This window comes from Marinobacter sp. CH_CUG1437-1 (genome assembly GCF_037029655.1).
GTDB lineage: Bacteria > Pseudomonadota > Gammaproteobacteria > Pseudomonadales > Oleiphilaceae > Marinobacter > Marinobacter salsuginis.
This window is the reverse complement of the sequence record NZ_JAYMEW010000009.1, coordinates 57,672-115,342: the sequence shown is the minus strand read 5'-3', so window position 1 is coordinate 115,342 and position 57,671 is coordinate 57,672. Positions and strand designations below refer to the sequence as shown.

The 57,671-nt window shown below is 57.9% G+C and carries 53 protein-coding genes and 1 tRNA gene (2 of these 54 cut by a window edge); 36 read left to right on the top strand and 18 right to left on the bottom strand.

The genetic code is table 11. The annotated features are described in order from the left end of the window. The 8 genes from WA411_RS18230 to pgi form a co-directional block, all read left to right on the top strand. Positions 1-1,016: the final stretch of an ATP-binding protein gene (locus WA411_RS18230; RefSeq protein ID WP_153634897.1), read on the top strand. It extends 1,948 nt beyond the left edge of the window; 1,016 of the gene's 2,964 nt are visible here — the last part of the coding sequence; its start codon lies off the left edge, out of view; it ends in the stop codon at positions 1,014-1,016. A gap of 7 nt (positions 1,017-1,023) precedes the next feature. Continuing rightward, on the top strand, positions 1,024-2,427 hold the full coding sequence (locus tag WA411_RS18225) for a sigma-54-dependent transcriptional regulator (RefSeq protein ID WP_069184803.1): 1,404 nt from the start codon (positions 1,024-1,026) through the stop codon (positions 2,425-2,427). Positions 2,428-2,844: 417 nt separating this feature from the next. Beyond that, positions 2,845-3,105, top strand: coding sequence for a hypothetical protein (locus tag WA411_RS18220; RefSeq protein WP_227514598.1), 261 nt, complete (start codon positions 2,845-2,847; stop codon positions 3,103-3,105). A gap of 49 nt (positions 3,106-3,154) precedes the next feature. Further along, the gene (gene pcnB, locus WA411_RS18215; RefSeq protein ID WP_291910173.1) at positions 3,155-4,483 is read left to right on the top strand and encodes a polynucleotide adenylyltransferase PcnB; all 1,329 of its coding nucleotides are present in this window, start codon (positions 3,155-3,157) and stop codon (positions 4,481-4,483) included. After that, positions 4,483-4,980: a 2-amino-4-hydroxy-6-hydroxymethyldihydropteridine diphosphokinase gene (folK, locus tag WA411_RS18210; RefSeq protein ID WP_291910052.1), complete on the top strand. Its 498-nt coding sequence runs from the start codon at positions 4,483-4,485 to the stop codon at positions 4,978-4,980. The genes pcnB and folK (WA411_RS18210) overlap by 1 nt, the downstream gene beginning before the upstream one ends. A 59-nt stretch (positions 4,981-5,039) precedes the next feature. Continuing rightward, complete coding sequence (panB, locus tag WA411_RS18205; protein ID WP_291910054.1) at positions 5,040-5,834, top strand: 3-methyl-2-oxobutanoate hydroxymethyltransferase; 795 nt, start codon at positions 5,040-5,042, stop codon at positions 5,832-5,834. Beyond that, a complete protein-coding gene (gene panC / locus WA411_RS18200; RefSeq protein WP_291910056.1) occupies positions 5,831-6,679 on the top strand; it encodes a pantoate--beta-alanine ligase in 849 nt (282 codons plus the stop codon). Before panB ends, panC begins: the two co-directional genes overlap by 4 nt. 22 nt (positions 6,680-6,701) lie before the next feature. Continuing rightward, on the top strand, positions 6,702-8,363 hold the full coding sequence (gene pgi / locus WA411_RS18195) for a glucose-6-phosphate isomerase (RefSeq protein ID WP_291910058.1): 1,662 nt from the start codon (positions 6,702-6,704) through the stop codon (positions 8,361-8,363). On the opposite strand, the gene folK (WA411_RS18190) is transcribed toward pgi, so the two are convergent. Beyond that, positions 8,346-8,870 (bottom strand): 2-amino-4-hydroxy-6-hydroxymethyldihydropteridine diphosphokinase, encoded by a 525-nt coding sequence (folK, locus tag WA411_RS18190; protein ID WP_291910060.1) that lies wholly within the window; start codon positions 8,868-8,870, stop codon positions 8,346-8,348. The genes pgi and folK (WA411_RS18190) overlap by 18 nt on opposite strands. Next, positions 8,870-9,244: a dihydroneopterin aldolase gene (locus WA411_RS18185; RefSeq protein ID WP_291910062.1), complete on the bottom strand. Its 375-nt coding sequence runs from the start codon at positions 9,242-9,244 to the stop codon at positions 8,870-8,872. Before WA411_RS18185 ends, folK (WA411_RS18190) begins: the two co-directional genes overlap by 1 nt. Before the next feature lie 140 nt (positions 9,245-9,384). On the opposite strand from WA411_RS18185, the gene plsY reads away from it, so the two are divergent. Beyond that, positions 9,385-9,975: a glycerol-3-phosphate 1-O-acyltransferase PlsY gene (gene plsY / locus WA411_RS18180; protein ID WP_291910064.1), complete on the top strand. Its 591-nt coding sequence runs from the start codon at positions 9,385-9,387 to the stop codon at positions 9,973-9,975. A 3-nt stretch (positions 9,976-9,978) separates the two neighbouring features. Here the strand turns inward: plsY and tsaD are convergent, their stop codons facing one another. Then, positions 9,979-11,034 (bottom strand): tRNA (adenosine(37)-N6)-threonylcarbamoyltransferase complex transferase subunit TsaD, encoded by a 1,056-nt coding sequence (gene tsaD, locus WA411_RS18175; protein ID WP_291910066.1) that lies wholly within the window; start codon positions 11,032-11,034, stop codon positions 9,979-9,981. A 238-nt stretch (positions 11,035-11,272) separates the two neighbouring features. Between tsaD and rpsU the strand changes: the two genes are divergently transcribed. The 9 genes from rpsU (at position 11,273) to WA411_RS18130 (ending at position 24,094) form a co-directional block, all read left to right on the top strand. Next, positions 11,273-11,488, top strand: a complete 216-nt coding sequence (rpsU, locus tag WA411_RS18170) for a 30S ribosomal protein S21 (protein WP_007153483.1) — start codon at positions 11,273-11,275, stop codon at positions 11,486-11,488. Positions 11,489-11,637: 149 nt separating this feature from the next. After that, positions 11,638-13,365 carry a DNA primase gene (dnaG, locus tag WA411_RS18165; protein ID WP_291910067.1) on the top strand — a complete coding sequence of 576 codons (1,728 nt, stop codon included), beginning with the start codon at positions 11,638-11,640 and terminating at the stop codon, positions 13,363-13,365. A gap of 120 nt (positions 13,366-13,485) precedes the next feature. Then, the gene (rpoD, locus tag WA411_RS18160; RefSeq protein WP_069184791.1) at positions 13,486-15,330 is read left to right on the top strand and encodes an RNA polymerase sigma factor RpoD; all 1,845 of its coding nucleotides are present in this window, start codon (positions 13,486-13,488) and stop codon (positions 15,328-15,330) included. Positions 15,331-15,425: 95 nt separating this feature from the next. Beyond that, a tRNA-Ile gene (locus tag WA411_RS18155) sits at positions 15,426-15,502 on the top strand. 199 nt (positions 15,503-15,701) lie between these two features. Next, positions 15,702-16,295: a PEP-CTERM sorting domain-containing protein gene (locus WA411_RS18150; RefSeq protein ID WP_291910070.1), complete on the top strand. Its 594-nt coding sequence runs from the start codon at positions 15,702-15,704 to the stop codon at positions 16,293-16,295. A 293-nt stretch (positions 16,296-16,588) separates the two neighbouring features. After that, positions 16,589-17,926 carry an alkane uptake protein AupA gene (gene aupA, locus WA411_RS18145; RefSeq protein WP_291910072.1) on the top strand — a complete coding sequence of 446 codons (1,338 nt, stop codon included), beginning with the start codon at positions 16,589-16,591 and terminating at the stop codon, positions 17,924-17,926. A 12-nt stretch (positions 17,927-17,938) separates the two neighbouring features. Beyond that, entirely contained in the window at positions 17,939-21,166 is a 3,228-nt protein-coding gene (locus WA411_RS18140) for an Ig-like domain-containing protein (RefSeq protein WP_291910074.1), read from the top strand. Positions 21,167-21,324: 158 nt separating this feature from the next. Beyond that, a complete protein-coding gene (locus WA411_RS18135) occupies positions 21,325-23,619 on the top strand; it encodes a molybdopterin oxidoreductase family protein (RefSeq protein ID WP_291910076.1) in 2,295 nt (764 codons plus the stop codon). 19 nt (positions 23,620-23,638) lie between these two features. Next, entirely contained in the window at positions 23,639-24,094 is a 456-nt protein-coding gene (locus tag WA411_RS18130; RefSeq protein WP_136631303.1) for a DUF2489 domain-containing protein, read from the top strand. Between the two features lie 335 nt (positions 24,095-24,429). Here WA411_RS18130 and WA411_RS18125 read toward each other — a convergent pair whose 3' ends face one another. From WA411_RS18125 to WA411_RS18115, 3 genes are all read right to left on the bottom strand, one after another. Further along, positions 24,430-25,794: an aminoacyl-tRNA deacylase and HDOD domain-containing protein gene (locus WA411_RS18125; protein ID WP_291910078.1), complete on the bottom strand. Its 1,365-nt coding sequence runs from the start codon at positions 25,792-25,794 to the stop codon at positions 24,430-24,432. 150 nt (positions 25,795-25,944) lie between these two features. Continuing rightward, entirely contained in the window at positions 25,945-28,020 is a 2,076-nt protein-coding gene (gene recG, locus WA411_RS18120; protein ID WP_291910081.1) for an ATP-dependent DNA helicase RecG, read from the bottom strand. A gap of 8 nt (positions 28,021-28,028) precedes the next feature. Next, complete coding sequence (locus WA411_RS18115) at positions 28,029-28,988, bottom strand: hydrogen peroxide-inducible genes activator (RefSeq protein WP_069184785.1); 960 nt, start codon at positions 28,986-28,988, stop codon at positions 28,029-28,031. A gap of 76 nt (positions 28,989-29,064) precedes the next feature. Here WA411_RS18115 and WA411_RS18110 point away from each other — a divergent pair, with 76 nt between their 5' ends. Then, positions 29,065-29,931 carry an NAD-dependent epimerase/dehydratase family protein gene (locus WA411_RS18110; RefSeq protein ID WP_291910084.1) on the top strand — a complete coding sequence of 289 codons (867 nt, stop codon included), beginning with the start codon at positions 29,065-29,067 and terminating at the stop codon, positions 29,929-29,931. Between the two features lie 72 nt (positions 29,932-30,003). On the opposite strand, the gene WA411_RS18105 is transcribed toward WA411_RS18110, so the two are convergent. The 4 genes from WA411_RS18105 to gmk form a co-directional block, all read right to left on the bottom strand. Further along, a complete protein-coding gene (locus WA411_RS18105; RefSeq protein WP_008169589.1) occupies positions 30,004-30,390 on the bottom strand; it encodes a RidA family protein in 387 nt (128 codons plus the stop codon). Between the two features lie 78 nt (positions 30,391-30,468). Beyond that, the gene (locus tag WA411_RS18100) at positions 30,469-32,610 is read right to left on the bottom strand and encodes a RelA/SpoT family protein (RefSeq protein ID WP_291910088.1); all 2,142 of its coding nucleotides are present in this window, start codon (positions 32,608-32,610) and stop codon (positions 30,469-30,471) included. Positions 32,611-32,781: 171 nt separating this feature from the next. After that, positions 32,782-32,994, bottom strand: coding sequence for a DNA-directed RNA polymerase subunit omega (rpoZ, locus tag WA411_RS18095; protein WP_069184782.1), 213 nt, complete (start codon positions 32,992-32,994; stop codon positions 32,782-32,784). A gap of 87 nt (positions 32,995-33,081) precedes the next feature. Continuing rightward, positions 33,082-33,714 (bottom strand): guanylate kinase, encoded by a 633-nt coding sequence (gene gmk / locus WA411_RS18090; RefSeq protein ID WP_136630810.1) that lies wholly within the window; start codon positions 33,712-33,714, stop codon positions 33,082-33,084. A gap of 149 nt (positions 33,715-33,863) precedes the next feature. Between gmk and WA411_RS18085 the strand changes: the two genes are divergently transcribed. Then, positions 33,864-34,691, top strand: coding sequence for an RluA family pseudouridine synthase (locus WA411_RS18085; RefSeq protein ID WP_291910092.1), 828 nt, complete (start codon positions 33,864-33,866; stop codon positions 34,689-34,691). A gap of 21 nt (positions 34,692-34,712) precedes the next feature. Here the strand turns inward: WA411_RS18085 and WA411_RS18080 are convergent, their stop codons facing one another. After that, positions 34,713-35,579, bottom strand: a complete 867-nt coding sequence (locus tag WA411_RS18080; RefSeq protein WP_291910094.1) for a YicC/YloC family endoribonuclease — start codon at positions 35,577-35,579, stop codon at positions 34,713-34,715. A gap of 168 nt (positions 35,580-35,747) precedes the next feature. Here WA411_RS18080 and rph point away from each other — a divergent pair, with 168 nt between their 5' ends. After that, positions 35,748-36,464, top strand: coding sequence for a ribonuclease PH (gene rph / locus WA411_RS18075; RefSeq protein ID WP_136630813.1), 717 nt, complete (start codon positions 35,748-35,750; stop codon positions 36,462-36,464). Positions 36,465-36,671: 207 nt separating this feature from the next. Here rph and WA411_RS18070 read toward each other — a convergent pair whose 3' ends face one another. Beyond that, positions 36,672-37,478, bottom strand: coding sequence for an exodeoxyribonuclease III (locus WA411_RS18070; protein ID WP_209399032.1), 807 nt, complete (start codon positions 37,476-37,478; stop codon positions 36,672-36,674). A gap of 81 nt (positions 37,479-37,559) precedes the next feature. On the opposite strand from WA411_RS18070, the gene pyrE reads away from it, so the two are divergent. Then, positions 37,560-38,198, top strand: a complete 639-nt coding sequence (gene pyrE, locus WA411_RS18065) for an orotate phosphoribosyltransferase (protein WP_291910097.1) — start codon at positions 37,560-37,562, stop codon at positions 38,196-38,198. Between the two features lie 3 nt (positions 38,199-38,201). Then, entirely contained in the window at positions 38,202-38,855 is a 654-nt protein-coding gene (locus WA411_RS18060) for a DUF4124 domain-containing protein (RefSeq protein ID WP_222466059.1), read from the top strand. Positions 38,856-38,953: 98 nt separating this feature from the next. Here WA411_RS18060 and WA411_RS18055 read toward each other — a convergent pair whose 3' ends face one another. Then, a complete protein-coding gene (locus WA411_RS18055) occupies positions 38,954-39,376 on the bottom strand; it encodes a hypothetical protein (RefSeq protein ID WP_136630816.1) in 423 nt (140 codons plus the stop codon). Positions 39,377-39,831: 455 nt separating this feature from the next. Here WA411_RS18055 and WA411_RS18050 point away from each other — a divergent pair, with 455 nt between their 5' ends. Next, entirely contained in the window at positions 39,832-40,041 is a 210-nt protein-coding gene (locus tag WA411_RS18050; RefSeq protein ID WP_228290016.1) for a fibronectin type III domain-containing protein, read from the top strand. Between the two features lie 7 nt (positions 40,042-40,048). Here WA411_RS18050 and WA411_RS18045 read toward each other — a convergent pair whose 3' ends face one another. Beyond that, positions 40,049-40,387, bottom strand: coding sequence for a DUF2782 domain-containing protein (locus WA411_RS18045; protein ID WP_069184772.1), 339 nt, complete (start codon positions 40,385-40,387; stop codon positions 40,049-40,051). Positions 40,388-40,474: 87 nt separating this feature from the next. Between WA411_RS18045 and polA the strand changes: the two genes are divergently transcribed. Both polA and WA411_RS18035 read left to right on the top strand, forming a co-directional pair. Further along, positions 40,475-43,207: a DNA polymerase I gene (gene polA, locus WA411_RS18040; RefSeq protein WP_291910101.1), complete on the top strand. Its 2,733-nt coding sequence runs from the start codon at positions 40,475-40,477 to the stop codon at positions 43,205-43,207. Between the two features lie 232 nt (positions 43,208-43,439). Continuing rightward, the gene (locus tag WA411_RS18035) at positions 43,440-43,814 is read left to right on the top strand and encodes a hypothetical protein (RefSeq protein WP_069184770.1); all 375 of its coding nucleotides are present in this window, start codon (positions 43,440-43,442) and stop codon (positions 43,812-43,814) included. A 36-nt stretch (positions 43,815-43,850) separates the two neighbouring features. On the opposite strand, the gene WA411_RS18030 is transcribed toward WA411_RS18035, so the two are convergent. The 3 genes from WA411_RS18030 to WA411_RS18020 form a co-directional block, all read right to left on the bottom strand. Beyond that, positions 43,851-45,317, bottom strand: coding sequence for an OmpP1/FadL family transporter (locus WA411_RS18030; protein WP_291910104.1), 1,467 nt, complete (start codon positions 45,315-45,317; stop codon positions 43,851-43,853). Between the two features lie 119 nt (positions 45,318-45,436). Then, a complete protein-coding gene (locus WA411_RS18025; RefSeq protein ID WP_069184769.1) occupies positions 45,437-46,558 on the bottom strand; it encodes a PilT/PilU family type 4a pilus ATPase in 1,122 nt (373 codons plus the stop codon). Between the two features lie 216 nt (positions 46,559-46,774). Continuing rightward, complete coding sequence (locus WA411_RS18020) at positions 46,775-47,809, bottom strand: type IV pilus twitching motility protein PilT (RefSeq protein ID WP_058091364.1); 1,035 nt, start codon at positions 47,807-47,809, stop codon at positions 46,775-46,777. 140 nt (positions 47,810-47,949) lie between these two features. On the opposite strand from WA411_RS18020, the gene WA411_RS18015 reads away from it, so the two are divergent. From WA411_RS18015 to WA411_RS17970, 10 genes are all read left to right on the top strand, one after another. After that, a complete protein-coding gene (locus WA411_RS18015) occupies positions 47,950-48,654 on the top strand; it encodes a YggS family pyridoxal phosphate-dependent enzyme (protein ID WP_153634884.1) in 705 nt (234 codons plus the stop codon). Positions 48,655-48,715: 61 nt separating this feature from the next. Beyond that, positions 48,716-49,549, top strand: coding sequence for a pyrroline-5-carboxylate reductase (proC, locus tag WA411_RS18010; RefSeq protein WP_291910109.1), 834 nt, complete (start codon positions 48,716-48,718; stop codon positions 49,547-49,549). Between the two features lie 22 nt (positions 49,550-49,571). Then, positions 49,572-50,156, top strand: a complete 585-nt coding sequence (locus WA411_RS18005; RefSeq protein WP_064228405.1) for a YggT family protein — start codon at positions 49,572-49,574, stop codon at positions 50,154-50,156. Between the two features lie 243 nt (positions 50,157-50,399). After that, positions 50,400-52,364, top strand: a complete 1,965-nt coding sequence (locus WA411_RS18000) for a dynamin family protein (protein ID WP_136630823.1) — start codon at positions 50,400-50,402, stop codon at positions 52,362-52,364. Positions 52,365-52,491: 127 nt separating this feature from the next. After that, positions 52,492-53,640, top strand: coding sequence for a homoserine O-succinyltransferase MetX (metX, locus tag WA411_RS17995; RefSeq protein WP_069184765.1), 1,149 nt, complete (start codon positions 52,492-52,494; stop codon positions 53,638-53,640). Next, a complete protein-coding gene (gene metW / locus WA411_RS17990; protein WP_069184764.1) occupies positions 53,637-54,236 on the top strand; it encodes a methionine biosynthesis protein MetW in 600 nt (199 codons plus the stop codon). Before metX ends, metW begins: the two co-directional genes overlap by 4 nt. Positions 54,237-54,238: 2 nt before the next feature. After that, positions 54,239-54,694 (top strand): DUF4426 domain-containing protein, encoded by a 456-nt coding sequence (locus WA411_RS17985; protein ID WP_136630826.1) that lies wholly within the window; start codon positions 54,239-54,241, stop codon positions 54,692-54,694. Between the two features lie 6 nt (positions 54,695-54,700). Next, positions 54,701-55,300, top strand: a complete 600-nt coding sequence (gene rdgB / locus WA411_RS17980) for an RdgB/HAM1 family non-canonical purine NTP pyrophosphatase (protein ID WP_291910114.1) — start codon at positions 54,701-54,703, stop codon at positions 55,298-55,300. A gap of 5 nt (positions 55,301-55,305) precedes the next feature. After that, positions 55,306-56,472, top strand: a complete 1,167-nt coding sequence (hemW, locus tag WA411_RS17975) for a radical SAM family heme chaperone HemW (protein ID WP_291910116.1) — start codon at positions 55,306-55,308, stop codon at positions 56,470-56,472. After that, positions 56,472-57,005 carry a hypothetical protein gene (locus WA411_RS17970; RefSeq protein WP_291910117.1) on the top strand — a complete coding sequence of 178 codons (534 nt, stop codon included), beginning with the start codon at positions 56,472-56,474 and terminating at the stop codon, positions 57,003-57,005. The genes hemW and WA411_RS17970 overlap by 1 nt, the downstream gene beginning before the upstream one ends. Positions 57,006-57,023: 18 nt before the next feature. Here WA411_RS17970 and trmB read toward each other — a convergent pair whose 3' ends face one another. Next, positions 57,024-57,671, bottom strand: partial view of a tRNA (guanosine(46)-N7)-methyltransferase TrmB gene (gene trmB, locus WA411_RS17965; protein WP_136630829.1) — the 3' portion only. 84 nt of this gene lie beyond the right edge of the window; 648 of the gene's 732 nt are visible here — the last part of the coding sequence; its start codon lies off the right edge, out of view; its stop codon occupies positions 57,024-57,026.

Genomic DNA, 57,671 nt, shown 5'->3' with positions numbered 1-57,671 from the left:
TCCTGATGTGGAACCACGCCATGGAGGCGCTCACCGGCATTACCGCCGATGATGTGGTCGGCGCCAGGCTGATGGCACTGCCGGAGCACTGGCATCTGCTGCTCGAGGATTTCAACCGCGGGCCCGACCTGCATCGCTACAAACACCGGCTGGATCTGCGTGGCAAGCCCCATTGGCTGAACCTTCACAAAGCCGCCCTGAGCGGGCCGGACCACACCGAAGGCGGCAGCATCATCCTGGTGGAAGACCAGACCGAAACCCGACTGCTAGAAGATGAGCTGATGCACAGCGAGCGGTTGGCGTCGGTGGGTAGACTGGCGGCCGGCGTCGCCCACGAGATCGGGAACCCGGTAACCGGCATCTCATCGCTGGCCCAGAACCTGAAACTGGAAACCGATAACCCCGATATTCTCGATACGGCAGACCAGATCCAGCAACAGACGCGGCGCATCTCCACCATACTGCAGTCGCTGATGAACTTTGCCCGCACCGGCAACCACGCCCAGGCCAACCGGTACGAACCGGTGACGATACATCGTTGCGTGGAAGAGTCTATCAACCTGCTCTCCCTGAGCGACAAGGGCCTGGGCATTCACTACATCAACGACTGCCCGCCCTCCTTGCAGGTGCTGGGCGATGAACAGCGCCTGGTGCAGGTGTTTGTTAACCTTCTTGCCAACGCCCGGGATGCCTCGCCCGAAGGAGGCACCATCCGGGTCAGTGGAAAGGGCGATGGCTACTCCGCTATCATCGAAGTCGTTGATGAGGGCTCCGGAATCCCCGGGGATCAGCTCGATCATATCTTCGAGCCGTTTTACACCACCAAGGCCCCCAACCAGGGAACCGGTCTTGGCCTGTCGCTGGTGTACAGCATTATTGAAGAGCACTATGGCAACGTTCAGGTAGACAGCCCGGCGGACGCCGACACTGGCCGGGGAACCTGTGTGAGGCTGAGATTGCCAGCCTACGAACCGGAAACCGGCAACATTGCCATCAGCCAGAACCAAAGGTCTTGAGACTCCTATGCCTCGCATTCTGATCGTGGAAGACGAAGACATTATTCGCTCGGCAGTTCGCAAGCTGCTGCTGCATGCCGGCTATGAAGTCGCCGATGCGGCTTCCGTGGAGGAAGCCGAACAGCACCACGAGCCGGATCAGTTTGACCTGATCATATCGGATCTGCGCTTGCCAGGAGCAGCAGGCACGGAACTGATCAACCGCGCACCCAATACACCGGTGCTGATCATGACCAGCTATGCCAGCCTCCGGTCAGCCGTGGATTCCATGAAAATGGGGGCCGTTGAGTACATCGCAAAACCGTTCGACCATGATGAAATGCTTGCTGCGGTGGAGAATATCCTGGCCCGCCAGCCCTCTGCCCGCAATGCGGGTGATGACTCGGCGGCACCCTCGGAAACGCCCGAGAGTAGCGACCCGGCCAATATCATGTTCGGCCAGTGCGAGCCTATGCAGAGGGTATTTACCCTGATCCGGAAGGTGGCTCCGACAGAAACCACCGTACTGATCCAGGGCGAATCCGGTACCGGCAAAGAGTTGGCCGCGCGCGCCCTGCACCTGCTGAGCCCCCGCGCCGCGAAACCGCTGATTTCGGTAAACTGCGCGGCCATCCCGGAAAGCCTGATTGAATCGGAACTGTTCGGCCATGAGAAAGGCGCCTTCACCGGTGCGGTTTCGGCAAGAACGGGTCTGATTGAGGCGGCTGATGGCGGTAGCCTGTTTCTGGACGAGATCGGCGAACTGCCGGCTGAAGCCCAGGCCCGCCTGCTTCGCGTGCTGCAGGAGAGCGAGATCCGGAAAGTGGGTTCAACCCAGAGCCGCACCGTAAATGTGCGAATGATTGCGGCCACCCATCGCAACCTGAAGGCCATGACCCGAACCGGGGAATTCCGGGAAGACCTGTATTACCGTTTGAATGTTATGCAGATCCGGATACCGCCTTTACGCGAGCGCCAGAGCGATATTCTGGGACTGGCTCGCCGCTTCCTCAAACGCCAGGGGGAGAGAATGGGCAAACCCGATCTCAACCTCAGCCCCGAGGCCATGCGCGCCCTGGAACGCCATCGCTGGCCGGGTAACGTACGGGAGCTGGAAAACGCCATTGAGCGCGCCACCATCCTCTGCGACGGGGATGTGATTACGCCGTCATTGCTGGACCTTGATAGCGAAGGCAACGACGAATACATCCCTGAGACCCTCGTGGAAGGCAACAACGAGCAGACTCACACCCGCGAGGTGGATTCCTCCAACGATCTCTCTTTGGAAGACTACTTCCAGCATTTTGTCCTGGAGAACCAGGATCGCATGAGCGAGACAGAGCTGGCTCAAAAATTGGGCATCAGCCGAAAATCCCTCTGGGAACGTCGGCAGCGGCTCGGCATCCCCCGGAAAAAATCCTCGGGCAACTGAGCTCGCCAAAGTGTGAATCGGCACTCAGTTGTTACCCCATGTTCCTGTCGGTAACACTCCCCACTAAAGTAACGTGATCTGGGTAACACTTAGGTTGAATACGGGGTAACACTTATGGCCTACAAAATCGTAAGGTACTGTTAATAAAGAACATTCAAAAACTGGCACACGGACTGCAATCTATTTGGCGCACAACAACAAAAACAAGAGTGACAAAGCAGCGCCAACAACAAGAACAAAAAGCTGCGGGAAACGTTCGGTAACAAAAACAACAACAGAACGTGAGCGAACTGAGTGTTTTGGGTACTTTGCTTTTTAGTGGTCCCACGGCACGTGCGAGTTGTAGATGTAGAGAAGAATCGCCTTTGAGGTGACGCTGCAGCTACCCCAGACCCGCCCGATGTCTCTGACCGCTCTGTGTATTCAAAGCTTTCCGTTTGCGCTGCTGAGATGCCCCTCAACGGGGATATGCAGTGGGGTACAAAAACCAAGAAAAATCCCGGCAAAAACAAAAACAATGCAGATCGTCAACGCTTTGAGGGCGGATTCGTGAAAACGGATCCGCCTTTTGATTTTCTGGGCCCCGGAACGGTAATCCACGGCAAACGTGTGCAAATCCTGCTCAAACCGTTAAACTCTCGGTTTTTGCTCATCGCAACCACGGATTTCAATGCCTAAATCAATTTTTACTCTTGTCGAGCAATCGGTCGAGAAACTCCGTTCCATAATGCCCGGCAACGGAAAGAAGAAAGCCCGCACCTACCAGCGACGGGAAATTCCCCGGGACCAACACAATGTCTCACGCTCGGTGATCAGCGAGCCTGCAAAGAAAGTCCTGCATCGTCTGAACAAATCGGGCTATGAAGCCTACCTTGTAGGCGGCGGCGTCAGGGATATCCTGCTGGGTGGAAAGCCCAAGGATTTCGACATTGCCACCAATGCCACGCCGGAGGAAGTTCACGACCTGTTCCGCAATTCCCGGCTGATCGGACGCCGGTTCCGGATTGTCCACGTGGTGTTTGGCCGCGAGGTGATTGAGGTAACGACCTTCCGGGGCAACGCCACGGAAGCGGATACCGACACCGATGATGACGATCGCAGGACCAATGAACACGGTCTGCTGCTGCGCGACAATGTCTACGGCAACCAGGAAGAGGATGCCCTGCGGCGCGACTTTACCGTCAATGCCCTGTACTACTGCATCCGCGACTTTACCGTTATCGACTTTGCCAACGGCATCGAAGATCTGCGCAACCGGCAACTGCGCCTGATTGGCGACCCGGAAACCCGCTACCGGGAGGACCCGGTGCGTATGCTTCGTGCTATTCGCTTTGCCGCCAAACTGGGCTTCGATATTGAACCGGAAACCGAAGCGCCAATCGGTGAGTTAGCCCCTCTTTTAACTCATATCCCGCCCGCGCGCCTGTTTGATGAAGTACTCAAACTGTTCTCCGCAGGCCATGGTGAAGCCACTTACGATCTACTGACCCGTTACAACCTGCTGGAGCCCCTGTTTCCGGAGACGGTCAGAGCCATTCAGGCCGGAGAGCCGGATGAGCTTATTCGCCAAGCCCTGAGAAACACCGATGCCCGGATTGCCCAGGGCAAGTCGGTCACACCCTACTTCCTGTTTGCCGCCATGCTCTGGCCGGCGCTGCAAGCAGAATGGCACCGCAGGCAGGATAACGGTGACCCGGTCCAGCCCGCCCTGCACGGTGCCATTGGCAAGGTGATTGGCCGCCAGGTGCAGGCAACGTCGATTCCCAAGCGCTTCTCCGGCCCCATGAAGGAAATCTGGGAACTCCAGATGCGCCTGCCCCGGCGCCAGGGCAAGCGGGCTTTTGCCACCATGAGCCACCCGCGGTTTCGCGCGGCTTACGATTTCCTGCTGGTTCGAGAGGCGTCGGGCGAGATTGAACCGGGACTGGGCCAATGGTGGACCGAGTTCCAGCAAGAAGACGAACGTGGCCAGGAACGGATGCTGTCACAATTAAGCAGCGATGCGCCCAGAAAGCGTCGGCGTCGCCGCAAACCGGTCAAACGCCCCGCCCAGTAATGATGACAGACGTCTTTATCGGTCTTGGCAGCAATCTGAAAGACCCTGCAGCCCAGCTGGCCCGGGCAGTCTCTGCCCTGGCTAACCTTCCAGAGACGGTTCTGGTGGCCCAATCGCCCTTTTATGCCAGCCGCCCGGTGGGGCCCCAGGACCAGCCCGACTTTGTTAATGGGGCGGTTTGGTTGAGGACATCCCTGGCGCCACACCAGTTGCTTGACGAGCTGCAAAACGTCGAACAACAGCACGGCCGGGAGCGGCTCCGGCACTGGGGGCCCCGCACGCTCGATCTGGACATACTGGTGTTCGGCAACCAGGTACTCGACGATGATCGCCTCACCATCCCTCATCGGGAGCTACGGAACCGTGACTTTGCGCTCCAACCCCTAATGGACCTGAAGGCCGACCTCGCTCTGCCGGATGGCACCGCCATTTCCAAGCTGCGCAGCCAATGCCCCGACAACGGCTTGCGCAAGCTTCCGCCGGCGGATTACCCTTAACACTTCAACGCCGATACCCCGGCACGCCCAGGCCCATCCACCCAAAAGGCAAGGATTCTATGGCTGTTACCATCAATACCCTGCGTGAGTTCAAGCAGAAGGGCGAAGCCTTCGCTGCCCTTACCTCCTACGACGCCACCTTTTCTCAGGTGGTCAGCGAAGCGGGCGTTCACGTCATCCTGATTGGCGATTCCCTGGGTATGGTACTCCAGGGACACGACAGCACTCTGCCAGTCACCATGGATCAAATGGTGTATCACGTCAGCTGCGTGGCCAAAGGCAACCGCGGATCCCTGATCATGGCAGACATGCCCTTTATGAGTTACGGCACCGTTGAATCTGCCCTGGAAAATGCCGCCGAACTGATGCGGGCAGGCGCCCACATGGTAAAACTTGAGGGCACGGACTGGATGAAAGAGACCATTACCGCCCTGACCGAACGGGCCGTGCCCGTGTGCGCGCATCTTGGCCTGACGCCGCAGTTCGTCAATAAATTTGGCGGCTACAAGGTGCAGGGCCGCGATGAAAAGGCCGCCGAAATGATGATCGAGCATGCCTGCGAACTGGAGGCCGCCGGCGCCGATGTCATCCTTCTGGAGTGCGTCCCCGCGCCTTTGGCGGCGCGAATTTCCCAGGCCGTGAAAGCACCGGTCATTGGCATAGGCGCAGGTCCGGACACTGACGGCCAGATTCTTGTCCTGCATGACATGCTTGGCATTACAACCGGGCGTAAGCCGCGGTTCGTGAAGAACTTCCTGGCAGAGACAGATTCAATACAAGAAGCCCTGCAGACCTACGTGAAAGCCGTGGGCGAGCGCACATTCCCCGCTGAGGAGCATACGTTCAAGGCATGAGAACCGTACATTCCCTGAAAGAACTGAGAACCATCCTCCGCGGCTATCGCCAGCAGGGAAAAACCATCGGCCTGGTTCCCACCATGGGCAACCTGCACGAAGGTCATATTTCACTGGTTCGCAAGGCGGCTGAAATGGCGGATGTGGTGGTAACCAGCATCTTCGTGAATCCGATGCAGTTCGGAGCCGGCGAAGACCTGGATACCTACCCGAGAACGCTAGCCGAAGACCAGGAAAAGCTCGCTTCCGCCGGAAACACCCTGGTATTCGCGCCCGCCGCCGAAGAAATCTACCCGGAAGGCCTGGCGAAGCAGACCCAGGTTATTGTGCCTGATGTCAGCGATGGCCACTGCGGTGCCAGCCGGCCAGGTCACTTTGAGGGCGTAGCCACGGTGGTTACCATGTTGTTTAACATGGTTCAGCCAGACTTTGCCGTATTTGGCGAGAAGGATTTCCAGCAACTCGCCGTGATCCGGAAAATGGTCAGGGACCTGATGATTCCGGTGGACGTGGTGGGCGCCCCCACGGTGAGAGAGGACGATGGGCTGGCGAAAAGCTCACGTAATGGTTACCTGACACCTCAGGAGCGGCAGATTGCGCCGGCGGTCCACCTGGCCCTGCAGGCCACAGCGACCAAGATCAACGATGGTCGTACAGATTTCCAGGCACTGGAAAGCGAAGCTGAGCAGAGTCTCGGGGATGCTGGTCTCAGGCCGGACTACTTCAACATCGTCAACAGCCAGACCCTCAAGCCGGCCACACCGGAGGACAGGGAGATTACTATTCTGGCAGCAGCCTTCCTGGGCAAAACCCGCTTGATCGACAACCTGTCCCTTACCCGATAAGCCAACAGAAAAGGAACCTCTGATGCCCGCACATCCTGCAGTACTGACCTCGAAACCCGAATGGCAGACACTGAAGGAGCACATGGAACGCCTGGAAGGCGTTTTGATGAAGGATCTGTTCGATAAAGATCCGGGGCGGGCAAAGCGCTATTTTATCGAGGGAGCAGGTCTGTCACTGGATTTTTCCAAGAACCGGCTTACGGATGAGGTGCTGGAGGCACTGTTGGCTCTGGCCAGCAGCTGCGACCTGGAAGCCAGGCGGGAGGCCCTGTTGCAGGGGGAGCGGGTCAACATTACCGAAGATCGCCCTGCCCTGCATACCGCCCTGCGCCATCCCGGCAACGAGGCCATCATGATAGACGGCGAGGACGTGGTCGCCGTGGTACAGAGCACTCTCGATCGCATGGAAACACTGGTAAACGACGTTCTGCACCAACGTCGTACCGGATACACCGGCAAGCCTTTCACCGATGTAGTGAGCATCGGTATCGGCGGCTCCTATCTGGGCCCAAAGCTGGTCAGCGAAGCCCTTCAGCCCTACGCCCAGTCTGGTATCCGCTGCCATTACGTGGCCAACATCGACGGCACAGAGATTTGTGAGACGCTTCGCCAGGTAAACCCGGAAACCACCCTTTTCCTGATCCAGTCGAAGTCCTTCCGTACGCAGGAAACGCTGGAGAACAGCAAGGTGGCGCGACAGTGGTTTCTGGACCGCTGCGGTGATGAACAGGCTGTCTCGCGGCATTTCATGGCAGTGACCGCCAACGTACCCGCGGCACAGGACTTCGGCGTTGATTCGGACAACGTTTTCCCGATGTGGGATTGGGTAGGCGGACGTTACTCGCTCTGGTCTGCCATCGGACTTCCCATTGCCTTCCGTGTTGGCATGGCCAACTTCCGGGCTCTGCTGGCCGGCGCCCATGCCATGGATCAGCACTTTCGTGAAGCGCCACTGGCGGAAAATCTGCCTGTCGTCATGGCCATGCTTGGCGTCTGGTACAACAACTTCTGGGGTGCCGAGACCCACGCAATCCTGCCCTACGATCACTACCTTCGCAGCCTGCCGGACCACCTCCAGCAGCTGGACATGGAAAGCAATGGCAAGAGCGTGACCCAGGCCGGCGATACCCTGGGCTGGCAATCCGGACCGGTCATCTGGGGTGGGGTCGGCGCCAATGGCCAGCACGCCTATCACCAATTGATCCACCAGGGCACCCGACTGATTCCGGCGGATTTCATCATCCCCCTGAAATCCCACAATCCGGTGGCTACCCATCACGCAGACCTGTTTGCCAACTGCCTGAGCCAGTCCCGGGCCATGATGGCCGGCAAATCACTGGAAGAAGCCAGGTCTGAGCTGAAAGCAGAAGGGCGGGACGAAAGCGAGATTGAGCAGCTTGCGCCCCACAAGGTCATCCCCGGCAATAAGCCGAGCAATACCCTGACCATGGAAAAGGTTACCCCGGAGACCGTGGGAGCCCTGATCGCGCTCTACGAACACCGCACCTTTGTTCAGGGGGTAATCTGGGATGTAGATTCATTCGACCAGTGGGGCGTGGAACTAGGCAAACAACTGGGCAAGGGTATTTTGCCGCGACTGCTTGGGGATGAAGGAGGCAACCAGGCCAGCGACAGCTCGACCGATCACCTTATTGAGCGGTTCCGCTCAGCCGGCAGCGCTTGAGATCTGCCGCCCTTGCCAGTTGAAATCCACCGGCCAGAGCCGCTGGCCGGTGCTGTATTCCCGCCACAACTGGCCGTAGGATTTACCGCACACCGGATGCACCTCCTCCGGCGCGATGTCGGCGAGCGGCCGCAGCACGAAAGCGTTTTTCAGGATTTCCCCTCTGGGCAGCTCGACGCCGTCTATCCGACCGACCGCGTTACCATAGGTGAGAATATCCAGATCAAGGGTCCGCGCGCTGAATTTCGGGACATCCCGACGCCGGCCGTTGTCGGCTTCCAACTGTTTGAAACGCTGTGACAGCTCGGCAACCGACAAGGACGTATCTACACCCACCACAAGGTTCAAGAACGGTGACCCGTCAAATCCGACAGCCTCGCTGTCATAGACCGGGGAGATAATCAGCTTGCCAAACCACCCAGAAAGGGCATCAAGTGCCGCAGTGACGTAGCGCTCCCTGTCCACATTGCTGCCAATGCTGATGTATACCCGGGCGGCCGCTGCCATTAACGTGCTCCTGTCTCAGTTTTCTCTCCCCGTTCGATCCGCACGCCCACCGCCTTTGCTGCGGGAACGGCGCCAGGCTTGCGAATAGCCAGTCGCAGCCAGCTTATTCCGAATTCATCCTGAAGGGTTTTGGCCAGAACTTCCGCCCCATATTCAAGCAGTTTCGGCCTGAGCGCCTGCAGGCAGGACTCGACCCGGGTACTCACAGCCGCGTAATCCAGGGCGTCAGCAACATCGTCGGTCTTGCCCGGTACCCGGTTATCCCAGGCCATTTCCAGATCAATCACCAGGCTCTGGGTGACTTCCCGCTCCCAGTCGTAAACTCCGACCACAGTCTCCACAACCAGGCCTTCGATCAATACGGTGTCTGCCAAGGGTGCTCCCGGGTTCTTCCACTCTTTGGTGATTGAATAACGCACAGCCAGGGGATACTGTGATCAAGCCCACCTGCGTTTTCAGGGCGGGCATTTTCGCACATATTGGCCATAGTCGTCTTTGCTTCCGAGCCCACAGCATGCTTCTCAGTGACCCGGTGTTAACGGTTTTACTCTGCGCCGCCGCGTATGTGGCAGGCTCGGTGCTGTTTGCGCTGCCGGTATGCCAACTCTGGAAACTGCCAGACCCGCGGGCCCAGGGCTCCGGCAACCCCGGTGCCACCAACGTCTACCGCACGGGCGGTTGGGCGCCAGCACTGCTGACTCTGGCGCTGGATGCGGCCAAGGGCTGGCTACCTGTATGGCTGGCTCATGCCGCCGGGCTTTCGGTAATGGTTCAGGCCGTCGTTGCCCTTTGCGCCGTCACCGGCCACATGATCCCGGTTTTCTATCGATTCAAGGGTGGAAAAGGGGTTGCAACCGCACTCGGGGCCGGCCTTGCCCTGGCTCCGGTTACAACGTTGATGATGGCCGCTATCTGGATGCTGGTGATCTGGCGCTGGCGCATCTCAGCTCTCGCCTCCCTGGTGGCGATTATCAGTGGCCCGTTGATCAGCGCCTTCCTTGAACCGGAAACCTTGCCCCTGTTCGGTCTGCTCGCCCTGCTGATTGTGGTTCGCCATCGGAACAATCTGATCCGGCTGGCCCAGGGACGCGAAGCCGGGCTGTAGCGATCAGTCCACCAGACCGGTGGATCGCGGTTCGTTGATCGGTGGCAGCGTATTCATTGGCCATCGGGGCACCGCCACAATCCGCTCACCATCCTGCTGGCCAGCCCTCATGCGCTGGGCGCCAGCGTAGGCGATCATTGCACCGTTATCCGTGCAGAATTCCGGCCGGGCATAGAACACGTGGGCCTTTAGCTTGGCGGTCATTTTCTCCAGGCCCGCCCGAAGGCGTTTGTTGGCACTGACACCCCCGGCAATGACCAGACGCTTGCAACCTGTCTGCTCCAGGGCCCGACGGCACTTAATAGTCAGTGTATCAACCACAGCAGCTTCAAACGCCAGGGCGATATCCGCCCGGGTCTGCTCATCCAGCCCGCCTGCCCCCCGTGCAGCATTGACGGTGTTGAGGGTGAAGGTTTTCAGCCCGCTGAAGCTGAAATCCAACCCGGGCCGGTCGGTCATTGGCCTGGGGAACCGGAAACGGCCTTCGGTTCCCTTTACCGCGAGCGCCGCCACCCGGGGACCACCCGGATAATCCAGGCCAAGCATCTTGGCGGTCTTGTCAAAGGCTTCACCGGCAGCATCGTCCACCGATTCGCCCAGCATCTCGTACTCACCAATGCCATCAACCCTGACCAGTTGGGTGTGACCACCCGAGACCAGCAATGCGACGAACGGAAATCCGGGCGGGTTGTCTTCCAACATGGGCGCCAGCAGGTGCCCTTCCATGTGGTGCACGCCCAGAACAGGAACACCCAGGGCAAAACCCAGGGCATGGGCCACCGAGCCGCCCACCATCAGGGCGCCCACCAATCCAGGACCCGCAGTATAGGCAATACCCTCAATATCTGACCGACGTTTGCCCGCATCTGAAAGTACCTGGTCGCACAGGGGCAGCAGCTTTCGAACGTGATCCCGGGACGCCAGCTCAGGCACGACCCCCCCGTAATCGGCGTGCATGTCGATCTGACTGAACAGAGCATGTCCCAGCAATCCCGCTTCGGTGTCATACAGCGCCACGCCGGTCTCATCACAGGACGTCTCGATACCTAGAATCAGCATAATGTCGGGCCATATTGGTTGGCAGAAATGAAAACGACGCGCATTTTAGCAGAAACCCGAAACCCACTGGCAGATTCATCGAACAAACATTGACCTTGCTATAACGCAGGCGCTATCATTGCCGCCCTAAAATATGCACTGGTCGAGTTTTAGCCAATCTGACCAGGGATCGAGAACCGATCTGGCCATGCCAGACGGACAAAATTGAAACCGAATCTATCAGGTAGGTGATTTCCGAATGCCAGCTGTTAAAGTGAAAGAGAATGAACCGTTTGACGTAGCACTGCGTCGCTTCAAGCGTTCCTGCGAAAAAGCGGGTGTACTTTCTGAAGTACGTCGTCGCGAGCATTACGAGAAGCCGACCGCTGTTCGTAAGCGCAAAGCAGCCGCTGCCGTTAAGCGTCATCTCAAGAAGCTTCAGCGGGAACAGCGCAAGTTCGAGCGTCTGTACTGAGTTTTACCTGACGCCGCTTGACTGCAAAGCACTGATTGCCTGTCCAGCCGCAGGCTGCACAGAGCGACTCAAAAATGCCGCCGAGGCCTGGCTTCGGCGGCATTTTTGGCTATTGGCCAACTCCGATGACGGCCTGATGTGGAGCCCCCATGAGCGGACTGATCCCTCAACAGTTTGTTGAAAACCTGCTGGATCGTATCGATCTGGCGGAGCTGATCGGTTCCCGCATTACGCTCAAGAAAGCCGGGGCCAACTACAAGGCCTGCTGCCCGTTCCACGACGAGAAAACGCCCTCGTTCAACGTCCGGCCAGACAAAGGCTTTTACCATTGTTTCGGATGCGGCGTCCACGGCGATGCCATCAGCTTCGTCAGGGAGTTTGAAGGACTGGGATTTACCGAAGCGGTTGAGGAGCTGGCCAAACGTGTGGGGCTTGAAGTCCCCTATGACCGGGCGGCAAAGCAGGAAATGCAGCAGGCGCGGACTTTAACCGACGCGCTGGACTTTGCCACCCGTTTCTATCAATCGGCACTCAAGGGTCAGCAAGGCGCCTACGCCCGGGACTATCTGAAACAACGGGGACTGGATAACGCCATCATTGAGCAGTATCAGGTGGGATATGCCCCCTCAACCGGTACCGCCCTGTTTGATGCCGCCAGCAAGGACCTGCAAGGCCCGCTGATTGAAACAGGGACGGTGTCTGACAAATACGGCAGGCCAAGGGATCTGTTCCGCAACCGGGTCATGTTCCCGATCCGTAACACCCGCGGCAGAACCGTTGCCTTTGGTGGGCGCACGCTTGGTGACGACAAGGCGAAATACATCAACTCTCCGGAGTCAGATGTATTCCACAAGAGTCGCGAGATTTACGGGCTTTTCGAAGCCAAGCAGGCCATCCGGCAGTTAGACAAGCTGCTGGTGGTTGAGGGTTACATGGACGTGATAGCCCTCGCCCAACACGGCATTCACTATGCAGTTGCGACACTGGGCACCGCGACGAATCAGGACAGCCTGCAGGCACTGTTAAAGCAGGTCAGGCACATAGTGTTCTGCTTCGACGGCGACCAGGCCGGCTTCCGGGCCGCCGACAAGGCCATGGAAAACGCACTGGAACTGATGGCCGACGGCCTGCACCTGCAGTTTCTGATGCTGCCTCAGGGAGAGGATCCGGACACCCTGGTGCGCAAGGAGGGAACGCAGGCCTTCCAGAAGCGTATTGAAGGTGCAACACCTCTGTCCCGGTACCTGTTTGACCGGCAGAGCGAAGGGCTGGACCTGCAGTTGCCGGAGCACCGGGGCGAACTGCGAGCCAGGGTTGAACCCCTGCTGAACAAAATGCCCAGAAGCACCCTCCGGGATGCCATGTGGCACGAAATGCTGCGCCTTTGCGGTGGCCGGAACCAGTGGCAGAACCGCCAGCAGGGACAGAAAGTCCGGTGGAACGGCGAGCGACGGGACCGGGTTTCCGAAGATCGGATTGATGTAAAGCTCAGCAAGGACAGCATTCTGTGCCTTGCCCTGCTGGAAGCACCGGACCTGGCCACCGAGGTGACCGAACTGGCCCGCAGTTCCCGGCAATTCAATCAGGCCCGGAATTTTGCCGAGTGGATTCTGGCAAGCGACATTCGGGACCGGAAAACGCTGGTGCGCGGGATGGCGCTGGATTCAGCCGCTCGCGAGCGGTTTTACCACCTGTTTGACGGGATCGAGCACATACCGGCAAGGGAAAGCACCTTGGCAGCCGCCCGAGAGCTGCTGAGCCCGAATGAAGAGGCTGCCCGCCAGCAAAGGCTTGCCGCACTATTGAGAAACCTGTCCAACCTCACGAGCGAGGAACGACAGGAGCTGAGAGCCCTGAGTGGTGGCACCGGGGACTAGCAGCACTTGAAACTTGACGCACTGATCACCATCTAACCATTCGGTGGCAGAGCGACCGAGCGACAGCTATAATGGCTGTTTAACTTTTTTTCCGTCTAAAAGCGAGTTCACAGGGTGTCTATGTCAGGCAATTCGCAAAAATCACGTTTGAAAGACCTCATTGCACGAGGCAAGGAACAAGGTTACCTGACTTACGCCGAGGTAAACGACCACCTCCCGGAAGACATCGCCGACCCGGATCAGGTCGAAGACATTATCCGCATGATCAATGACATGGGTATCCAGGTGTGCGAAGAAACACCCGACGCCGATACCCTGCTCATGACCGAGGGTGATTCCACCGCTGACGAAGCCGCCGCCGCTGAAGCCGCCGCCGCTCTGGCCGCTGTTGAAACCGATGCCGGCCGCACTACGGATCCAGTTCGCATGTACATGCGCGAAATGGGCACCGTCGAGCTGCTTACTCGCGAGGGCGAAATCGTCATTGCCAAGCGCATCGAGGAAGGCATTCGCGATGTGATGGCCGCCGTTGCCCACTTCCCAGGCACCGCTGGCACCGTTATCCAGGCCTACGACCGCATTCTTGAAAACGAAGGCCGTATCAGCGACATCGTAACCGGCTTCCTGGATCCGGACGATGCCGAGCCGTTCATGGGTGAGGACACCACCCCCGAAAGCTCTGATGATTCCGACTCTGATTCAGACGATGACGACGACTCCTCGGAAGAAGAAACCGATAACGGCCCGGATCCGGAAGAGACCCGGCTTCGTTTCGAACTGCTCAACGAAAAGCTGGATGCAGCCAACAAGGCTTTGGCCAAGCACGGTCGTTCCGACAAAAAAACCCAGGAAGCCCTGAACGAGCTGGGCCAGGTATTCGCTCCGTTCAAGCTCGCCAACAAGGCATTTGACGAACTGGTCAACGTGGTTCGTTCCACCAATGATCTGGTTCGCGAGAACGAGCGCGCGATCATGCAGATCTGTGTTCGCGAGTGCAAAATGCCCCGCAAGGACTTCATCAAGTCATTCCCGGGCAATGAAACCAACCTGGATTGGGCCGACAAGATCGCCAAGAGCAAGAAGCCTTACGCAGCGCCGATGGCCGAGCGTATTGACGAGATTGTTCGCCTGCAGAAGCGCATCCAGAACGTGCAGACTGAAGTGGATCTGGACGTTGCCGATATCAAGGAAATCAACCGTCGCGTCTCCATCGGTGAAGCCAAGGCTCGCCGTGCCAAGAAAGAAATGGTTGAAGCCAACCTGCGTCTGGTTATTTCTATCGCCAAGAAGTACACCAACCGTGGCCTGCAGTTCCTGGATCTGATCCAGGAGGGCAACATCGGCCTGATGAAGGCTGTCGACAAGTTCGAGTACCGTCGGGGTTACAAGTTCTCGACCTACGCGACCTGGTGGATCCGTCAGGCTATCACCCGCTCCATCGCGGACCAGGCCCGCACCATCCGTATTCCGGTGCACATGATCGAGACCATCAACAAGCTCAACCGCATCTCCCGACAGATGCTGCAGGAGATGGGCCGCGAGCCCACGCCGGAAGAGCTGGGCGAGCGCATGGAAATGCCCGAGGACAAGATCCGCAAGGTACTGAAGATTGCCAAAGAGCCGATCTCCATGGAAACCCCGATCGGCGACGACGAAGACAGCCATCTGGGCGACTTCATCGAAGATATCCAGGCCCTCTCCCCGGTGGATTCTGCTACCGCCGAAGGCCTGCGCGAAGCCACCCGCTCGGTGCTGGCCGGCCTTACCGCCCGCGAGTCCAAGGTACTGCGGATGCGTTTTGGTATCGAGATGAACACCGACCACACCCTGGAAGAAGTCGGCAAACAGTTCGACGTAACCCGGGAGCGGATCCGCCAGATCGAAGCCAAGGCTCTGCGCAAACTGCGTCACCCGTCACGCTCCGACCACCTGCGCGGCTTTATCGACGACCAAGGCAACGGATAAGCATCACAACAGTAGCGGGCGCCACACCTCACCGGTATAATGGCGCCCGCTTTGTTTCCCCCAGGAAACACCTTTCAAAACAGCATTCGCTGAACGGGCCTATAGCTCAGTTGGTTAGAGCAGGGGACTCATAATCCCTTGGTCGCTGGTTCGAGTCCAGCTGGGCCCACCATTATCTGTGGATTATAGAAAAACAACCACTGAGCAGCTAAAGCAAGCCGTTCTGAACCGTCAAATTAATTTACACATCCCACCCAAGCATCCCACTCCGATAATCCAACCAACTGAATATACGGAGATTGCCTATCTTGGCCTAGAACCTGCTTTATCTGAAAAGCATAACGCACGGAAGGCATCGGGAGTATGAAGTTATGAGGTTCAACACATCGAAAATTGCAGCGGGAAGCATATTAGCTGGCCTGATGTTAAGCGCCAGTGCACATGGCGCCATGATTTCCTGCAACAACGACCCTACGATCAATTACATGCAGATATCCGATCAACAAGTATCGGCATGCCTTGCGTCAGGGGTAGGCAATATCAACGGCAATCCCAACAATCTCAATAACAGTCTTTTTATTTCTGGCGTTGGAAGCGATTATGAGCTTGCAAGCAAGTCCGACGGTAATAACCCTTACAATATAAGTTCCACTAGCGATCCTAACACTTGGAGTTTCGATTCCAGCTTCTGGAACGATTACTCGGAAGGAGCACTCGGCTTTAAGTTTGGAACAGGCAACCAGCGAGACGAATGGTTTGTATTCTCTCTCCAATCTCTCGTTAGCTCTGGAGAGTGGGCCTTTATCGTGGGATCTGATGTGAGGCCTACGGGTGGCGGCTTGTCGCACGTTAACCTCTACGGAAAAAAAGGCGACATCACCGTGCCCGAACCGGGCACAGTTGCATTGTTCGGTCTTGGCCTCGTTGGCCTGACGATAGCACGCCGAAGGAGCAAAACCTCCTAAAGGCTTGTCAAGTTTTTTTACGGGTTACGCTGGGCTCCTCTATGAGGAGCCTTTCTTAAGTATCCACCAAACAGCAGTTTCAGAAACATCACCATTTCTACCCAGCAATCAAATTTTAAGTTCACGCGACCGATCGCTCTAGCACGCATGGTTTTGCAGACATCGAATTCTGTCAAAAAAGCCAACGTCCCCAAAAGACAAGCCGAATACACTACCTCCTGAACAAAAATACCAGCCGTGCAAGGACACCTCACGGCACGAGTATAAAAACAACGAAGTAATGGAGTGTATCAATGGCTTTTTCCTTCCGTTCCCGGTCAAGGGCACTTTCCCTTGCGATCGCCACCGCCTCTGTCGGTTTCTCTTTTTCCGTTCAAGCCAGCATGGGCAACCTGGGCACCACCTATGGTGTCATGCCGGTTGATGTTGCAACGGCTCAGTCCCTGTCGATGTTTAACGATCAGGTATCCGCCACCTATTACAACCCCGCTTACTTGACCAAGGATGAGCGTGGTGAGCTGACAGCCGGCATTCTGCACGCTGAGCAGGAACTTCGTTCTGCCAACCCGAATGCAAATGGGGATATTCTGGCCAACTCGCCAAGCCAGCACGTGCTTATTGGTATGAAAACCAACCTGGGTTCTCTGACTCGCTTCAAGCATCCAATCTATCTGGGCTTTATTGCCGGCGTCGAGAAATACGGCAAGGAAATGCTGGCGTTCGATTCGCAAACCACGGAGAACGGCCAGTTCCTGCAGTATGGTAAAGAGCCCCTGTTCCTGAATTTCGGGGGCGCTACGCCGATCTGGCGTGGCATCTCCGCCGGTGCCTCGGTGCGCGTTACCCTGGATGCCCAGGCAAACCTTGACGCGGTCTCGACCCTCGGTGGCGAAACCAGCCGCGAGCGACTGGCAGTCAACGCTGAACCCTCACTGAAAACGATCCTGGGCACCAACATCGACCTGGGAAGCACGTTTTGCCCAGACAGCGACTGTTTCCTGGACGGCTGGGAAACCGCATTCACCTATCGCACCAAGTCAGCTGCTTCTACATCGGTGGACTCCAACATTATTGTTACCCAGACCATACCGGATCCGGGCCTGAGTCTGGCGGTCTCTACCATTGACTCCTTCCAACCGGAAACCTTTGGTGTTGGTGCCCAGTACAGGGGCGAAAACTGGCGGATCGGGGGCAGCGTGGAGCAGCAAAACTGGTCAGAGCTGGAGAACGAGTTTTCTTCCGACACAATCAAGGATCAGCAGTCGGTGCCAGCGGGTAGCCGGATTCAGTTCGACGACGTGCTGATTCCCCGAATCGGCGCCGAGTACGCGCTCAACAAGAACTTCTCCGTACGTGGCGGCGTGGCCTACGAGGAATCCCCCCTCAAGTCCACTCGCAATCCGGAGATCAATTATCTCGATACCGACAAGATCGTCGTCGGCCTGGGCCTGAGCGCCACGTACGACCGCACCCGTCTGCTGGCCTACCCCGTCCGCCTGGACATTGGTTATCAGTACCAGCAGCTTCAGGAACGGGATTTCACGCTGGTGGATTTTGACGGCAACGAAACACCGGTTACGGCAGACGGCGACGTTCACGTTGTCAGCGGCTCCATTACCCTGAAGTTTTAAGGAGGGCACGCCATGAAGTACAACAAGACACTGGCACTGGCTCCCGCCCTGTTGCTAGCCGCCTGTGGCGGCGACGAACAGACCATGAACGAGACAGTCTCTCCCGGCTCTGTGATCTATTCCTATCCGACCGACGGGCAGGCGGGGGTCAGCCCGAAGGCAGACATCGTTCTTCGCTTCAGCCATGCGCTGACCGACGAGGATGCGGGCCTAGAAGAAAAGATCCTGGTGGAATCCCAGGGCCAATCCGTGCCCTTCTCGATCAGCCGGGTGGACGGGGGTAAGAGCCTGAAGCTGTCCCCTAACTCAGAGCTCGAGCAGCTCGGCGCGTACACGGTGACCTTTAGCGAGCCCCTGATGGCCGAAGGTGGTCGACAGATCGTCACGCCCAACGCGGTGGGTGACGCCGGCATTCAGTTCGAGACCCGGGGCGGCTTTTCCGGGCCGGCGAGCACAACCAACTCAGCCGAGGATTTTGGTATTGCCTGGCAGGTGCCGGCAAATGATGGTCCGTTCAAGGCCATGAACTTCTCTACCTTCCGGTTGGCCATGACCCATCCCGTCCACCCAGAGTGGGAGGCCCTGGGCGGGTCGATCCAGCTTCGCGATGGCAACGGCGATGAAATCCCGGCGATGGTTCGGGTAAAAGGCAACCGGATAACCGTGGATCCCTGCGTGGTCGAGGATCCCAGGGAATGTGGCAGCAAGGACGATGTTCTGGATACCAGCCAGACCTACACGCTGCAACTCGAAAACCTGGCCAGCCTCAACTCCCCGCAGACCGATCGGTTCAGTCACGAGTTTACATTCACGCCCAGAGAAACCGGACCCACCGTGGTGCTGCAGCAATCCGCTGTTGACTCCGGCCTGGCGTCAGGCGCAGCGGAAGAGGACGCAACCCGGTCAGTTCTGAACGGACAGGTCATCAACGGCGTAACTCTCAATTCCGTACTGCAGGGTGAAGCCGGCCCGTCCCAACAGACCGGCGACCTGTTTGCGGAGCTGGCCTTTGCACCAGCGTTCGAAGCCGATGAAGCACTGCCGTTGCGCATTGCCCGCGGCAGCGTGCTGAACAGCACCAGTCTTGATGTTCTCGTGGGTGGGGAAGTGCCGGTTCTGGATGCCGCCACCGGCCAACTCCAGACGACCGGCAACATCAAGGTCACCATGCTCTCAGATGCCTCGGGCTATCTGAGCCCCAACCCCTATACCGACGACATCAACGCACCAAGGCACATTACCTTGTTTATGGATGTCTCCATGAACACCGAAAACGCACAACCCAATGCGGCGCTGTCTCAGGATTTGATGGGTGTGGAGCTGCGCGGCATTGCCCTGGTGCAGGATGGTGTACTGACCATCGACGCCATCGGCATGGTGGAGCCCAATCTTCTGGGGCAGGAGTACACTGACTCGACCATCGCGTTCCACCTGCAGGCCGCGACCGATGCCGACTCGGTACTTGATGCCGAAATGCTCCGTGAATTGGACAGCACGCCACCGAGCCTGGTCAGTTGGATGCCCGGCCCCGACAATGCCATTCCAGACACGCGCCAGTCCATGCAGCGGCCCGGGGATCCAGTCATTCTCTTCTTTGACGAGCCCCTGTCCAAGGACTCCATTGATTCCGGCATCTCGCTTTTCGCTGATGGTGTTCCCGTCGAGGCACTTGAGACCAAGCTGGACGGAACGGCGATCATCCTCAATCCCGACGGTGGCCTTCGCCATGGAGTCGACTATGAAGTCGTTGTTGATGGTTTGACCGATCTCGCCGGCAACCCGGCCACCACCGCTCCCTTGCAGTTTTCACTGGATGACATCGGGGACTCCTCCGTAACCAGACGCCCTGCCCTGGCCCTGACCACCTATCCGGGCTATCCATGCGAAACCGACCACAGCCTGCTGGACCTCTCCGCTGGCGTACTTGGGCAGTGCTATTCGGATGGCGGTGTCGGAGACATTCTACCAGTCAGTACCATGCCGTCAGATCGCCCCATCACCGTGGTCTTCTCAAAGTCCATGGATCTGGATTCGATTGTTCCCGGCGACACGTTTATGGTTGAAAAAGTGAGTCAGGAACCGAATGGCTCGGTGACAGTCCTGGAAAGCGATGTGCCTGGTCGGCTTGAGAAAAACCTTCAGCGGATCCGCTTCTACCCGGACCAGCCCTGGGAGCCTGGCGCACATTATCGCTACACCCTGAAATCATCCGAAGACGCCGGTACCTGTACAGCCGGAAACTACGGTTCGATTTGCGACACCGATGGATTAGCCCTGAAAACCGACCTGCTTGAAGGGCTGGATGACGGCGGCAGCAACAACGGTCCCGATGACATGGTGATCTATTTCACTGGAACAGAGCCGCTGGACAGCGTGTTCACGCCGCTTCGGAACCTGCCAGTCCGCGATACCAACGCCAATTTCCTTGTGGATTGCAACTCCAATACCAACCCGGACTGTCTCGAACCTTTCGAGCACGAAGGCAGCGACGCTGACGGTTGGGCCGCTTCAGCCAATTCAACCAAACTGAGGGTGCGCAATAACGAGGCCTCCGCTTCTCCGCCTGTTATTGTCGCCAGTACTGCCGATGCCCGGGTCGGCTGCGAAACCGGCGAGCGTTGCCCGAAAGACAAGTTCATCTATCAGACCTATGCCCTGAACACGGAGGTGGTTGGCCCTGGCGTGTATGAACCAACCGGCGATGAAGGGATTCTGGTGAACCTGTATCCCACGCAATTGGCGACCACTTCGATCAGCGTGTTCACAGAACTCAGGGTTTTTGGATTTATCCCACTTCAGGAGGAATCCATTACCAATACCCAGGTTCTCCGCATGCGCTACGCCAAGGACGATCCGGCGTGTTCGGGCCCGGCCTGCAGCCGTTCCAGCCTGATACCCGGGGTGATCACCGAAGGCGACAATGGCCAACCGGTATTCAAGACCCGGGCGGAACTTATGCTGGATGCACCGGACATGGAAATTCCTCTCGGGGGCCGTCACGATCTTTATGGCAGGGAATTTGTGCTTGAACTCGAAGGCAATATCACCTTTTTCGATGACGGCCGGATGCAGATTGAGCAACGCAACTCCAATCTGGTGGACATCAACGTTCGGGCGCGAGCCCTGGGCGTTCCCGGCGGTGAAATTGTGACGATTGATCTGCCTCTTCAGATTCCCGAACAGGGCGTCTACCTCAACTTCATCTCCAACCCGGTCAAAGAGATACCGGTGGACCACTAAAGAGCTCTGGAGTCCGCACAAAGGGTCAGCCTTCGGGTTGGCCCTTTTTGCAAAGGAGGATACCCCATGGCCATTCCCCCTCTCAGTCATTTGCTGCTAATCTGGTTGCACATTGAAACCGCGATAACACAATAACAACCCGCCAGGAGCACCTCCTCATGGAAAACGGCACCCACTATCGTACCTGTCACCTTTGCGAGGCCATGTGCGGTGTCGCAATCGAACTGAAGGACGGTCGGATCGCATCCATCAAGGGTGATGAAAATGATCCACTGAGCCGGGGACATATCTGCCCGAAGGCGGTTGCGTTGCAAGACCTGCACGAGGATCCCGACCGCTTGAAAAAGCCGGTCCGGAAGACCCAGAGCGGCTGGCAGGAAATGGAATGGGCCGAGGCCTTTGATCTGGTTGCCGAAAAACTCCACCAGACCCGTCAGGACCACGGTCGCAACAGCATCGGCGTCTATCTGGGCAACCCGAACGTCCACAACCACGGCTCTCTGGTTGCCACCATGCCGTTGCTGCGGGCAATCGGAACCCAGAACCGGTTCTCGGCAACCTCGAACGATCAACTACCTCACATGCTGGCCAGCCTGGAGATGTTCGGGCATCAGGTTCTGTTCCCCATTCCCGATATCGATCACACGGATCTGTTTATCTGCATTGGCGCCAATCCCATGGCATCCAATGGTAGCCTGATGACCGTTCCGGACTTTCGAGGACGGCTCAAGGCCCTGAAACAGCGCGGTGGCAGGATGATCGTGGTTGACCCGCGCCGCACCGAGACCGCGAAACTGGCAGACGAGTTCCATTTCATCCGGCCCGGAAGCGATGCCCTGATGCTGATGGCTATGGTGCACACATTGTTTGAAGAAGGGTTGGTGGATCCTGGACCGGCCGAGCGCTTGGTGAAGGACGTAGACCTTCTGCGCCTGGCCGCCCTCAGCTTCACCCCCGAGGCCGTCAGCGAGCCCACCGGCATCTCCGCAGAGGACATCCGGGCGCTGGCCAGGCAACTGGCCAATACCCGGAAGGCGGCCCTGTATACCCGGATGGGCACCAGCACCCAGACGTTTGGCGGTGTGGCTACCTGGCTGGCCTACTGCCTTAATATCCTGACCGGAAAACTGGATCTGCCGGGCGGAGTTCTGTTTTCGCAACCGGCGATCGATCTTGTGGAACTCGGCGCCATGGCCGGTCAAAAAGGCCACTTCGGCAAACGCCACAGCCGCGTCAAGGGGTTGCCTGAGTTTGCCGGCGAGTACCCGGCCAGCACCATGGCCGATGAGATGCTGACACCTGGTGAAGGGCAGATCCGGGCCTTTGTCACCGTTGCCGGCAACCCGGTGCTCTCCAGCCCTAACGGGCGACGCCTGGAAGAGGCTCTTGCCGGCCTCGACTTCATGGTCTCGGTGGACTATTACCTGAACGAAACTACCCGTCATGCCGATATCATTCTGCCGCCAACAGCGGCATTGGAACGCAGCCACTACGACCTGATTTTCAGCATGTTTGCGGTGCGCAATTTCGCCAAATACAGCGAAGCACTGTTCGATGCCGGCCCGGACACCCGCCATGACTGGCAGATCTTGCTGGAACTGGCCCATCGGCTGGAAAAGCTCCAGAAGGGCGGGAAGCTCCCCATGCGCACGGAGCTGGGCTGGCGCGCTTTCAAACAGATTGGCCCCGATCCCATTCTTGATCTGCTGTTGCGCTCAGGTCCCTATGGCGCTGATGCCGGACGCGCCCGGGGCTTTGTGCAGCCCGCAGTTGATCTCGCCATTGACATCCTGCCGAAGCGAAACCCGCTTCGTGGCCTGGCCAAACTCAGCCCCCTGAACCGCCACTGGGACGAACTACCCAAGGGGCTGTCCTTGAGCGCCCTGAAGGATAACCCGAATGGGGTCGATCTCGGGCCGCTGCGACCATCCCTGCCAGAGCGGCTGTTTACACGCGACGGCAAGATCAACCTTGCACCCAGGCGCTACCTTGACGATCTAGGGAGGCTGCGCGATACCCTGGCAGCTCCCGGAGGAGATTCCCTACAACTGATCGGCCGGCGCCATGTCCGAAGCAACAACTCGTGGATGCACAACAGTCAGCGGTTGGTAAAAGGCAAGGACCGTTGCACTTTGATGATCCACCCCAGGGATGCCAGTCGCCTGGGTTTGCAGGCGGCTGACTCCGCCGAGATTGCATCCGAATCCGGGCAGATTGTTTTACCGGTCGAGATTACCGAGGATCTCATGCCGGGCGTGGTGTCCATTCCCCATGGCTGGGGCCATGACCGGGACGGCACCGGCCAGTCGGTGGCTACAGCCCACGCTGGCGCCAGCATCAACGACGTGCTCAGCGACGGCGATATTGATCCGCTCTCCGGTACTTCCGTATTGAATGGGCAACCCGTCAGTGTCAAAGTCTGGCGCCCGGAGCGCCAACGCAAACGGGCTTGATTCAAAAAAGGAGTCGATAATGCCCCAGTGGCTGCAATGGAGTCTGATCATCGCTGGCCTGGTCGCCATCATCCTTTTGCTGGTGTTTATCCGCCGTCAAATAGGATTGCTCTCGGAAAATCGCAAGCGGCAGGCCAAGGCCGAGGAGTTCCAGACCAACCGCAGAAAAGACATGATCCGCAGTATCCGGGTCATAGCTATGGCCGTTGAAGAGGACCAGATCGAATACTCGGAAGCCTGCCTCAGGCTAAAGGGCCTCCTCGACCACATTGCCCCGGAGTTGTTGGATCAGGCGCCTTTCAGGATTTTTCAGGAAGTACACGACCAACTGCAGCACATGCCCACCCATCGGGCCCGTCAGGCAACGGAAACGAAGTTCGTGGATAAAATGGACAAGGAACGATTCGAGGTTGAGCAGAAACACGCCGACGAGATTCGCAGAGCGGCAACGGCTGTCCGACACCATTCTTTTTGACCGCAGTTACGCGCTCGCAGCAACTGGTCAGACCTCATTTTTGTAACATTTTGTAACTCGAATAGTGGTAAAACAGATATTTTAGTTCAGCAAATCAAAAGGTTCTGTAGATTCGAAAAACTGACACCCTGCTCATTCCTTCACAGTTACAACTGTTGACTTTTCTTTTTTCTATCAGGGTCTAAATTGAAATCAGGGACGCACCTATCATCTGCGGAAGGTGCCACCTAACGTTGTTTTCTCCTGATAAGTTTGGACGACACTGCAATAAAGCGGGTGAGCTTGCCGGCCTTGGGGCCGGCTTTTTTTGGCATGAATCTGGAAGAGATCGCTTATTACTGGCTCATCATGCCGGCCATGGCCATCACACTGTCCTTGCTGTTAACCAGTTCATCAAACTGTTCTTCAACCTGCGCCAGATCGAGCCCGAGCCCATCATAAAACCCCTGACTGACTTCCTCTCCCGCGCCCAGAGCCACGCCCCTGGCCGTTAGCAACTGACGGCCCAACCACAGCAACCTGGCATAGACGCTGTGAGTGCCATCGTAGGAGGGGTTCTTCTGGTAGCGGATCGCCAGGGTGACCTCATCCGGCATGCCCCAGTTCTCCATCAACTGGGCGGCGATCTGTTCCCGGGTAATGCCAAGCAGATAGTGCTCGATAACCGAAGAATCAATATCGGGATTTACTTCCAGTGACCGGCACACCAGCTTGAAATGGGGTGGGAACACCTGTGCAAGAACCAGATGACCGAAGTTATGGAGCAGTCCGCCGAGGTAGGCAAGGCCGAACACTGGTCGCTCACCACGAGGCATCATGCTGGCCAGGATGCCCGCTGACTGAGCCTGCCAGATTGCCTGCTGCCAGTAATCAACGTAGCCCTCCGGGTGATCCTGGGGCTGTTTTAGTGCCCGCCCGAGTGAAAGGCCCATCGCCAGGTTCATGACCAGATCGAAACCGAGTACCCGGGAAACGGCGTCGTGCACTGACTTTACCTGGCCTGCCGCCGCATAGAAGGAAGAGGATGCCCAGCTGACCACCTGTGCCGCGAGGCTCGGGTCACTCTCGACAATATCAACGAGGTCACCCATGACGGCGTTGGGATTGACCCTGAGATGGATAATCCGCTGGGCCGTTTCCGGCAGAGGCGGCAGCTCCAGAGTGTCTTCCAGTCGCTGCTGTATTCTCAGGCCGGTGAATTTCTTGATGGCGGAATGAAACTGGTCCCGATCCCTGCCGTGGTCATCAAGATTCACGTTGATGGATTCCGGAGCAACGGCGAAGGAACGCCGATCCGCCTTGGCGGTCAGGGCCCGGAAATCCTCTGCTGGCATGACCATCGCCAGATTCTGCTCGCCCAGTTCCAGGGCAACCGCCGGCAGGTCATCCACGCGTTCATCGACCACGGTTGGCCAGCCTGTCAGTGACGGCAGAGCCGGAAGCGCCTTGAGACCGGCCCTTTCCCGAACCCGCAACTGTTCACGCCGCTTCATCAGGCGCAGGTCGCGGCCAAGCTGCTTGTTCAGCTGTTCCAGATCAATCAGATCGTCGCGCCGGCAGATTACCTGCAGATTCCCTTGCTCATCACTGAGCAGAACCATTCGCAACAGTTCTTTCTGGCTCGCCTGGCCTGCATCCCTCAGGGATACACCAGCTGCTGTCTCCCCCAGAGCCTGCTGAACTGCGACAGGTAATTCCATAAATCTCTCCCGAATATTCCTGTTTTCCGTCGTATACGCCGAGCCTGAAATTCACACTAAACTCAGTATAGGGCAAAGAAATTACCCTGACGTTGACCGAACTCTATTTCCAGACCGCTTTCATACGCACTCAGCGACCGAATGGACGTTCTATACATCACCGTAACGGGTTCTTTCACCAAGCCAACGTCGAACCAGAGCGCGGACAATCTCCGGGTGAGCCATCAGGCCTGGCGCCATTTCCCGAACCGGCTCGATCCAGCCCTTGTCCCGTTCAAAGTCCGCCAGCCGAAACTGCATCATACCGGTTTGCCGGGTCCCCAACACTTCTCCCGGCCCCCTGATTTCCAGGTCTTTCTCGGCGATGAAGAAGCCATCCTGACTGTCCCTCAGGGCCTGTAGCCGTGCCTTGCCATTCACAGACAACGGCGGGTGATACATCAGCACACAGAAACTGGCCTGCTCGCCCCTGCCAACACGACCGCGAAGCTGATGCAGCTGTGCCAGCCCAAGCCGTTCAGGGTTTTCAATGATAATCAGCGAGGCGTTCGGTACGTCCACGCCCACCTCAATAACCGTGGTTGCAACCAGCAGATCCAATTCGCCTACCTTGAACTGCTCCATCACCGCCGCCTTTTCCTGAGCCTTTAGCCGCCCGTGTACCAGCCCCACCTTCAGATCCGGCAATCGCTCGGCCAACTCCTGAGCGGTGACCTCCGCCGCCTGACACTGAAGGGCTTCGGATTCTTCGATGAGAGTGCAAACCCAGTAGGCCTGTCGCCCTTCACGGCAAGCGCTGCGAACCCGTTCAATCACATCTTCCCTGCGGCTGTCGGGAATCACGATGGTTTCTATCGGCTTTCTGCACGGCGGAAGTTCGTCAATAACTGAGGTATCCAGGTCTGCGTAGGCGCTCATGGCCAGCGTTCGGGGAATCGGCGTTGCCGTCATGATCAGCTGGTGGGGTGCCAGCGACCCACCCACGCCCTTTTCCCGCAAGGCCAGCCTCTGGTGTACGCCGAAACGATGCTGTTCGTCCACGATCACCAGGGCAAGGCGGTGAAACTCAACGTCTTCCTGGAACAAGGCATGGGTGCCTATCACCACGGTGGCATTGCCGGATTGGACCGCGTCCAGTGTTTCAGCCCGGGCCTTACCCTTGACCTTCCCGGATAGCCAGGCGAGGCGAATACCGAGTGGCTCCAGCCAGGCCCGGAAATTCTGGAAATGCTGTTCAGCGAGGATTTCGGTGGGCGCCATCAATGCCACCTGGGCACCGGCGCCAATGGCCTGCAAGGCGGCTAGCGCCGCCACCACGGTCTTGCCGGAGCCAACATCCCCCTGGACAAGCCGGAGCATTGGCAGCGGCTGACTCAGGTCCTGACGGATGTCGGCCAGCACATGACGCTGGGCACCGGTGAGCGCGAAAGGCAGGGAATCCAGGAAACGGTCGGGCAGATCCCCCGTGGGCAAAAGTGGCAGCGCCTCCCTGGCCTGGATTTGTTCGCGTACCTGAAGCAAGCTAAGTTGGTGCGCCAGCAACTCCTCCATTACCAGGCGCTGCTGAGCCGGGTGACGCCCCTCCATCAGGAGATTTACCGGTGCGCTCGCAGGAGGGGAATGCACAAGCTGCACGGCGTCGGTGATTCCGGGCAACTGGTACTCGGCCAGCAGATTCTCCGGCAGCCAGTCGCGAATCGGGAACCGCTGGAGATAGCCCAGGGCCTGCTGGCACAGCGAGCGCACCCGGGGCTGCTGAATCCCCTCGGTCAGTGGGTAAACCGGCGTCAGGGTAGCCTCACCTTCAGCTGGCATAGGCGGTGGATTAACCTGGTATTCCGGGTGGTAAAACTCATAACCTGCACGGCCCGGACGAACCTCGCCAAAGCAGCGAACCCTGGCGCCCTCGCTCAGCTGGTTCTTCTGGGCGGCGTTGAAATGAAAAAAACGCATCACCAGGAAGCCGCTGTTATCCCGCAGAGTCACCTGCAGGCTGCGCCTGCGCCCCATCACGAGATCGGCTTTCATCACCTCCCCTTCAACCACCGCCACATCGCCAATGCGAAGGCTTCCCATGGGTACGATACGGGTGCGGTCTTCGTACCGATGGGGCAAATGGAACAACAGATCCTGCAGGGAGGTGATACCCAGCTTGGCGAGTTTCTCCGCCAGGGCGTTCCCTACGCCCTTGAGCTGGGTGACCGGTATGTCATCCAGTGACGTCATAGTCAGGCTCAGGCGCTTTCGGCCACAGCCGGCGTATCCGTTTTCGCCTTTTCAATGACCCGGCACTGACTGGCAGCCAGGGACAGCACATCAATAGCCTTGGGCCGGGGGAAGGTAACCCGCCAGGCCAGAGCCACCGTGCGGAACGGCACCGGCGGCGCGAACGGCCGAACGGCCAGAATGTCCTCATGGTACTGCATGGCCGTGGCGGCCGAGAGTGGCAGTACCGTGATGCCCAGACCGGAGGCGACCATATGGCGAATGGTTTCCAGGGAACTGCCTTCGGTGACCAGAGCCGGTGAGCCGTTGTTGGCCCGATGCGTTACCGCCTCCACCAGGGGTGGACAGGACTCCAGCACCTGATCCCGGAAACAGTGGCCTGGCCCCAGCAATAGCAATTGCTCTTTAGCCAGTTCATCGGCCGTCAACTGCTCCTTGCTTGCCAGCGGGTGTCCGGCAGGCAGCAGGACAACAAACGGCTCGTCGTACAGCGGCAGGGTAACCACTTCCGGCTCTTCAAACGGCAGGGCAATAATAATGGCGTCCAGCTCGGACTGCCGGAGTTTCTGCCTCAGGTTGGCAGTGTAATTCTCTTCAATGTAAAGCGGCATTTCCGGAGCAGCACGCCGCAGTTCCGGCAGCAGGTGCGGGAACAGATAGGGACCAATGGTATAGATGGCACCCACTTTCAAAGGTGAGTTGAGCTGGTTCTTGCCATCCTGTGCCATGTCCTTGATCAGGCCTACCTGATCAAGGACACGCTGGGCCTGCTCGATAATGCGTAGCCCGGTTTCGGTGACACGAATGCTGCTTTTGCTTCGCTCGAACAGCGGGATTCCGAGCTCATCCTCCAACTTTTTAACGGCAACACTGAGCGTTGGCTGACTGACATGGCAACGCTCTGCGGCCCGGCCAAAATGCCTTTCGCGGGCCAGCGTAACGACGTATCGTAACTCGGTGAGAGTCATGGTGAGCTCCGGTCATAAAGATGCGGGTCGAAGTTTCACGAATTTATGAGGTCAAGCATAAGGATTGAAATTGTCTATGGCAATCACCGAAGGTAGTAAGGCGCCCCGAATTCTGGTGGCCGGTTGCGGCAAACTCGGGGGTGCCATTGCCAGCCGACTGGAAACCTCGGCCACCGTGTACGGCCTGCGCCGAAACCCCGACCGGGTTCCCGAGGGCATTCAAGGTATCGGCGCCGACCTGACCCAACCGGAAACCCTCAGCGGTAAACTGCCGGAAGGGCTCGACATCGTTCTCTATTGCCTGACGCCCTCCAGCTACGATGAGCAGGGTTATCGGGACGCCTACGTGACCGGCCTGGCAAACTTGTTGGAAGCCCTGGGCGGTCAATCGCTGAAGCACCTGTTCTTTGTCAGTAGCAGCAGTGTCTATTCACAGGATGACGATAGCTGGGTGGATGAATCCAGCCCTACCAAACCGGTCCGGTTCAGCGGCGAGCAGGTTCTGGCCGGTGAGCAGACCGCGCTGGAAAGCGGCCATCCGGCAACGATCATCCGGTACAGCGGGATTTATGGGCCCTCCCGGCGGCGTTTTCTTGAGGAGGTTCAGGCGGGACGGATGAATCCGACCAAGCCAGCACCGTTCAGCAACCGGATTCATGAAGACGATGCCGCAGACGCGGCGGCCCATCTGGTGAATCTGGCACTTTCGGGAGCGGCTCTTCAAACCTGCTACCTTGCCAGCGACTGCGAGCCGGTGCGGCTTGATGAGGTGGTGGACTGGGTCCGGCAGCAAACACCCTGTGCCGAGCCAAAGCCCAATGCCCGAAAAGGCGGGCGGGCCGGCAGTAAACGCTGCTGCAACAAAAGACTGCTGAGCACCGGCTTTCAGTTCCGCTATCCGGATTTCCGGGCCGGCTACCGTGCCATGATCGACCAGGGCTGAGCTGAGCCCTCAGCATTTAAATAAAAAAGGCGGCCCGAGGCCGCCTTTTCTGAATTCTGCTGTCATCAGGTCTCAGCTGAGCACCATCACCGCTTCCATTTCAATGGGCACACCCTTGGGCAGCGCCGCGACACCCACCGCCGCACGGGCCGGATAGGGTTCCTGGAAATAGGTGGCCATGATCTCGTTGACCGTGGCGAAATTCGCCAGATCAGTCATGTAGATATTCAGCTTCACGATGTCCTTCAGCTCGCCACCGGCGGCCTCGCAGACAGCCTTGAGGTTATCAAACACCTGCCGGGTCTTGGCAGAAAAATCGCCGGCGACCACTTCCATGGTTTCCGGTACCAGCGGAATCTGGCCAGACAGGTACACGGTGTCCCCTGCCTTGACCGCCTGGGAGTATGTACCGATCGCCTGGGGCGCATTCTCGGTCTGAATTACAGATTTGTTGGTCATGACCCTTGGTTTCCTCTCATCCAAAACGCCAATCGTCGCCCTTGCGGCGCGCGCCTGTCAACCGGGCTTTGGTCGGGTTCAGTGCCGCACGCGGCTGATGTGGGTAATTGCACGAATGTTGCGGATTCGACGCATTACCCGAGCCAGGTGCCGCCGACCATTGACGTGCACCACCAGGCTGACAACGCCAAACCGGGCATTCTGCTCTTCCACATTAATGCGCTCGATGTTTCCGTCAGCCATGGCTACCGCGTTGGCCATCTCGGCAATCACACCACGCTGGCGCTCCAGCTCTACCCGCAGTTCAACGGAAAACTCATCGGTAATGTCCTTGGCCCACTTCAGGTGGGTCAGGCGGGCCCGGCCCTCGTCATCCTCCGGCAAGCGGGAGCAGGTATCAGAGTGAATCACCATGCCTTTGCCGGAATCCATCACCCCAACCACCGGGTCTCCCGGAATCGGCTTACAACAGCTGGCGAACCGGACCAGCAAACCTTCGGTGCCACGGATGGTCACGGGGCTGTGATTGCCACCCTCAATATCGCGAGGCCCCTCAGCTGCCTCAGTTTCTTCGGAGCCGCTGACTAGCTGACGGGCAACCAGGTAGGCCATACGATTACCCAGGCCGATGTCACTGATCAGATCATCAAAACTGTTCACCTGATTATGATTCACGACCGCCTGCTTCTGGCCGTCGCTTATCTCTGACAGTTTCGCGCCGAAGCCTTTGAGGGACTTCTTGAGCAATGTGCGGCCCAGCTCCAGCGATTCCGCCCGCTTCTGGCTCTTGAGCACATGACGGATACTGCTGCGCGCCTTGCCGGTCACCACAAAACTCAGCCACGCCGGATTAGGCCGGGCCCCGGGTGCGGTAATGATCTCGACGGTCTGGCCACTCTGCAGAGGCTGACTCAATGAACCCAGGTTGCGGTTTATTCGGCAGGCGACGGTAGCGTTACCAATATCGGTATGGATGGCGTAGGCGAAGTCCACCGGCGTTGCCCCGCTGGGCAACTCCATGATGCGGCCTTTGGGCGTGAACACGTAGATTTCATCCGGGAACAGATCCACTTTCACGTGTTCGATGAACTCCATGGAGTCATCGGCCCGCTCCCGCATTTCCATCAACCCCTTCACCCAGCGGTCCACCCGCGCCTGATTCACGCTGGTCACGCTGCTGGGCTCGTTCTTGTACATCCAGTGAGCCGCGATACCATTGTTAGCGATGTGCTCCATCTCCTCCGTGCGGATCTGGATCTCGATGTTCACATGCATACCGAACAGAGTGGTATGGAGCGACTGGTAGCCATTGGCCTTGGGCATGGCAATGTAGTCCTTGAACCGGCCAGGCAGCGGCTTGTACAGGCTGTGAACGGCGCCAAGGATGCGGTAGCAGTCATCTTCGGTGTCGGTGATGATCCGGAAGGCATACACATCCATGATTTCATGGAAGGACTTCTGCTTGAACTTCATCTTGTTATAGATGCTGTTCAGGTGTTTTTCCCGGCCCAGAATCCGGCCCGGCAGGCCTCGCTCCTCCAGCTTTTCCTGCAGCTTCCCGCGGATATCCTCGATAATTTCCCGATGACTGCCCCGGAGTTTGTCCACGGCCTTGGAAATGTACTTGGAGCGCATGGGGTACAGGGAGGTAAAGCCCAGGTCCTCAAGCTCGGTGCAGATGGAGTGCATGCCCAGGCGGTTCGCGATGGGGGCATAGATGTCGAGTGTTTCGGTGGCGATGCGTTGGCGCTTTTCGTAAGGCATCGGGCCGAGCGTGCGCATGTTGTGCAACCGGTCCGCCAGCTTCACCAGAATGACCCGGATGTCCCGCGCCATGGCCAGGGTCATTTTCTGGAAGTTTTCGGCCTGGGCTTCCGCCCTGGAGCGGAACTCGATCTGGGTCAGTTTGCTGACACCATCCACCAGTTCCGCAACGTCCTCGCCAAACTGTTCCGCCAGAGCGTCCTTGGGAATACCGGTGTCTTCAATCACATCATGGAGCATGGCCGCCATCAGACTCTGATGATCCAGCCGCAGGTCGGCGAGAATATGGGCAACAGCCAGGGGATGGGTAATGTAGCGGTCGCCGCTCTTGCGCATCTGGCCCTCATGGGCCTGCTCGGCGTAATAGTAGGCCCGTCGCACCTGGTTGATGCGATTGGTATCAAGATAGGAGCTCAGCTCTCGAGCCAGTCCTTCAACCGTAGCCTCTGCCGACACCGCGCCTCCACAATTCCATGAAATTCAGGGACAAAAAAACCCGAATGCACGCATCCGGGTCCTTCCATAGTCCTTCCAGCAACGTTCTATAGTTACACTATAAAACCGCGGGGACAGATTTCAATGCTTCTCACTTGCGGACAGATACTTATATACCTGGCCGCAGGTGCCTTACTCGTCGTCGTCTTCCTTGAGCAGATCACGAGTAACCTTGCCTTCGGCAATTTCGCGCAGGGCGATAACCGTGGGCTTATCATTTTCTTCAGCCACCATCGGCTCGGCACCCTTGGTAGCGAGCTGACGGGCACGCTTGGTTGCCAGCATTACCAGCTGGAAGCGGTTATCTACGTTTTCCAGACAATCTTCAACGGTAACTCGTGCCATAACTTCCCCGACTCATAAAATGACTGTTTTCAGCAGACCGCACAGTTTACTGTGACCGGTTCAATTTGTATACAGGAAAACCCCGTATCAGCGCGGGCCCGACAACCCCGCCAGGAGCGCCCGGTGCCTGGGCTGCTGAACCTCCATGCGCAGGCGCTGGGCGCGAACAATGGCCAGCAGATCAGCGAGCGCAGCGGCGAAGTCATCGTTGACCACCAGGTAATCGAACTCCACCGCGTGACGGCACTCCTCCTCAGCCTCTGCCAAACGACGCTCCACCACTTCCGGCGCATCGGTGCCACGGCCGACCAGTCGCTGGCGCAACACTTCAGGCGAAGGAGGAACGATGAAAATGCTGACACACTCGGGAATCAGTCGGCGCACCTGGGCGGCGCCCTGCCAGTCAATCTCCAGGATCACATCCTGGCCCTTTGACAGGGTTTCCCGAACCCAGACCTGAGAGGTACCGTAGTAGTTACCAAAGACGTCGGCGTGCTCAAGAAAATCGCCCCGGGCGATCATCGCCTCAAACTCGACCCTGCCCACGAAATGATAATTCACCCCGTCCTGCTCACCTTCTCGCATAGTGCGCGTGGTATGGGAAACGGACACGCCGAGTTTCTCGTCATTGCGGAGCATTTCCGCCACAAGGCTGGTCTTGCCGGCACCGGATGGCGCGGAGATAACGTACAGAGTACCCTGCTCAACTGCCTGACTCATAACCCGAGAACTCCAAACCTGAACGCGACGGCCGCCTGTTTCGACCGGTAAGGCCGGGAATTATACGGACTTTGCCAAAACACCGCACCCCAGAGGCGAGCCAGCTGATACCATTTGCCTATCCATCCGCTCAATGACTGCAAAATCCCATGCGAACCACCATCGATATCACCCTGAAACAAACCAGCAAAGCCATAGACGCCCTGAGTGAGGCGGCGCCGGGGCTCTCCCGACAGAAAATCAAGGATGCCATGGCGAAGGGTGCTTGCTGGTGGACGCACAAGGGCAAACGCCTTCGACTGCGCCGCGCCACCAAGGAACTCAAGCCGGGCATCCGGCTGCAGCTTTACTACGATGAAAAGGTGTTGGCGAGAAAACCGGAGGGTCCGGTTCTACTGGAGGATCTGGAGCGCTACACAGTGTGGTTCAAGCCTCACGGCCTGCTGGCCCAGGGCTCACAGTGGGGTGACCATTGCAGCCTGCTTCGCCTGGCGGAACTTCAGCTCCAGCGCCCCTGCCACCTGATCCACCGACTTGATGCCGATGCCGCCGGGCTGATGCTGATTGCCCATGACCCGAAAGCCGCAGGCGCCCTTTCCCAGCGCTTTTCAGGCAGAACCATGACCAAGCGTTACAAAGCGCGAGTGTGTGGCGTGATGGAGACGCAAGACCAGGTGGTTGATGCGCCCGTTGAGGGAAAACCGGCGGTCAGTCATGTTTCGACACTGGCGACCAATGAGGCTGAGCAGACTTCCCTACTCCAGATCAGTATCGAGACCGGTCGGAAGCACCAGATCCGCCGTCATCTGGCTGGCCTCGGGCACCCGATACTCGGTGATCGCCTGTATGGTCGGCCCGCAGGCGTTCCCTTGCAGCTCCTGGCCCTCTATCTCGAATTCGACTGCCCCCTCAACAAACGCAAGATGGTGTTCGAACTGCCCGCAGAGCTGGACACCCTGGGACAGAACCAGAGCTGACCACTAAAACAGAAGCCCGGGCTATTCCAGGTTCTGCACCTGCTCCCTCATCTGCTCGATGAGCACCTTGAGATCCACCGCAATGCGTGTGACGCCGGCATCGATGCTCTTGCTGCTCAGGGTATTGGCCTCCCGGTTCAGCTCCTGCATCAGGAAGTCGAGCCGCCGGCCTATAGCGTCGTCGCTTTTGAGGGTATCCGTCACCTCGCCAATATGCGCGTCTAACCGATCCAATTCTTCGGCAACATCGCTCTTCTGGGCCAGCATGACCATCTCCTGGGCCACCCGCTCGGCATCCAGCTCCACTTTGGCTTTTTCAAATCGCTCCCGAAGCGTTTTTTCCTGGGCATCCAGCAATTCCGGCATGCGTTTACGCACATCGGCGACAAGACTGCCCATGGTATTGAGGCGATCCTCGAACAGAGGCCGCAGGCGCTCCCCCTCACGCTCGCGTACCGAGGCCAGGTCGGACACGGTCTGTTCGAACAGTTCTACGGCAGCCCCTTTTGCAGGGCTGTAATCCTGCTCCGGCACGGATAGCACCCCCGGCCATCTGAGGATATCCAGGGCATTGATGTGGGCCGGATTATCCAGCATCCGGTTGATGTGGTTGGCCGCCTCATTCACCGCCTGGGCCATGTCTTCGCTGATCTCGAAGCTCTGGGACGCCTTCTCTGCAGACTGCAGGCGCATGGACACATCCACCTTGCCCCGTTTCAGCTGCTTTCTCAGCTCTTCCCGAAACCGGTTTTCCAGTTCCCTGAAAGCCTCCGGCAACCGGAATGAGGGCTCCAGATATCGATGGTTGACGGTCCGGATTTCACAGGTCAGCGTACCCCAGTCTCCCTGGACATCCTTGCGGGCAAATGCGGTCATACTTCGGATCATGTTGGCTCCGCTTCGATAGATAATGATAAACCCAGTCTAACAGGCTCTTAACAGCGTCGGCGAACCGGACAAAAGCCCAACACCAACGTGTTATACTGACCGGCCTTTTCGACAAACGTTCGACCGGGACACGCGCCCGGACATTCAATAATGATTTCAGGAAATACTATGCGTCCAAGCGGCAGAACGCCCGAGCAACCCAGAGATGTTCGAATCACCCGCAACTACACCCGTCATGCCGAAGGCTCGGTGCTGGTGGAATTCGGGGATACCAAAGTCATCTGCACCGCCTCCGTCGAAAACAAGGTTCCCCCATTTCTCAGGGGCGAAGGCAAGGGCTGGATCACCGCCGAATACGGCATGCTGCCCCGCTCCACGGGCAGCCGAATGGGTCGGGAGGCTGCCCGCGGCAAACAGGGTGGTCGCACCGTCGAAATCCAGCGCCTGATTGGTCGCTCCCTGCGTGCTGCGGTGGATCTGACCGCTCTCGGTGAACACTCCATCACCATTGACTGCGACGTCATCCAGGCCGATGGCGGCACCCGCACCGCGGCGATCACCGGCGGCTGCGTGGCCCTGGTCGATGCCCTGAATCACCTGGTCGCCGAGAAGCGCCTTAAGAAATCGCCCCTCAAGCAGATGGTCGCTGCACTCTCAGTCGGTGTTTACAAAGGCACCCCAGTGGTGGATCTGGACTACCCGGAAGATTCCGAAGCCGAGACTGATATGAATGTGATCATGACTGACCAGGGCGGCTTCATTGAAATCCAGGGAACAGCGGAAGGAGCTCCGTTCGACCAGTCAGAGCTGGACAGCATGCTGACTCTGGCCAAACAGGGTATTGAGCAGTTGTTTGAGATCCAAAAGGCTGCTCTGGAGGCCTGACGACTGCTAATTAAGGCGCCCGCGTGTCCGGAGGGGGAAACCTTTCCGGGACACGCTACTGTTCGAAAAACCTCACAAGCATGGGGCGCCTGCGTGGTGACGCTTTCCCAGACTGTTGAGGGCCATGGATGGCCCGATTCAAGCGCACAGGGAAGTGCTTGTAGCGTGTCTGGGAAAGCGTTGCCGCGCAGGCGCCTTCCCCCAGACTTAGAAGCCGATTTCGATGTCGTAATCCATGATCACTGGGGCGTGATCGGAAAAGCGGGTCGAGTCGTCAATCCAGCCATCTTCGATGGTCTTGCGGATGCCAGGTGTCAGTAGCTGGTAATCCACACGGATGCCGGCATTCTTGCGGGAACCCTCGGCCTGCTCGGGCCACCAGGTGAACTGGTTGCTCTGCTTGTTGATCTCACGGAAACCGTCAACGCAGCCCATTTCATCGAACAGGCGATCCAGCCATGCACGCTCGTGGGGCAGAAAGCCAGAGAAATCCAGTTTGTGGTAAAGCGGGCTGGCATCGGTTACGTGATGGGCGGTCTGAAGGTTGGCGCAGAAGATGAACTGCCGACGCTTGCGCAGTGTTTTCTGCATGTGCAGGCCGAAGGACTCCATGAACTCGTCTTTGTGATCCAACACCGTGAGGTCGTCCTCGCCGATCAGCTCTTCTTCGCGGCCAAGGGCGCAGGGCGCCAGTACGCAGGCGACGGACACCTTGTCAAAATCGGCCTGAATGAACCGGCCTTCGCGATCTGCCTGTTCATTGGCGAACCCGTACATGATGGCTTTCGGAAAATGGCGAGTGTAGATACCGACACCACCATCCTCGTTCTTTTCGCCATCAATGAAATAGGCTTCATACCCTTCCGGAATCAGGTTGTAGTCTTCAATCTCGTAGGCCCGCATGCGGTGATCCTGGACACAGACCACGTCAGCGTCCTGCTCTGCCAGCCAGTCGAAAAAGCCTTTTTCAACAGCCTGGGCGAGGCCATTGACGCTGATTGATACTACCCGCATACGTGTTCCCTGATTCGGTTTGTGTGTATGATACCGTTTTTACGAGCTAATTAAAGATCAACACCCGCCAGAAGCCTTGTCATGCACGACTATCAGCAAACATTTATCGAATTTGCCATCCGCCGGAATGTACTACGCTTTGGTGAGTTCACGCTCAAGTCGGGCCGAACCAGCCCCTACTTCTTTAACGCCGGTCTGTTCAATACCGGGGACGACCTGCTTCAGTTAAGCAAGGCTTATGCCGCCGCGATAGCACGCAGCGGGCTGGATTATGACATTATTTTCGGCCCTGCCTATAAGGGCATTCCGTTGGCCACCGTTACCGCCATGGCCTTGGCTACAGACGGTAACAGCAAACCCTTTGCGTTTAACCGCAAGGAAAAGAAAGATCATGGAGAGGGCGGCAACATTGTTGGCGCACCGTTACAGGGCAAGGTACTGATTGTTGATGATGTAATCACTGCCGGAACAGCGATCCGGGAATCCATCGACATCATCCGGGCTGCCGGGGCCGAACCGGCAGGCGTGCTTATTGCCCTCGATCGTCAGGAAAAAGGTAATGGCGAACTGTCCGCCATCCAGGAAGTGGAAAAGGAATTCGGCATCCCGGTGGTGAGCATCATTCGTCTTGAGCAAGTGCTGGACTACCTCAAAGCCAACGCGGAGTTCGCCGGGCATGCCGAAAAGGTGGCCAGTTATCGGGATCGTTACGGAGTCTGATTGATGGCCAATCGTCTGACCGCAATATCTGTCAAAGCTACAGCATTGGCGCTTGCCCTGGGTTTCTCTACCCAGGTCGCGGCCAATATGTACCGTTACACAGATGAAAACGGCCAGATCGTCATCAGCAGCACCATCCCCCAGGAAGCCACCAAACGTGGCTATGACATTTTGAGCAACAATGGCCGCGTCATTGAGACCATTCCGCCGGCGCCAACCGAGGAAGAGATTGCCGCCCGGGAAGCGGAAAAGCAGCGCCAGAAGGAACTCGCGGAGCAACGCGAGAAGGACCGCGCGCTACTGAAGCGCTTCAGCCATCCGGATCAGGCGGTAAAAGCCATGCATCGGAAAATCCGGGAGCTTGAGGGCTTGATACAACTCAAGCGAGGCAACATCTCGGTGATATCCAGCCAGCTGGATAGCGAACAAAGCCGCGCCGCCAACATGGAGCGGGCCGGTCGCGAGATTCCAGAGGCCACGCTGGAAAAAATCCGGCGCCTGGAATCCCAGATACGGGATATTGAGCGGGAAATCACCTCACAAACCCAGGAAATCGAAGAGCTGCGCAAGGCCTTCGAGGCCGACATAGAGCGCCTGGAAGAGGTCACTGGCGAGGCGCGGACCGTACCACTTGATCACAACGAAACCGAAGACTGATTTTTCACAGGAACGCCCCTGCAAAACAAAAAGGCCGCCGGTTTTACCCGGCGGCCTTTTTCATTTCACTCACCTGTCGGTGAGACGCTATCCGCAGCTCAGGCGGAAGCGGTGCTCTTCTTGGCAGTAGAAGTGGTCTTGCGCGCAGTGGTCTTGCGGGCAGCCGGCTTCTTCGGCTCAACTGATTTCTTGGCATCCTTGGCAGCGTCAGATACGTCTTCAGCGGCTTCTGCCACGGCATCCGCGCCTTCTGCGGCTTCTTTCTCCAGCTTGGCGACCAGGTCACCAGCGAAGCTGCCGAAACGACTGTTCAGGTTGCGAAGTTGCTCGAACAGGCTATCGCTGTAGCCGTTGTAGCGCTTGCGCAGGGTCTTCACGCTGTATTCACGCGCTTCGGACTCCAGCTTTTCTGCGTAGTCGAACGGCTTGGCAGCCAGTTTTTTCTGCTGCTCTTCAGCGGCATTGATGCCTTTGTCGACGATTTCCTGAAGCTGTTCCTGATAGGACTTGAGTTTACCCATGATGAATCTCCTTGGTTTCCTGAAGGTTTCAAGACCCTGTCGAAACCAGTGCAACGAGGGCCTTTCTTTAATCTCACAATCAAAGTTACGCCCTAAAATTAGAATGTTCATACTAAAAGCAGGAGGTGCACGGATAAGGGGTTTTACGGATTATTCACTTGATCCTGAAAACCGGACTGGCATAATGCCGGGCTGTTAAAGAAGCCCGTCTCCCCGTTTTATTCTGGCTCCATACGCTTTTCCCAAAATCAGGCCGATTTCCGGCACGTATGTGAGTAACGATGATCACCTGTAGACCAAGACATCTGCCATTGGCCCGAATTCTTCTGCCCTTGTTGGCCACGCTTTTCCTTCTTGCTGGCTGCAGAGGAGATTCCCAAGGATCCGGATACTCGGCGACCGAGGGGAGAGAGCTAAGGTGGACGGCTCCGCTGACGCGCGAAGATGGCTCCTCATTGAAACCCGGAGAAATCGCCGAATTCAGAATTTACTACCGCCTGAGGCATCAGGAAAACTTCAAGGTAATCCGCATCGAAAGCCCCGCTACAACGAGCCTCTCTCTGGCGCAGATGGCTCCGGGCGCTTACGAGTTTGCAATTACCACCGTAGATATCGAGGGACTGGAGAGCCGACGTTCATCGCCGGTTACCATCGACCTGATCTGATTGCGGTTTACCAGCGGAAAATCACCCAGCTGGGCACCAGCATGTCGGACTCGGTTTCCCGGATCCAGCCGCCACCGTCTGCCGGCACCAGGTAATACTCCGGGCCGGCCTCCGGCACGACCTTGATTTCCATGAGTTGGCCATTAACCCGGTATTCGTAGAACACTTCCTTTTCACCCGGCCGGATAACAATCTCCGGGCCCTCGCTCGCCGGCTGGTAATCCGAGATCACCACCGGCTCCTCGGGGGTTGCCACCGGTGTCTCATCCAGGGCGCCTTGCTCCTGCGCCAGGGCAGCCAGAGGCAGGCAGGCGAGCAACAAAGCCGGGCAGGCGATTCGTTTCATTTTCGTGATACCCTTTCGTCCATCGATTTCAGTACAGAGTTGCACAAGCCAACCCACGCTTCAATCAGATTCCGGACCTGTTTTGACATGACCAGCAAAAACACCCCACCCGTGGTTCTTGTGGACGGATCGTCCTATCTTTTTCGCGCTTATCATGCACTTCCGCCACTGACCACAAGCAAGAACCATCCGACCGGTGCCATCAAGGGCGTTATCAGCATGATCCGACGCCTGGAGCAGGATTTCCCCGGCTCAAAAATGGTGGTGGTCTTCGACGCCAAGGGCAAGACCTTTCGGCATGACCTGTATGAAGAGTACAAAGCTAACCGGCCGCCCATGCCTGAGGATCTCGCCTGCCAGATCGAGCCCATTCACGAGATCGTCAAGGCCATGGGACTGCCGCTGCTGACAGTGACGGGCGTTGAGGCCGACGATGTGATCGGCACCCTTGCCAACGAAGCGACCAGCAAGGGCATTGATGTGGTGGTGTCTACCGGCGACAAGGATATGGCGCAACTGGTCAGCGATCACGTCACCCTGATCAATACCATGACCGAGACGCGGATGGATCGGGACGGCGTGGTGGAAAAATTCGGCGTGACCCCGGAGCAGATCGTCGATTACCTCGCCCTGGTCGGAGACAAGGTCGACAACATCCCCGGAGTAAACAAGTGTGGCCCGAAAACCGCGGTAAAATGGCTGCAAAGCTACGAAAACCTGGACAACGTTATTGAGCACGCTGACGAGATCAAGGGCAAGATCGGCGAATACCTGCGCGAGGCCACGGAAACACTGCCCCTGAGTCGCGAACTGGCCACCATCCGCACGGACGTGGAACTTGATTTTGGCCTGGAAGACCTGAAGCTTCGGGAGCAGGATGACGAGCAGCTGCTCGAACTGTTCAAGGAATATGAGTTCCGCACCTGGATTGCCGAACTGGAGCAGGGAGAGACTTCCTCCTCCAGCAACACCCAATCCAAAGAAGACAAACCCGAGAAAGAGACCAGTAAAAAAGACTACAGCGTCATCACCGACCAGCAAGAGCTGGATCAATGGCTGGAGCGCCTGAAATCGGCCGATCTGTTTGCCTTCGACACGGAAACCACCAGTCTTCGCTATATCGACGCTGAAATAGTGGGTGTCTCCTTCGCGATCAACCCGGGCGAAGCCGCCTACGTCCCCCTGGGCCACGACTACATGGGTGCCCCCGAACAGCTGGATCGTGACCAGGTTCTCGAGCAGCTCAAGCCGTTGCTGGAGGATCCCCAACTGGCCAAGGTCGGGCAGAACCTGAAATACGATAAGAACGTACTGGCTAACCACGGCATCACCCTGGAGGGCATTGCCGAGGACACTATGCTGGAATCCTACGTTCTGAACTCTGTCGCTACCCGCCACGACATGGACAGCCTCGCCATGCACTACCTCGGCGAGAAGACCATCAGCTTCGAATCCATCGCCGGCAAAGGCGCCAAACAGCTCACCTTCAACCAGATCGAACTGGAAAAGGCTGCTCCCTACGCCGCCGAGGACGCAGACATAACCTTGCGCCTGCATCAGACCCTGAGGCCACAGCTGAAAGCAACCGGGAAACTGGCTTCGGTGTATGAAGAAATCGATCTGCCACTGGTGCCGGTGCTCTCACGCATGGAGCAGAGAGGCACCCTGATCAGCGCCAGTACGCTTCGCCAGCACAGCCAGGAACTGGCCGAGCGCATGGCGGAACTGGAAAAAGAGGCTCACGATGTTGCCGGTGAAACCTTTAACCTGGGTTCTACCAAACAGTTGCAGGCAATCTTCTACGACAAGATGGGGCTCCCGGTCATCAAGAAAACCCCCAAGGGCGCACCATCAACGGCGGAACCGGTGCTGCAGGAACTGGCCCACGAGCATGAGTTGCCGCGCCTGATTCTTGAGCACCGCAGCCTGAGCAAGCTGAAGTCCACTTACACCGACACCCTGCCGGAGTTGATTCACCACCGCACCGGCCGTGTTCATACCTCCTACCATCAGGCTGTCACCGCCACCGGCCGATTGTCGTCTTCCGAGCCAAACCTGCAGAACATACCCATTCGCAGCGAGCAGGGACGCCGTATACGGCAGGCCTTTATCGCGCCTGAGGGTTACAAACTGGTGGCGGCCGATTATTCCCAGATCGAGCTGCGGATCATGGCCCACCTCTCCGGCGACAAGGGGCTGCTGAAGGCCTTTGAAAAAGGGGAAGACATCCACAAGGCGACAGCCTCGGAAGTCTTCGGCGTCAGCCTGGAGGAAGTATCCTCAGACCAGCGGCGCAGCGCGAAGGCCATCAACTTCGGCCTGATCTATGGCATGTCTGCCTTTGGGCTGTCGCGGCAACTGGACGTTGAACGCAAGGTCGCCCAGCAGTACATCGACCGCTATTTCGAGCGCTACCCCGGCGTCCTGAAATACATGGACAACATCCGCAAGCAGGCTCATGACGACGGTTTCGTCGAGACGCTCTTTGGCCGGCGCCTGTACCTGCCTGAAATCAACGCCCGCAACAAACAGCTACAGCAGGCAGCCGAGCGAACGGCGATCAACGCGCCAATGCAGGGCACAGCCGCGGACATCATCAAACGGGCCATGGTGGATGTGGAGAACTGGCTACTCAAGGATCACGCGGATGAGGCCCGCATGACCATGCAGGTTCACGATGAATTGATTCTGGAAGTGAAGGAGTCAGCCCTCGACAAAATCCGTTCGGGACTCGAGAAGCGCATGTCGGCAGCAGCCGAACTGGACGTTCCCCTGCTGGTAGAAGCCGGCGCCGGTGACAACTGGGACGAAGCACACTGATTCGCCCCAGAACAGGGCATGGAAGCCAAAAACGCACCGAAATCAACCGCAGTACCACCCCCCGAACCTGCCTGTGAGTCTCCGGACTCCACGGCAGGCCGTAAACACGCCTTCTCTTCGGAATCGACACCGTCACGGCACGAAATTCGCTACTTGAGTAGAGTCGGCGCCCTGCCCTGCCACATTATCCGGGCAGCGCCATGTTGTGACATCCATCTCCGAGGCTCAAACCATGACTTCTCTGGCATCTGAACGTAGCTGGCTGCTGGACCCCAGCGTGCTGAAACTGGTTCACCAGTGCCGCCGCCTGATTCACACGGAATTCGGCGTGAAACTGCACCTCACGGAAGAGCACCTGGAACAACAACTGGCCGATTACGCGCGAAAAACCCGCTCAAGCCAGTTGACCCGTACCTGGGAAACTCTCAAGGAACAGGTTCCACAGCTGAACATCGAACCCGAGGAGGAAGATGACGGCTTCAAGCGTAACTATCGGGGTCAGGTGATAGCGGATGCCCCATCGGCATCGGCGGACGACCAGGAAGAAGGGAAGCTGGACCCGCCACGGAAGAAGAAGGTGATTTACCGAGGACAGGTTATTGGCTGACCAGCCCTTGGGCTGGCCAACCAGATTCACGAGAGATCAGAAGGACTTGCTTACCTCAATGGACGCACTCCAGGCACTGAGCTCATATTTACCTTTAAAATAGCTCGGGTCTTCGACACCCGGCGCCAGATCGGCTACTTCATCCGGATTACTGTGCTGGTAGTTGCGTTCTGTAAAAGCTGGATCATCCGTAAAAAGCAGTGTTCCTACTGCCGCGTCAAGCGTCCAGCCACTCTGGGCATCCTTCCACTGAGCACCTAATGTCAGCCAATGCCGATCGCTGGACGGGATACGTGCGGTAAGATACTCATCGACAGGCGACTCGTCCCACGCATAGCCTGCTTTTAGAGCCCATTCCGGCGTTGCCTGCCAAATCCCACCTAGATTGAATTGCCAGGTATTTTGCCACTTTTCAGTCACATGACTGAGAATGGCGCCCTCCTGTGGTGCCGCTGTAATCTGACCATTCGCTTCTCTACTGACAATGTCCAATTCCTCAAAACGACTCCATTTAGCGTAAGTCGCACCTGCGAGAAGCGTCACTTGATTGGAAAGATTATGCCGAATGCCAAAGGTTGCACTCTCTGGGATAGATAGCGGCACTCTGACTTTTTCCGACAGAGTAGTGGTCTGACCGGGCACTCCGGGAACCGGGAAGTCGGAAATCGTCGCATTGCCTTTCAAATCAAGTTCGGTTCCAGTCTGGGCACTCAACCCAATTTGGGTCTTATCCGAGAGCTCATACAGGAAACCAACTCTGAACGTCGCCCCGATATCATCACCCTCAATGTCAGCGTAAGGATCCTGATATCCACTCACTGCTTGTCGTGCTGCCTGATCAGCCTGTGCGGGACTTGCGCCTTGGCCAATGGCTGCAGCAAAAGCATTTGGGTAGACCTGGGCTGCCAAGTCCTGATAACGGGTCAGGCGCCCCTCTGCATAAATAAGGTTGATGCCCGCCCCCATTGAAAGGCCATTCCCATTATTTACTGAGATTGACGGAGTGAAGGCAATGGCTGTCAATTCGGTTTCGTCAGCAAAAAAACGCCCGACAAAGTCATCGTTGTAGTCCGCAGCCAGGCCATACGGCGCATGGATTCCAAACCCCACGTCTATGGATTCATTGACTTCGTGAGTCATGTAAAAATTCGGCAAAACGGCTGGACCAGCAATATCACCGCCCAGCGAGCCATCGGCCATAATCGGACTCTGACCCGGCAGATTGCGGCGCGCTTCAGCTTCCTTGGCCTCGGCATCAATATCCAGAACCGCCGCACCAAAAGAAATATTGGTGCCGGACAGTTGGCTCATCCCGGCGGGATTGAACAAAACCGTGGTCGCGTTCTCGGGATTGGCAGCGGCACCTGCATTGGCGGTACCCATCGCGCTGGCGCTCTGTTCATTGAGGGAAAAACCGCCTGCGAGAGTGCTGGCAGGTGCGGCGAGCGCCGCAAGGGTGGCAAAACGTACGGCTCGTGCAAGCATTGAAGATCGGTGGTGCATGGTATCTCCTTATTGAATCGCGCCGAGTATACGCACCACCCCTTACTGGCCTCAAATGCCATCCCTAACGGTTCAGGAGCCTACCTTTCTACAACTAAAGTCTAAAAAACCTGATCGTATCAGTCGTCCTGTATTGAGAGCTTGTCCACAGAGGAAGACAGCTTGTCCGCCCCCTGAGCGTCGGCACCCAGCTTGATCATCAGGCGCAGGTCGTTGGCAGAGTCCGCATGGGCCAGGGCATCTTCATAGGTAATGGAGCCCTCTGCGTACAACTGATACAGGGCCTGGTCAAAGGTCTGCATACCAGACTCGTTGGATTTCGACATCAGCTCCTTCAGACGATGCACCTCGCCCTTGCGGATCAGATCCGCCACCAGCGGGGTATTGATCAGCACTTCGATTACCGCTTTGCGTCCCTTGCCATCCGGCGTTGGCACCAGTTGCTGGGCCACAATGGCCTTGAGGTTCAGGGACAGGTCCATCCAGATCTGGTTGTGCTGTTCCGGAGGGAAGAACTGGATAATCCGGTCCAGCGCCTGGTTGGCGTTGTTGGCGTGCAGGGTGGCCAGACACAGGTGACCGGTCTCGGCGAACTGCACGGAATACTCCATGGTCTGCCGGGTCCGCACCTCGCCGATCAGGATAACGTCGGGCGCCTGACGCAGCGTGTTCTTCAGGGCCACCTCGAAGCTCTCGGTATCGATACCCACCTCACGCTGGGTGACGATACAGCCCTGGTGCTGGTGCACGAATTCGATCGGGTCTTCGATGGAAATGATGTGGCCCCGGCTGTTGCGATTCCGGTGCCCCAGCATGGCCGCCAGGGACGTGGACTTACCGGTACCGGTGGCGCCCACGAACATGATCAGGCCACGCTTGGTCATGGCGAGTTCCTTGATAACCTCCGGCAGCGACAGGTCGTCAATCTGCGGAATCTTCACCTCGATCCGACGCAGCACCATGCCACAGAGGTTCCGCTGGAAGAACGCAGACACCCGGAACCGGCCAATGCCCCGGGCACTGATGGCAAAGTTGCACTCGTGGGTTTCCTCAAACTCGGCGCGCTGCTTGTCGTTCATGGCGCCGTAGACAAACTCCCTCGTCTGCTCCGGCGTCAGCGCGTTCTTGGTGACCGGGAGCACTTTCCCGTTCACCTTCATGCTTGGGGGAACGCCCGCCGTAATAAACAGGTCCGAGCCGCCCTTTTCCACCATCAGCCGTAACAGTTTTTCGAATTCCATTTTTTGTACCCAATCTTCATCGTTTGGTGCTTGGGTGGGGCGGGTTCCGCTTCCCGGGACACGCTGTGAATACGTCCATGTACGCTTGACTGCAGCATCCATGCTGCAGACAGTCCCGGGAAGCGGAACCCGCCCCACCCGTCAAACTGTATTCGGGGAGTCTTATGAATTCCCCGTCTGCTCCTGGCACCAACGACACGGCCGGGAGCAATCCAATTAAAAGTTATCAGGCATCTTGGCCTTGGCCCGCGCTGCTTCACGGGAAATAAGGCCCTTCTGCAGCAGCCGCTCCAGGCACTGGTCGAGGGTCTGCATACCCAGAGAACCGCCGGTCTGGATCGACGAATACATCTGGGCGATCTTGTCTTCCCGGATCAGGTTCCGGATCGCCGAGGTGCCAATCATGATCTCGTGAGCCGCAATCCGACCGCCGCCCATTTTCTTCATCAGGGTCTGGGAGATAACCGCCTGCAGGGATTCGGACAGCATCGACCGAACCATGGACTTTTCCTCCGCCGGGAACACGTCGACCACACGGTCGATGGTCTTGGCAGCGGAGGTGGTGTGCAGGGTGCCGAATACCAGGTGGCCGGTTTCCGCGGCCGTCAGTGCCAGGCGGATGGTTTCCAGATCCCGAAGCTCACCAACCAGGATGATGTCGGGGTCTTCCCGCAGGGCTGAACGCAGTGCTTCGTTGAAGCCGAGGGTATCCCTGTGAACTTCCCGCTGGTTGACCAGGCACTTCTTGGAGTCGTGCACGAATTCGATGGGGTCCTCGATGGTGAGGATGTGCTCGTACCGGGTGTCGTTGATGTAGTCCATCATCGCCGCAAGGGTGGTGGACTTACCGGAACCCGTAGGGCCGGTTACCAGCACCAGGCCGCGAGGCACCGACGAAATATCCTTGAACACCTGCCCCATACCCAGGTCTTCCATGGTCAACACCTTGGAAGGGATGGTCCGGAACACGGCACCGGCGCCACGGTTCTGGTTAAAGGCGTTAACACGGAAACGGGCAACACCGGGCACTTCGAAGGAAAAGTCGGTTTCCAGGAATTCCTCGTAGTCCTTGCGCTGCTTGTCGTTCATGATGTCGTAGATCAGCCCGTGGACCTCTTTGTGCTCCATGGGCGGCAGATTGATGCGACGCACATCACCATCAACACGAATCATAGGGGGGAGGCCGGCAGAGAGGTGCAAGTCAGACGCGCCCTGTTTCGCCGAAAAGGCAAGCAGTTCAGTAATATCCATAGGAATCCTCGGAAGGCTTTTTCTTTTATCCTGGTAGCTTCCGCCCGGCGGGGCCCCGGCGCGGTTCACTTGGCATTTCAGTGACCTGCGGGTAACGTGTCACCGTACAAGTGACAGACCGAGCGTGGCAATCTCACACTATGAGCAGCATAGCAGACAACATCGGGAGCGTAACCCGACGCATACAAAAAGCAACATTGCAGGCTGGGCGCGAGCCGGGGGCTGTGCATTTGCTCGCCGTGAGTAAAACCCGACCGCCGGAAGATCTGCGGGAAGCCTTCGCGGCCGGTCAGCATGCCTTTGGGGAGAACTACCTGCAGGAAGCCCTGGAAAAGATCGAGGCGCTGTCTGACCTTAATGGCCTCGAGTGGCATTTCATCGGCCCGATCCAGTCCAACAAAACCCGGCAGATGGCTTCTGCCTTCAGTTGGGTGCACAGCGTCGACCGCCTCAAGATTGCCCGTCGCCTCAGCGAACAGCGTGACCCTGCACTGCCACCATTGAATATCTGCCTTCAGGTCAATATTAATGAAGAGGACAGCAAATCCGGGTGCACGCTTGGGGAGTTGCCGGACCTGGTGGCTGAGATCGGCGAACTGCCAAACCTTACATTGAGAGGGTTGATGGCCATTCCGGATCCGGATCAGCCCGAATCCGGGTTGAGAGCCAGCTTCCGGAAGCTGGCCAATACCCTGAAGCAACTGAGGGCAGATCATCCCGACGCCGGGCCGCTTGACACGCTGTCCATGGGAATGTCCGGCGACCTGGAAGTTGCTATTGCGGAGGGCGCCACCTGGGTACGGGTCGGCACTGCACTTTTCGGCCAACGCCCAGTAAAGCGCTGAATCTGCCGGTTCCTGCTATGATCAGGGCCGGACGTTAAAACGATCAACCGGGGAGTTAACCTTGAGCACATCACCAACCATTTCTTTTATTGGTGCCGGCAACATGGCCAGCGCCATCATTGGCGGTATGCTGGATAACGGCTATCAGGCCGGCAATATCTGGGTGAGCGCGCCGGATGACGCGCACCTTCAAACAATCCGCAAGCGCTTCGGCGTGAGCGTAACGACAGACAACCGCTACTGCGCCCAGCAGGCCGACATGGTAGTCCTGGCGGTGAAACCACAGGTAATGGCAGATGTCTGTCGAGACATCGCGCCGGTGGTTCAGAATACCCGCCCTCTCATGGTCTCCATTGCGGCCGGTCTGACAGCCGACACTTTGGATGGCTGGCTCGGAGGCGGCTTACCCATGGTTCGGGTGATGCCCAACACACCATCCCTCGTCGGCAAGGGGGCCGCGGGCCTGTTCGCCAACAAGGAGGTGAAAGACAAGCAGAAGAAGATGGTGGAATCGGTATTTGAAAGCATCGGCTCGGCCCTCTGGGTTGAGGACGAAAACCTGCTACATGCCGTTACCGCCCTCTCCGGCAGCGGCCCGGCCTATTTTTTCCTGATGCTCGAGGCGCTTGAAGAGACTGCCACCGAAGCAGGCATTGCTGCCGGAACCGCGCGAGAACTGGCCATCCAGACCATGGCAGGAGCCGCCGAAATGGCCGCGAGAAGCGAGCACGACCCGGGCCAGCTCAAGCGCAACGTGATGTCTCCTGGCGGAACGACCGAGCAGGCCATCAATACCTTTGAGGAAGGTGGGATGCGCGAGCTGGTATCCAAAGCCTACAAAGCGGCGTTCAAACGCTCGGAAGAAATGGCCAAAGAACTGGCAGGCAAACAGTAACCGATAACGGAGACACGGCTTCATGCTGGCAGACATTCTGATTACCATCCTGCTGATCGCATCCACCTTCTACATGACCATTGTGCTGCTCCGGTTCCTGCTGCAACTGGCCCGGGCAGACTTCTATAACCCGATCTCACAATTCGTGGTCAAGGCCACCAATCCGCCGCTGCGTCCGCTGCGCCGCTTCATTCCCGGCTGGGGCGGTGTGGATGGCGCTTCGCTAGTGCTTGCGGTCATCATCCAGGGCATCACTTTCTTCCTGATACTGGTTGCCCTGAATGGCGGCATCCCCGCCGTGAATCCGATCACTCTGCTCGTATGGGCCGTGCTGAACGTTCTTGACCTGATCGTAAAGATCTACTTCTGGTCAGTGATTGCGGTGGTGGTCGTCAGCTGGATAGCTCCCGGCAGCGGCCACCCGGCGATTCAGCTGGTCGCCCAGATCACGGAACCGGTGATGCGCCCAGTGCGCAATATCATGCCCTCCATGGGCGGTCTGGACCTGTCACCCATTATTGTGTTCCTGATTCTGAACGTAATTTCGGTGGTGATTGAGCATATGAAAATGGCCGCAGGCCTTGGCTCTATCGGGCTGGGTATGTAAACCCCGTCTCAAATATACACTTTGTAACACTTAGCCACGAAATCCATAATCTCCGGACTGCAACGTCAAGCCATTGATTTTGCAGTCCTTTATCTCAAAACCCTCCAACTGCCTCCAATCCTCTCCGTGCCGCTCTGCCGCAAACATAGATAGAACAGGATAGTATTAACGGTAATTAATCCGTCACCCGTGAGCACCCCGTTTGAACCGGGATACCCGGAAGTCGCGCAGAAGGAAAATCCGATGAACCAACAGGGAACTCTGTCGCAGCAGGTAGAGGCTTATCACAACTGGAAAAAAGAGCTGATCCGACAGATCGGCCGATACCGGTTGTGGCTGCAGGATAACAATCTGTTTTCCGACGATGTCAGCACCCGCATCCGCCATGGACTGGAACTGCTGATTGAGGATGAGCTTACCATTGCCTTTGTCGGCGAGTACTCCCGCGGGAAAACCGAGCTGATCAACGCCCTGTTCTTCTCGGAATATGGCCAGCGCATGCTGCCTTCGCAGGCAGGGCGTACGACCATGTGCCCCACCGAGCTGTTTTTTGATCGCAGCGCCAACGAGAACTACCTGCTCCTGCTGCCCATTGAAACCCGAAACGGAGACCTGTCCCTGCAGCAACTGCGCAAACAGCCGGAACGGTGGGTAAAGCATGAGCTTGATGAGCGCGACCCGGAAATCATGCGGGAAGTGCTGGCCGAAGTTGCCCGGGTGAAAAGCGTATCACCGGATGAAGCCCGGAAACTGGGCTTCGACGAGGATATGCTGGAGCACGACCGCAACAACCCCGGCAACGTCCTCGTGCCGGCCTGGCGTAATGCCCAGATCAGTATCCGTCACCCTCTGTTCGAACGCGGTTTGCGCATCCTCGACACTCCGGGCCTGAATGCCCTGGGTTCAGAGCCGGAACTGACCATCAGCATGCTGCCCCGGGCCCATGCCGTCATCTTTGTGCTCAGCGCCGACACCGGTGTGACCGCCAGCGATATGACCATCTGGAAGGAGCATATCGACACTCAACACGCCGATCACCGCGCCGGTCGTTTTGCCGTCCTGAACAAGATCGATGTGCTCTGGGACGACCTGCAGGGTGAACGCCACACCAACGAGGCAATCGAGCGGGTGCGTGGCTACACCGCCGATCACCTCGGCATGCGGCAGCATGATGTTATCCCCGTTTCCGCCAAACAGGGTCTGGTGGCCAGGGTCAGGAAAGACAGCGACCTGTTTGACCGATCCAATATCGGCCAGCTTGAGCAACTGATTATCCAGCGCATCCTGATGCACAAGGAACAGTTGATCACCCAGAGCCTGATCAACGACCTCCTGGGCATGCTCCAGAACAGCCAGGCAGCGATGCAGTACCGGCTGGAATCCCTGGAGGAAGAACTCCAGGCGTGCGCAGGCGTTACCATGGACAAGGCAGCGCTGGGCCGGCTGGCAGAGCGCGCCCAGAAAGACTACGACTTTTATTACAAGAAGCTGATTACACTGCGCTCCAGCCGGCGCCTGATGGACTCCCAGGGTGACTTGCTGAAGAAACTGGTCAGCGAAGACCGTTTCGAAGAACATGCTGAACGTGTCCGCACCAGTATGTCGAAAAGCTGGACCACCGCCGGCATGAACCGCGCCATGGACCAGTTCTTCGAATTGCTTGAAAGCGACCTGACAAACCTGTTGAGCGAAGGGCACCTGGCCGAGAAGATGGTTGGCGCCATTTACCGTCGCTACAACGAGGACAACCGGGCCCGTCATCTCGAGCCCATCCCGCTCCGCGCAGGGCGCCACGTCATCGCCATTCGTGAATTGCGCAAGAAGGCCCGACGCTTCCGTATCAGCCCGAAGAACCTTCTGACCGAACAGTCGGTTCTGGTTCGCCGTTTCTTCAACGTCATGGTGGGGGAAGCCCGCACCCTGCACGCTCGCGTTCGCCACGACGTTGAACGCTGGCCGTCAGAGGCACTCTTGCCGATCATGCAGTACTCCATGGAGCAGAAACAGCTGCTGGAGCACCAGATCCGGCGCCTTCGCGACATGGTGCGCAATGACCGGGACAGCCGAACCGAGCGCCAGCGCCTCACCAACACCATTGCTGATCTGCGCAAACAGCTGGAACTGGCCGATGCCATGCAGCGCCAGATTCGCAAACCGGCCCCTACCCTGATCCAGCAAAAAGTGGTGAATATCTCCGGGGCCGTCTGAGCCCCGCGATAGCAACTATTCAGGCGGTTGCAGCCATCACGCCCCGGCTTTAAACTGCTGGGCTGGCGATGGCTTTGCCATTGCGTTTCCAGACACTTACGGATCGAACCAGGAACCAATCGCGCCGATGCCTGATACCCTGCCTGCGGATTCTGTCGGGATTGTCACCCCGCAGACCTATCATTTCGACGCTCCCATCGATCTGGCCTGTGGTCAGACCCTGGAAAACTACGACCTGGTCGTGGAAACCTACGGCACCCTGAATGCCGATGCCAGCAACGCCGTTCTTATCTGCCATGCCTTGAGTGGCCACCATCATGCCGCCGGCTATCATTCCGCTGACGACCGGAAACCGGGCTGGTGGGACAGTTGCATTGGCCCAGGCAAACCGATCGATACCGACCGTTTTTTTGTTGTCAGCCTGAACAACCTGGGCGGCTGTCACGGCAGCACAGGGCCAAACAGTATCAACCCGGAAACCGGAAAACCTTTCGGCCCGGAGTTTCCGGTCATCACCGTGGGCGACTGGGTCAAGAGCCAGGCATTGCTGGCCGACCGGCTTGGCATTCAATGCTGGGCGGCGGTTGTTGGCGGCTCCCTCGGAGGCATGCAGGCCCTGCAGTGGAGCCTGGATTATCCCGACCGGCTGAGGCACGCCGTGGTGATTGCCTCCACGCCCAGACTCACGGCGCAGAATATTGCGTTCAATGAGGTGGCTCGCCAGGCCATCACCACCGACCGGGAGTTTCACGACGGTCGCTACTACGACTTTGAAACTGTTCCAAGGCGTGGCCTGATGCTGGCCCGGATGGTGGGGCACATCACCTACCTGTCAGATGCCTCCATGGGCGAAAAATTTGGCCGCGAGCTACGTGACCAGGCCTACAAGTTTGGTTACGACGCGGAATTTCAGGTGGAAAGCTACCTTCGTTACCAGGGCGAGCGGTTTTCAGAGTCTTTCGACGCCAATACCTATCTGCTGATGACCCGGGCGCTGGATTATTTTGACCCGGCCTACGAGTTTGGCGGTGATCTTTCGAAAGCACTGTCGGCAGCCAGTTGTGAATACCTGGTGTTGTCTTTCAGCACCGACTGGCGTTTCACACCCGCCCGCTCCGAGGAAATGGTCAACGCCATGATAGCCGCCCGCCGGAAGGTCAGCTACGCCGAGGTGGATGCTCCCTGGGGCCATGACGCGTTCCTGATTCCGACCCCGAGGTACACTGACATATTCAACGCCTACATGGACCGGGTTGCACGGGAGGTCGGCGCATGAGACCGGATCTCGAAATCATCCAGCAATGGGTTCAGCCGGGTCATCACGTCCTGGACCTGGGCTGCGGCGACGGCACCCTGCTCGACTTCCTCCAGAGGGAGCGCGGGGCCAGTGGCTTCGGCCTGGAAATCAACCCGGACCACATCACCACCTGTATGGGCCGGGGAGTGGCGGTCATCGAACAGAATCTGGACACTCAGGGGCTGGGCAACTTTGATGATGGCAGTTTCGATGTTGTTCTGATGACCCAGGCGCTCCAGGCGGTGCGGCGCCCCGACAAGGTGCTGGATGAGATGCTCCGGGTTGGCAAAGAAGGCATCGTTACCTTCCCGAACTTTGCCCACTGGCGGCTGCGTTGGGGACTGACTTTGAGCGGACGTATGCCCGAATCCGAAGCACTGCCGTATAAATGGTACAACACGCCCAACATAAGGCTGTGCACTTTCAAGGATTTTGAGGCCCTGTGCCGGCAGAAAGGCATCAGAATCAAAAGCCGGAGGGTGGTCGACGGCCAGCACCAAAACAGCTGGCTGGCGCGGCTGTGGCCGAATTTGTTGGGTGAAATCGCCATTTACCGAATCACACGGGAGACATAGCGATGATTGCGAAAACCTTCTCCACATTCCGTAAACTTCTGGGAATTGCTCTGATTGGCCTGTTCAGCCTGCAGGCACAGGCTGGCTCGAAAGATTTCGGGGAGTACACGGTGCTCTGGAGTGTCCTGCCCAGCACGTTCCTCGCCCCTGAAGTTGCCAAGGCGAACAATCTCCAACGCAGCAAGGGCATCGGCATCGTCAATATTTCCATCATGGAGGAAAACGAGGACGGATCCATGTCCCCGGTCAGTGGCCAGGTGGAAGGCAAGGTCACCAATGATGTCCAGCAGGTTCGTTTCTTGGCGTTCCGCCGCATCCAGGAAGGCGACTCTGTGTACTTTATCGCCGAGTACCAGTACTCCTCCGGTGAGCTGATGACCTTCAATGTCACGGCCCGTCCGACTGGACACCAGCAGGACCTGGCGGTGCGGTTTGCTCACACACTGTTCAGCGATTAATGCTATATGACCAACAGACTTGTCATCGCCAGCAACAACAAAGGGAAAATCGCCGAATTGACGGAGCTGCTGTCGCCTCTGGGCATGACGCCGGTTGCCCAGGGCGACCTGGGTGTCGACGAAACCGAGGAGCCGGCGGTTACCTTTGTTGAAAACGCCATCCTCAAGGCCCGCCACGCCGCTCGGGAAACCGGCCTTCCGGCCCTGGCAGACGACAGCGGCCTGGCTGTGGATGCCCTGGGAGGCCGTCCCGGGGTGCGTTCCGCCCGCTTTGCCGGCGCGGATGCGACCGATCAGGACAACGTAAACGCCCTGCTGGACGCCATGGCCGACGTGCCAGACGACCAGAGGAACGCCCAGTTTCATTGCGTACTGGTATACCTGCGTCACGCCGATGACCCCACGCCCATCATCTGCCATGGCCGCTGGCCGGGCTCGATCCTCAGATCACCCCGAGGCAGCGGCGGCTTTGGTTATGACCCGGTGTTCCTCGCACCGGAGCATGGCTGCAGTGCAGCCGAACTGTCCCGATCCGAGAAAAGCAGCATCAGCCACCGCGGACGAGCCCTGACGATTCTGCTGGATCAGCTCAAGGCCGAGGCCTGAGACAGTTGAGCAATACCAACCCCGGGGAAGATCAGCAGCCAACTGCGGTCAGGCCGCCCCTGAGCCTTTATATCCACGTGCCGTGGTGCATGCGAAAGTGCCCATACTGCGATTTCAATTCCCATGCCTTTACCGGGACCATACCCGAGTCTGCCTATCTGGAGGCCCTGCTCGAAGATCTCGACCAGGATCTGGCTTTTGCCGCCGAGCGACCGATAGAAACCGTGTTCATTGGCGGTGGCACCCCGTCCCTGATGAGCGGCGAATTCTACGACCGCCTGTTCCGGGAACTACGGGCAAGACTTGCCTTCAAGGCGGATGCCGAAATCACCCTGGAAGCCAACCCGGGCACTCTTGAAGCCGGCCGCTTCGAAGCGTTTCGAGAAGCGGGCATAAACCGTCTCTCCATCGGAGTCCAGAGCTTCAACCCCGACCATCTCAGAAACCTCGGGCGCATTCACGACACCGATGCCGCCCATCGGGCGATAGACGCGGCACGGCGGGCCGGCTTCGACAATTTCAACATCGACCTGATGCATGGTTTGCCGGGACAGACCCCGGAGCAGGCCCTGGACGATATCCTAACTGCTTTGCAGTATGAGCCACCCCACCTGTCCTGGTACCAGTTGACCCTGGAACCCAACACCGAGTTCTACAGCCGGCCTCCGGACCTGCCCGACGACGACCACCTGTGGGACATCTATCGCCAGGGGGCTGAGCTGCTGCACAAACGGGGATACCAGGATTACGAAGTCTCGGCCTGGAGCCTTCGCGGAAAAGCCTCTCGCCATAACCTAAACTACTGGACCTTCGGGGACTATCTGGCCCTGGGGGCCGGCGCCCATGGCAAGATAAGCCTCGCCGACGGCAGTATCCGGCGATACTGGAAGACACGCCAGCCGGACGCCTATCTGAACCGGATCGGCAGCCGCACTGCCGGCACCGATCTCATCGCCAGGGAAGATCTGCCTCTGGAATTCATGATGAATGCCCTGAGGCTGAAAGAAGGAGTGGATGAAAGCCTTTTTTCCGGGCGAACGGGTTTACCGCTGAGCATAGTTGGGGTAAAACTTGACCAACTGCGAAATGAAAAGCTGCTGGTAAGCGATCGGCTGCAGGCAACGGACCTGGGCCAGCGATACCTGAACAGCCTGCTGGAGCGTTTTCTGTAATGGACCCTGCACACGGAGTGGCAGCCTTTCCGAAAAGCCTGAAAGCCAGCCTGTTGGTGGCTGCCGTGCTGCTGTTCGCCCTGCTGATAGTCAACCAGCCATTGCAGACCGCATCAGCACCCCAGGGCATCGTGAGCTACCAATTGGCCGGCACCGCAGATCAGGCCCACGCCATTTTTCGCAGCTGGGGCAGTGAGGGCGTTGCCTGGGCTAAGGTTTCATTGTGGCTGGACTTCCTCTTCATCCCCGCCTATATGCTCGCTCTGATCCATCTCACCCGACACTTTACCCGCGATCGCCCCGGCATTCGCGAACGCGTGGGAGCCCGCTGGGTAAGGGCCCTGTTTGCAACCGCCGGGCTGAGCGATGGCGCGGAAAACATCCTGTTGCTGAACAATTTCAACCCACCCACCGATGAGGTGAGCCTGTCTGCGACGCTGTGTGCGCTGATCAAGTTCACGGCGCTGACTCTTGGCATTGCAGGCCTGGTGATTATCCGGGCATCCCGGCGCCATCCGCTGGCGCACCACTGAAGCCCCGTTTACCGGACATCAGTTGGTCCGGTAGAACAACAGATCCCAGACTCCGTGACCCAGGGTTTCGCCACGCTTTTCAAACTTGGTAATAGGGCGGTCCTCAGGGCGCGGTGAATAACCACCGGACTCCTGGGTGTTGGCAAAGCCTTCGGACTCGTTCATTACCTCAAGCATGTGCTCCGCGTAGTTCTCCCAATCGGTCGCCAGGTGCAGGATGCCACCGACCCTTAGCTTGTGACGGACCCGCTGGACAAACTCGTGCTGGATCAGGCGGCGTTTGTGATGCTTTTTCTTGTGCCAGGGGTCCGGGAAGAACACCATCACGCGATCAAGACAGGCGTCCGGCAGGCAAAGATCAATGACATCGTTGGCATCGATACTGTATATCCGGACATTCTCAAGGCCCCGATCCTCGATCTCTTTGAGCAGCGCGCCGACACCGGGCTGATGAACTTCAACCCCGATAAAATCCTGCTCGGGAGCCGCTTCGGCCATCTCTGCCAGGGACCGTCCCATGCCAAAACCGATTTCCAGGTTAAGCATGTTGTCTCGGCCAAAAACCTCACGAGGGTCGATCATTCCGTTCTCGCGGGTCAGGCCGTACTTCGGCCAACTCCGTTCAAACGCCTTTTTCTGGCCTTCCGTCATGCGGCCCTGGCGCAA

What these genes read in the sequence shown, in the direction of transcription:
- WA411_RS17970 (WP_291910117.1), top strand. Translation starts at nt 56,472, where the DNA reads ATGGACCCTGCACACGGAGTGGCAGCCTTTCCGAAAAGCCTGAAAGCC.
- WA411_RS18150 (WP_291910070.1), top strand. Translation starts at nt 15,702, where the DNA reads ATGAGGTTCAACACATCGAAAATTGCAGCGGGAAGCATATTAGCTGGC.
- WA411_RS18000 (WP_136630823.1), top strand. Translation starts at nt 50,400, where the DNA reads ATGAACCAACAGGGAACTCTGTCGCAGCAGGTAGAGGCTTATCACAAC.
- metW (WP_069184764.1), top strand. Translation starts at nt 53,637, where the DNA reads ATGAGACCGGATCTCGAAATCATCCAGCAATGGGTTCAGCCGGGTCAT.
- WA411_RS18125 (WP_291910078.1), bottom strand. Translation starts at nt 25,794, where the DNA reads ATGGAATTACCTGTCGCAGTTCAGCAGGCTCTGGGGGAGACAGCAGCT.
- WA411_RS18025 (WP_069184769.1), bottom strand. Translation starts at nt 46,558, where the DNA reads ATGGAATTCGAAAAACTGTTACGGCTGATGGTGGAAAAGGGCGGCTCG.
- WA411_RS18070 (WP_209399032.1), bottom strand. Translation starts at nt 37,478, where the DNA reads ATGCGGGTAGTATCAATCAGCGTCAATGGCCTCGCCCAGGCTGTTGAA.
- WA411_RS18020 (WP_058091364.1), bottom strand. Translation starts at nt 47,809, where the DNA reads ATGGATATTACTGAACTGCTTGCCTTTTCGGCGAAACAGGGCGCGTCT.
- WA411_RS18115 (WP_069184785.1), bottom strand. Translation starts at nt 28,988, where the DNA reads ATGACTCTCACCGAGTTACGATACGTCGTTACGCTGGCCCGCGAAAGG.
- dnaG (WP_291910067.1), top strand. Translation starts at nt 11,638, where the DNA reads ATGAGCGGACTGATCCCTCAACAGTTTGTTGAAAACCTGCTGGATCGT.
- rpsU (WP_007153483.1), top strand. Translation starts at nt 11,273, where the DNA reads ATGCCAGCTGTTAAAGTGAAAGAGAATGAACCGTTTGACGTAGCACTG.
- folK (WP_291910052.1), top strand. Translation starts at nt 4,483, where the DNA reads ATGATGACAGACGTCTTTATCGGTCTTGGCAGCAATCTGAAAGACCCT.
- pyrE (WP_291910097.1), top strand. Translation starts at nt 37,560, where the DNA reads ATGCACGACTATCAGCAAACATTTATCGAATTTGCCATCCGCCGGAAT.
- WA411_RS18005 (WP_064228405.1), top strand. Translation starts at nt 49,572, where the DNA reads ATGCTGGCAGACATTCTGATTACCATCCTGCTGATCGCATCCACCTTC.
- rpoD (WP_069184791.1), top strand. Translation starts at nt 13,486, where the DNA reads ATGTCAGGCAATTCGCAAAAATCACGTTTGAAAGACCTCATTGCACGA.
- tsaD (WP_291910066.1), bottom strand. Translation starts at nt 11,034, where the DNA reads ATGCTGATTCTAGGTATCGAGACGTCCTGTGATGAGACCGGCGTGGCG.
- WA411_RS18085 (WP_291910092.1), top strand. Translation starts at nt 33,864, where the DNA reads ATGCGAACCACCATCGATATCACCCTGAAACAAACCAGCAAAGCCATA.
- WA411_RS18055 (WP_136630816.1), bottom strand. Translation starts at nt 39,376, where the DNA reads ATGGGTAAACTCAAGTCCTATCAGGAACAGCTTCAGGAAATCGTCGAC.
- panC (WP_291910056.1), top strand. Translation starts at nt 5,831, where the DNA reads ATGAGAACCGTACATTCCCTGAAAGAACTGAGAACCATCCTCCGCGGC.
- WA411_RS18060 (WP_222466059.1), top strand. Translation starts at nt 38,202, where the DNA reads ATGGCCAATCGTCTGACCGCAATATCTGTCAAAGCTACAGCATTGGCG.
- pgi (WP_291910058.1), top strand. Translation starts at nt 6,702, where the DNA reads ATGCCCGCACATCCTGCAGTACTGACCTCGAAACCCGAATGGCAGACA.
- aupA (WP_291910072.1), top strand. Translation starts at nt 16,589, where the DNA reads ATGGCTTTTTCCTTCCGTTCCCGGTCAAGGGCACTTTCCCTTGCGATC.
- plsY (WP_291910064.1), top strand. Translation starts at nt 9,385, where the DNA reads ATGCTTCTCAGTGACCCGGTGTTAACGGTTTTACTCTGCGCCGCCGCG.
- WA411_RS18110 (WP_291910084.1), top strand. Translation starts at nt 29,065, where the DNA reads ATGGCAATCACCGAAGGTAGTAAGGCGCCCCGAATTCTGGTGGCCGGT.
- recG (WP_291910081.1), bottom strand. Translation starts at nt 28,020, where the DNA reads ATGACGTCACTGGATGACATACCGGTCACCCAGCTCAAGGGCGTAGGG.
- folK (WP_291910060.1), bottom strand. Translation starts at nt 8,870, where the DNA reads ATGGCAGCGGCCGCCCGGGTATACATCAGCATTGGCAGCAATGTGGAC.
- gmk (WP_136630810.1), bottom strand. Translation starts at nt 33,714, where the DNA reads ATGAGTCAGGCAGTTGAGCAGGGTACTCTGTACGTTATCTCCGCGCCA.
- panB (WP_291910054.1), top strand. Translation starts at nt 5,040, where the DNA reads ATGGCTGTTACCATCAATACCCTGCGTGAGTTCAAGCAGAAGGGCGAA.
- WA411_RS18140 (WP_291910074.1), top strand. Translation starts at nt 17,939, where the DNA reads ATGAAGTACAACAAGACACTGGCACTGGCTCCCGCCCTGTTGCTAGCC.
- pcnB (WP_291910173.1), top strand. Translation starts at nt 3,155, where the DNA reads ATGCCCGGCAACGGAAAGAAGAAAGCCCGCACCTACCAGCGACGGGAA.
- rdgB (WP_291910114.1), top strand. Translation starts at nt 54,701, where the DNA reads ATGACCAACAGACTTGTCATCGCCAGCAACAACAAAGGGAAAATCGCC.
- WA411_RS18035 (WP_069184770.1), top strand. Translation starts at nt 43,440, where the DNA reads ATGACTTCTCTGGCATCTGAACGTAGCTGGCTGCTGGACCCCAGCGTG.
- rpoZ (WP_069184782.1), bottom strand. Translation starts at nt 32,994, where the DNA reads ATGGCACGAGTTACCGTTGAAGATTGTCTGGAAAACGTAGATAACCGC.
- WA411_RS18015 (WP_153634884.1), top strand. Translation starts at nt 47,950, where the DNA reads ATGAGCAGCATAGCAGACAACATCGGGAGCGTAACCCGACGCATACAA.
- metX (WP_069184765.1), top strand. Translation starts at nt 52,492, where the DNA reads ATGCCTGATACCCTGCCTGCGGATTCTGTCGGGATTGTCACCCCGCAG.
- WA411_RS18080 (WP_291910094.1), bottom strand. Translation starts at nt 35,579, where the DNA reads ATGATCCGAAGTATGACCGCATTTGCCCGCAAGGATGTCCAGGGAGAC.
- WA411_RS18045 (WP_069184772.1), bottom strand. Translation starts at nt 40,387, where the DNA reads ATGAAACGAATCGCCTGCCCGGCTTTGTTGCTCGCCTGCCTGCCTCTG.
- WA411_RS18135 (WP_291910076.1), top strand. Translation starts at nt 21,325, where the DNA reads ATGGAAAACGGCACCCACTATCGTACCTGTCACCTTTGCGAGGCCATG.
- WA411_RS18030 (WP_291910104.1), bottom strand. Translation starts at nt 45,317, where the DNA reads ATGCACCACCGATCTTCAATGCTTGCACGAGCCGTACGTTTTGCCACC.
- WA411_RS17985 (WP_136630826.1), top strand. Translation starts at nt 54,239, where the DNA reads ATGATTGCGAAAACCTTCTCCACATTCCGTAAACTTCTGGGAATTGCT.
- WA411_RS18105 (WP_008169589.1), bottom strand. Translation starts at nt 30,390, where the DNA reads ATGACCAACAAATCTGTAATTCAGACCGAGAATGCGCCCCAGGCGATC.
- WA411_RS18225 (WP_069184803.1), top strand. Translation starts at nt 1,024, where the DNA reads ATGCCTCGCATTCTGATCGTGGAAGACGAAGACATTATTCGCTCGGCA.
- WA411_RS18130 (WP_136631303.1), top strand. Translation starts at nt 23,639, where the DNA reads ATGCCCCAGTGGCTGCAATGGAGTCTGATCATCGCTGGCCTGGTCGCC.
- polA (WP_291910101.1), top strand. Translation starts at nt 40,475, where the DNA reads ATGACCAGCAAAAACACCCCACCCGTGGTTCTTGTGGACGGATCGTCC.
- rph (WP_136630813.1), top strand. Translation starts at nt 35,748, where the DNA reads ATGCGTCCAAGCGGCAGAACGCCCGAGCAACCCAGAGATGTTCGAATC.